The organism is Mesorhizobium sp. P160219 (assembly GCF_057786095.1).
This window is the reverse complement of the sequence record NZ_JBYNWG010000001.1, coordinates 1,575,093-1,631,662: the sequence shown is the minus strand read 5'-3', so window position 1 is coordinate 1,631,662 and position 56,570 is coordinate 1,575,093. Positions and strand designations below refer to the sequence as shown.

Annotated in this window: 51 protein-coding genes (2 of these 51 cut by a window edge); 25 read left to right on the top strand and 26 right to left on the bottom strand. The window is 63.3% G+C overall.

All coding sequences use genetic code 11. From position 1 onward, the window contains the following. The 5 genes from AC3EMP_RS07975 to AC3EMP_RS07955 form a co-directional block, all read right to left on the bottom strand. Window positions 1–2,069 carry the 5' portion of a 3-hydroxyacyl-CoA dehydrogenase NAD-binding domain-containing protein gene (locus AC3EMP_RS07975; protein WP_023696701.1) on the bottom strand. Its footprint begins 151 nt before the window's first position, so the window shows 2,069 of its 2,220 coding nt (coding positions 1–2,069); it begins with the start codon at window positions 2,067–2,069; its stop codon lies off the left edge, out of view. Between the two features lie 23 nt (window positions 2,070–2,092). Further along, window positions 2,093–3,301 (bottom strand): acetyl-CoA C-acetyltransferase, encoded by a 1,209-nt coding sequence (locus AC3EMP_RS07970; RefSeq protein WP_023669613.1) that lies wholly within the window; start codon window positions 3,299–3,301, stop codon window positions 2,093–2,095. Between the two features lie 31 nt (window positions 3,302–3,332). Further along, window positions 3,333–4,502 (bottom strand): acyl-CoA dehydrogenase family protein, encoded by a 1,170-nt coding sequence (locus AC3EMP_RS07965; RefSeq protein ID WP_023696702.1) that lies wholly within the window; start codon window positions 4,500–4,502, stop codon window positions 3,333–3,335. 232 nt (window positions 4,503–4,734) lie between these two features. Beyond that, a complete protein-coding gene (locus AC3EMP_RS07960; protein ID WP_352710375.1) occupies window positions 4,735–6,543 on the bottom strand; it encodes an acyl-CoA dehydrogenase in 1,809 nt (602 codons plus the stop codon). Between the two features lie 273 nt (window positions 6,544–6,816). After that, window positions 6,817–7,275 carry a MerR family transcriptional regulator gene (locus AC3EMP_RS07955; protein ID WP_023669610.1) on the bottom strand — a complete coding sequence of 153 codons (459 nt, stop codon included), beginning with the start codon at window positions 7,273–7,275 and terminating at the stop codon, window positions 6,817–6,819. A 479-nt stretch (window positions 7,276–7,754) separates the two neighbouring features. Here AC3EMP_RS07955 and AC3EMP_RS07950 point away from each other — a divergent pair, with 479 nt between their 5' ends. The 4 genes from AC3EMP_RS07950 (at window position 7,755) to AC3EMP_RS07935 (ending at window position 15,085) form a co-directional block, all read left to right on the top strand. Next, complete coding sequence (locus AC3EMP_RS07950) at window positions 7,755–11,744, top strand: peptidoglycan-binding protein (protein WP_352710373.1); 3,990 nt, start codon at window positions 7,755–7,757, stop codon at window positions 11,742–11,744. A gap of 193 nt (window positions 11,745–11,937) precedes the next feature. Continuing rightward, window positions 11,938–12,861 carry a sulfite exporter TauE/SafE family protein gene (locus AC3EMP_RS07945; protein ID WP_352510948.1) on the top strand — a complete coding sequence of 308 codons (924 nt, stop codon included), beginning with the start codon at window positions 11,938–11,940 and terminating at the stop codon, window positions 12,859–12,861. Further along, window positions 12,861–13,652, top strand: coding sequence for a TIGR02186 family protein (locus AC3EMP_RS07940; RefSeq protein ID WP_352510949.1), 792 nt, complete (start codon window positions 12,861–12,863; stop codon window positions 13,650–13,652). Before AC3EMP_RS07945 ends, AC3EMP_RS07940 begins: the two co-directional genes overlap by 1 nt. Before the next feature lie 176 nt (window positions 13,653–13,828). Next, window positions 13,829–15,085, top strand: a complete 1,257-nt coding sequence (locus AC3EMP_RS07935; protein WP_023823733.1) for an Hsp70 family protein — start codon at window positions 13,829–13,831, stop codon at window positions 15,083–15,085. Here the strand turns inward: AC3EMP_RS07935 and AC3EMP_RS07930 are convergent. Next, a complete protein-coding gene (locus AC3EMP_RS07930; RefSeq protein WP_023696707.1) occupies window positions 15,078–15,986 on the bottom strand; it encodes a LysR family transcriptional regulator in 909 nt (302 codons plus the stop codon). The genes AC3EMP_RS07935 and AC3EMP_RS07930 overlap by 8 nt on opposite strands. Before the next feature lie 278 nt (window positions 15,987–16,264). On the opposite strand from AC3EMP_RS07930, the gene AC3EMP_RS07925 reads away from it, so the two are divergent. Genes AC3EMP_RS07925 through AC3EMP_RS07915 form a run of 3 tightly spaced genes read left to right on the top strand, consistent with a single transcriptional unit; the run spans window position 16,265 to window position 20,862 of the window. Beyond that, complete coding sequence (locus AC3EMP_RS07925; RefSeq protein ID WP_352710370.1) at window positions 16,265–19,195, top strand: molybdopterin oxidoreductase family protein; 2,931 nt, start codon at window positions 16,265–16,267, stop codon at window positions 19,193–19,195. Then, the gene (locus AC3EMP_RS07920; RefSeq protein WP_023834317.1) at window positions 19,192–19,920 is read left to right on the top strand and encodes a 4Fe-4S dicluster domain-containing protein; all 729 of its coding nucleotides are present in this window, start codon (window positions 19,192–19,194) and stop codon (window positions 19,918–19,920) included. Before AC3EMP_RS07925 ends, AC3EMP_RS07920 begins: the two co-directional genes overlap by 4 nt. Before the next feature lie 3 nt (window positions 19,921–19,923). After that, the gene (locus AC3EMP_RS07915; protein WP_023692554.1) at window positions 19,924–20,862 is read left to right on the top strand and encodes a dimethyl sulfoxide reductase anchor subunit family protein; all 939 of its coding nucleotides are present in this window, start codon (window positions 19,924–19,926) and stop codon (window positions 20,860–20,862) included. A 12-nt stretch (window positions 20,863–20,874) separates the two neighbouring features. On the opposite strand, the gene AC3EMP_RS07910 is transcribed toward AC3EMP_RS07915, so the two are convergent. Next, the gene (locus tag AC3EMP_RS07910) at window positions 20,875–21,753 is read right to left on the bottom strand and encodes a LysR substrate-binding domain-containing protein (RefSeq protein WP_023688709.1); all 879 of its coding nucleotides are present in this window, start codon (window positions 21,751–21,753) and stop codon (window positions 20,875–20,877) included. A 93-nt stretch (window positions 21,754–21,846) separates the two neighbouring features. On the opposite strand from AC3EMP_RS07910, the gene AC3EMP_RS07905 reads away from it, so the two are divergent. Further along, window positions 21,847–22,818: a quinone oxidoreductase family protein gene (locus AC3EMP_RS07905; protein WP_023688710.1), complete on the top strand. Its 972-nt coding sequence runs from the start codon at window positions 21,847–21,849 to the stop codon at window positions 22,816–22,818. Between the two features lie 4 nt (window positions 22,819–22,822). On the opposite strand, the gene pdeM is transcribed toward AC3EMP_RS07905, so the two are convergent. Next, a complete protein-coding gene (gene pdeM / locus AC3EMP_RS07900; RefSeq protein WP_023703455.1) occupies window positions 22,823–23,539 on the bottom strand; it encodes a ligase-associated DNA damage response endonuclease PdeM in 717 nt (238 codons plus the stop codon). Next, window positions 23,536–26,025 (bottom strand): ligase-associated DNA damage response DEXH box helicase, encoded by a 2,490-nt coding sequence (locus AC3EMP_RS07895; protein WP_352710450.1) that lies wholly within the window; start codon window positions 26,023–26,025, stop codon window positions 23,536–23,538. The genes pdeM and AC3EMP_RS07895 overlap by 4 nt, the downstream gene beginning before the upstream one ends. Between AC3EMP_RS07895 and AC3EMP_RS07890 the strand changes: the two genes are divergently transcribed. Continuing rightward, window positions 25,933–26,127 (top strand): hypothetical protein, encoded by a 195-nt coding sequence (locus tag AC3EMP_RS07890; RefSeq protein WP_245260071.1) that lies wholly within the window; start codon window positions 25,933–25,935, stop codon window positions 26,125–26,127. The two genes, AC3EMP_RS07895 and AC3EMP_RS07890, sit on opposite strands and share 93 nt — an antisense overlap. A 141-nt stretch (window positions 26,128–26,268) precedes the next feature. On the opposite strand, the gene AC3EMP_RS07885 is transcribed toward AC3EMP_RS07890, so the two are convergent. The 3 genes from AC3EMP_RS07885 to AC3EMP_RS07875 all read right to left on the bottom strand — a co-directional run bounded on the left by AC3EMP_RS07885 (window position 26,269) and on the right by AC3EMP_RS07875 (window position 28,933). After that, a complete protein-coding gene (locus AC3EMP_RS07885; RefSeq protein ID WP_023688713.1) occupies window positions 26,269–27,129 on the bottom strand; it encodes a C40 family peptidase in 861 nt (286 codons plus the stop codon). A 29-nt stretch (window positions 27,130–27,158) separates the two neighbouring features. Continuing rightward, a complete protein-coding gene (locus AC3EMP_RS07880; protein ID WP_023669596.1) occupies window positions 27,159–27,509 on the bottom strand; it encodes a MarR family winged helix-turn-helix transcriptional regulator in 351 nt (116 codons plus the stop codon). 62 nt (window positions 27,510–27,571) lie between these two features. Continuing rightward, window positions 27,572–28,933 carry a leucyl aminopeptidase family protein gene (locus AC3EMP_RS07875; RefSeq protein ID WP_023834318.1) on the bottom strand — a complete coding sequence of 454 codons (1,362 nt, stop codon included), beginning with the start codon at window positions 28,931–28,933 and terminating at the stop codon, window positions 27,572–27,574. A gap of 237 nt (window positions 28,934–29,170) precedes the next feature. Here AC3EMP_RS07875 and AC3EMP_RS07870 point away from each other — a divergent pair, with 237 nt between their 5' ends. Continuing rightward, window positions 29,171–29,992, top strand: coding sequence for a tetratricopeptide repeat protein (locus tag AC3EMP_RS07870; protein ID WP_023669594.1), 822 nt, complete (start codon window positions 29,171–29,173; stop codon window positions 29,990–29,992). Window positions 29,993–30,106: 114 nt separating this feature from the next. Here the strand turns inward: AC3EMP_RS07870 and AC3EMP_RS07865 are convergent, their stop codons facing one another. The 9 genes from AC3EMP_RS07865 to AC3EMP_RS07825 all read right to left on the bottom strand — a co-directional run bounded on the left by AC3EMP_RS07865 (window position 30,107) and on the right by AC3EMP_RS07825 (window position 39,462). Then, window positions 30,107–31,123: a type II secretion system F family protein gene (locus AC3EMP_RS07865; protein WP_023696714.1), complete on the bottom strand. Its 1,017-nt coding sequence runs from the start codon at window positions 31,121–31,123 to the stop codon at window positions 30,107–30,109. 40 nt (window positions 31,124–31,163) lie between these two features. Continuing rightward, the gene (locus AC3EMP_RS07860) at window positions 31,164–32,177 is read right to left on the bottom strand and encodes a type II secretion system F family protein (protein ID WP_023669592.1); all 1,014 of its coding nucleotides are present in this window, start codon (window positions 32,175–32,177) and stop codon (window positions 31,164–31,166) included. Window positions 32,178–32,332: 155 nt separating this feature from the next. Continuing rightward, window positions 32,333–33,841, bottom strand: a complete 1,509-nt coding sequence (locus AC3EMP_RS07855) for a TadA family conjugal transfer-associated ATPase (protein ID WP_023688717.1) — start codon at window positions 33,839–33,841, stop codon at window positions 32,333–32,335. 86 nt (window positions 33,842–33,927) lie between these two features. After that, entirely contained in the window at window positions 33,928–35,211 is a 1,284-nt protein-coding gene (locus tag AC3EMP_RS07850) for a CpaE/TadZ family protein (protein ID WP_352710448.1), read from the bottom strand. A 55-nt stretch (window positions 35,212–35,266) separates the two neighbouring features. Continuing rightward, window positions 35,267–36,004, bottom strand: coding sequence for a CpaD family pilus assembly protein (locus tag AC3EMP_RS07845; protein ID WP_023688719.1), 738 nt, complete (start codon window positions 36,002–36,004; stop codon window positions 35,267–35,269). Window positions 36,005–36,017: 13 nt separating this feature from the next. Continuing rightward, window positions 36,018–37,529 carry a type II and III secretion system protein family protein gene (locus tag AC3EMP_RS07840; protein ID WP_352710366.1) on the bottom strand — a complete coding sequence of 504 codons (1,512 nt, stop codon included), beginning with the start codon at window positions 37,527–37,529 and terminating at the stop codon, window positions 36,018–36,020. Beyond that, entirely contained in the window at window positions 37,526–38,338 is an 813-nt protein-coding gene (gene cpaB / locus AC3EMP_RS07835; protein ID WP_023688721.1) for a Flp pilus assembly protein CpaB, read from the bottom strand. Before cpaB ends, AC3EMP_RS07840 begins: the two co-directional genes overlap by 4 nt. Window positions 38,339–38,543: 205 nt before the next feature. Next, on the bottom strand, window positions 38,544–39,062 hold the full coding sequence (locus tag AC3EMP_RS07830) for an A24 family peptidase (RefSeq protein ID WP_023688722.1): 519 nt from the start codon (window positions 39,060–39,062) through the stop codon (window positions 38,544–38,546). Window positions 39,063–39,273: 211 nt separating this feature from the next. Next, a complete protein-coding gene (locus AC3EMP_RS07825) occupies window positions 39,274–39,462 on the bottom strand; it encodes a Flp family type IVb pilin (RefSeq protein ID WP_023688723.1) in 189 nt (62 codons plus the stop codon). A gap of 347 nt (window positions 39,463–39,809) precedes the next feature. Here AC3EMP_RS07825 and AC3EMP_RS07820 point away from each other — a divergent pair, with 347 nt between their 5' ends. The 3 genes from AC3EMP_RS07820 to AC3EMP_RS07810 all read left to right on the top strand — a co-directional run bounded on the left by AC3EMP_RS07820 (window position 39,810) and on the right by AC3EMP_RS07810 (window position 41,669). Continuing rightward, complete coding sequence (locus AC3EMP_RS07820) at window positions 39,810–40,232, top strand: pilus assembly protein N-terminal domain-containing protein (RefSeq protein ID WP_023681988.1); 423 nt, start codon at window positions 39,810–39,812, stop codon at window positions 40,230–40,232. A gap of 153 nt (window positions 40,233–40,385) precedes the next feature. After that, window positions 40,386–41,003, top strand: coding sequence for a TadE/TadG family type IV pilus assembly protein (locus AC3EMP_RS07815; protein ID WP_050587454.1), 618 nt, complete (start codon window positions 40,386–40,388; stop codon window positions 41,001–41,003). A gap of 57 nt (window positions 41,004–41,060) precedes the next feature. After that, window positions 41,061–41,669 (top strand): TadE/TadG family type IV pilus assembly protein, encoded by a 609-nt coding sequence (locus AC3EMP_RS07810; protein WP_245260268.1) that lies wholly within the window; start codon window positions 41,061–41,063, stop codon window positions 41,667–41,669. Between the two features lie 28 nt (window positions 41,670–41,697). Here the strand turns inward: AC3EMP_RS07810 and AC3EMP_RS07805 are convergent, their stop codons facing one another. Further along, window positions 41,698–42,651 carry a phosphate/phosphite/phosphonate ABC transporter substrate-binding protein gene (locus AC3EMP_RS07805; RefSeq protein WP_023669581.1) on the bottom strand — a complete coding sequence of 318 codons (954 nt, stop codon included), beginning with the start codon at window positions 42,649–42,651 and terminating at the stop codon, window positions 41,698–41,700. A 175-nt stretch (window positions 42,652–42,826) separates the two neighbouring features. On the opposite strand from AC3EMP_RS07805, the gene AC3EMP_RS07800 reads away from it, so the two are divergent. From AC3EMP_RS07800 to rpsT, 4 genes are all read left to right on the top strand, one after another. Next, a complete protein-coding gene (locus tag AC3EMP_RS07800) occupies window positions 42,827–44,065 on the top strand; it encodes a phosphopentomutase (protein ID WP_023681992.1) in 1,239 nt (412 codons plus the stop codon). Then, window positions 44,058–44,948 carry a bifunctional DNA-formamidopyrimidine glycosylase/DNA-(apurinic or apyrimidinic site) lyase gene (gene mutM, locus AC3EMP_RS07795; RefSeq protein WP_023681993.1) on the top strand — a complete coding sequence of 297 codons (891 nt, stop codon included), beginning with the start codon at window positions 44,058–44,060 and terminating at the stop codon, window positions 44,946–44,948. Before AC3EMP_RS07800 ends, mutM begins: the two co-directional genes overlap by 8 nt. Before the next feature lie 40 nt (window positions 44,949–44,988). Then, window positions 44,989–45,762 carry an enoyl-CoA hydratase gene (locus AC3EMP_RS07790; protein WP_023681994.1) on the top strand — a complete coding sequence of 258 codons (774 nt, stop codon included), beginning with the start codon at window positions 44,989–44,991 and terminating at the stop codon, window positions 45,760–45,762. Window positions 45,763–45,921: 159 nt separating this feature from the next. Beyond that, on the top strand, window positions 45,922–46,188 hold the full coding sequence (gene rpsT / locus AC3EMP_RS07785; protein WP_023681995.1) for a 30S ribosomal protein S20: 267 nt from the start codon (window positions 45,922–45,924) through the stop codon (window positions 46,186–46,188). A gap of 26 nt (window positions 46,189–46,214) precedes the next feature. Here the strand turns inward: rpsT and AC3EMP_RS07780 are convergent, their stop codons facing one another. Continuing rightward, window positions 46,215–46,430 carry a hypothetical protein gene (locus tag AC3EMP_RS07780; protein ID WP_155923752.1) on the bottom strand — a complete coding sequence of 72 codons (216 nt, stop codon included), beginning with the start codon at window positions 46,428–46,430 and terminating at the stop codon, window positions 46,215–46,217. A gap of 677 nt (window positions 46,431–47,107) precedes the next feature. On the opposite strand from AC3EMP_RS07780, the gene dnaA reads away from it, so the two are divergent. The 7 genes from dnaA (at window position 47,108) to AC3EMP_RS07745 (ending at window position 54,127) form a co-directional block, all read left to right on the top strand. Next, window positions 47,108–48,583: a chromosomal replication initiator protein DnaA gene (gene dnaA, locus AC3EMP_RS07775; protein ID WP_023681996.1), complete on the top strand. Its 1,476-nt coding sequence runs from the start codon at window positions 47,108–47,110 to the stop codon at window positions 48,581–48,583. Window positions 48,584–48,860: 277 nt separating this feature from the next. Next, complete coding sequence (dnaN, locus tag AC3EMP_RS07770) at window positions 48,861–49,979, top strand: DNA polymerase III subunit beta (RefSeq protein ID WP_023669575.1); 1,119 nt, start codon at window positions 48,861–48,863, stop codon at window positions 49,977–49,979. A 62-nt stretch (window positions 49,980–50,041) separates the two neighbouring features. Then, window positions 50,042–51,187: a DNA replication/repair protein RecF gene (recF, locus tag AC3EMP_RS07765; protein ID WP_023681997.1), complete on the top strand. Its 1,146-nt coding sequence runs from the start codon at window positions 50,042–50,044 to the stop codon at window positions 51,185–51,187. A gap of 31 nt (window positions 51,188–51,218) precedes the next feature. Further along, window positions 51,219–51,974, top strand: a complete 756-nt coding sequence (locus AC3EMP_RS07760) for a molybdopterin-synthase adenylyltransferase MoeB (protein WP_023681998.1) — start codon at window positions 51,219–51,221, stop codon at window positions 51,972–51,974. Window positions 51,975–51,978: 4 nt separating this feature from the next. After that, window positions 51,979–52,467 (top strand): GNAT family N-acetyltransferase, encoded by a 489-nt coding sequence (locus AC3EMP_RS07755; RefSeq protein ID WP_023755156.1) that lies wholly within the window; start codon window positions 51,979–51,981, stop codon window positions 52,465–52,467. Next, window positions 52,464–53,717, top strand: a complete 1,254-nt coding sequence (locus AC3EMP_RS07750) for an aconitase X (RefSeq protein WP_023682000.1) — start codon at window positions 52,464–52,466, stop codon at window positions 53,715–53,717. Before AC3EMP_RS07755 ends, AC3EMP_RS07750 begins: the two co-directional genes overlap by 4 nt. Further along, window positions 53,714–54,127: an aconitase X swivel domain-containing protein gene (locus AC3EMP_RS07745; protein ID WP_023682001.1), complete on the top strand. Its 414-nt coding sequence runs from the start codon at window positions 53,714–53,716 to the stop codon at window positions 54,125–54,127. Before AC3EMP_RS07750 ends, AC3EMP_RS07745 begins: the two co-directional genes overlap by 4 nt. 12 nt (window positions 54,128–54,139) lie before the next feature. Here the strand turns inward: AC3EMP_RS07745 and AC3EMP_RS07740 are convergent, their stop codons facing one another. Further along, window positions 54,140–55,141, bottom strand: a complete 1,002-nt coding sequence (locus AC3EMP_RS07740; RefSeq protein WP_023703476.1) for a 2-hydroxyacid dehydrogenase — start codon at window positions 55,139–55,141, stop codon at window positions 54,140–54,142. A 157-nt stretch (window positions 55,142–55,298) separates the two neighbouring features. On the opposite strand from AC3EMP_RS07740, the gene AC3EMP_RS07735 reads away from it, so the two are divergent. Continuing rightward, on the top strand, window positions 55,299–55,856 hold the full coding sequence (locus AC3EMP_RS07735) for an SH3 domain-containing protein (RefSeq protein WP_023703477.1): 558 nt from the start codon (window positions 55,299–55,301) through the stop codon (window positions 55,854–55,856). A 13-nt stretch (window positions 55,857–55,869) separates the two neighbouring features. Here the strand turns inward: AC3EMP_RS07735 and AC3EMP_RS07730 are convergent, their stop codons facing one another. Both AC3EMP_RS07730 and irrA read right to left on the bottom strand, forming a co-directional pair. After that, window positions 55,870–56,229, bottom strand: coding sequence for a DUF4260 domain-containing protein (locus AC3EMP_RS07730; RefSeq protein ID WP_023703478.1), 360 nt, complete (start codon window positions 56,227–56,229; stop codon window positions 55,870–55,872). 10 nt (window positions 56,230–56,239) lie between these two features. After that, window positions 56,240–56,570 carry the 3' portion of an iron response transcriptional regulator IrrA gene (gene irrA, locus AC3EMP_RS07725; RefSeq protein ID WP_023688734.1) on the bottom strand. Its footprint extends 101 nt past the window's final position, so only the last 331 of its 432 coding nucleotides appear in the window; its start codon lies off the right edge, out of view — the gene reads right to left on this strand; its stop codon occupies window positions 56,240–56,242.

Below are 56,570 nucleotides of genomic sequence, written 5' to 3'. Positions count from 1 at the left end.
CTGGCGCCGATGCCGTCGATATAGGACAGCGCGCCGCCGGTGAATGGCGCGAAACCAAAGGCGAGGATCGACCCGAGATCGGCCTCGCGCGGATCGGTGACGATGCCTTCCTCCATCACCCGGGCCGCTTCCAGCGCAATGGTTACCAGCAGGCGCTGCTGCAGTTCCTCATAGTCGACCTTCTCGGCCTCCAGCTGCGGATAGAGATCCTTCAGGCCCCGCCACAGCTTCTTCTTGGCAGGCTTGGCGGGATAGTCGTAAAAACCCTTGCCGTTCTTGCGGCCGAAGCGGCCATGGGTGTCGACCAGCGTGTTGATCAACGCCATCTGCCTGGGGTCGACGGCCTTGTCGCCGAGGTCCCTGATGGTCTGCTTCATGATCTTCTGGGCAAGGTCGATCGCCGTCTCGTCGGTCAGCGCCAGCGGGCCGACCGGCATGCCGGCGGCCTTGGCGGCATTCTCGATCATCGGCGCCGGAACGCCTTCGATCAGCATCTTGTAGGCTTCCGACATGTAGCGCAGCACGCAGCGGTTGACGTAGAAGCCGCGCGTGTCGTTGACGACGATCGGCGTCTTCTTGATGGCGCGCACGAAATCGATCGCGGTGGCCAGCGCCTTGTCGCCGGTCTTCTTGCCCAAAATGATCTCGACCAGCATCATCTTGTCGACCGGCGAGAAGAAGTGGATGCCGACGAAATTCTTCGGCCGCGCCGAATTCTTGGCCAGCGCGGTGATCGGGATGGTCGAAGTGTTGGAGGCGAAGACCGCTGACGATTTCAGCACGGCTTCGGCCTGCTCGGTGGCAGCCTTCTTGACGGCCGAATCCTCGAACACCGCCTCGACCACCAGATCGCAGCCGGCGAGATCGGCATAGTCGGCCGTCGGCGTGATCAGCGACAGAAGTCTGTCCTTCTCCTCGGGCTTGGCGCGGCCCTTCTTGACCTGATCGGAGATCAGGCTGTCGGAATGCGCCTTGCCCTTTTCGGCCGACGCCATGTCGCGGTCGAGCAGGACGACCGGGATGCCGGCCTTGGCGGTGACAAAGGCGATGCCGGCACCCATGAAGCCGGCGCCGAGAATACCGATCTTCTTGAACTTGGTCTCCGGCACGCCGGCCGGGCGGCGGGCGCCCTTGTTGAGCTCCTGCAGCGACACGAACAGCGAGCGGATCATCGCTGCTGCTTCCTTCGACTGCATGATTTCGGTGAAATAGCGCTGTTCGATCCGCAGACCGGTGTCGAACGGCACCAGCAGGCCCTCATAGACGCATTTCAGGATGGCCGCGGCGGCCGGATAATTGCCGTAGGTCTCGCGGCGCAGGATGGCGATGGCCGGCGGCCACAGATTGAAGCCGGCCGGCGTATAGATTTGGCCGCCAGGCAGCTTGAAGCCCTTCTCGTCCCAGGGCTGGACGGCTTTCAGGCCGTTCCTGATCATCGCTTTGGCGGTCTCGATCAGCTTGCCGGGTTCGGCGATCTCGTGGATCAGCCCCATCGCCTTGGCTTTCTGCGGCGACAGCGTCTGGCCGGTGGTCAGCATCTGCAACGCCTGCTGCTGGTCGGTCAGGCGCGGCACGCGTTGGGTGCCACCGGCGCCGGGGAAGATGCCGACCTTGACTTCCGGCAAGGCCATCTTGACCTTTTCGGAGTCAGCGGCAACGCGGCCATGACAGGCCAGCGACAGCTCGAACGCGCCGCCCATGCAGGTACCGTTGATCGCCGAGACCCAAGGTTTGCCCGACGTTTCGAGCTTGCGCCACAAGCCACCCATGCGGCCGGCATTGTCGAACAGGAGCTGTGCCGCCTTCTCCGGGTCCTTGGTCTTCTCCTTGGCAAATACGGCCAGCATCTTCTGCAGCATGGTCAGGTCGGCGCCGCCCGAGAAGCTGTCCTTTCCCGAGGTGATCACCGCGCCCTTGATGGCGGCGTCGGCCACCACCTGGTCGATGATCTTGTCGAGCTCGTTCATCACCTCTTCGGTGAAGACGTTTATCGAGCGGTCCGGCATGTTCCAGGTGACCATCGCGATGCCGTCTGCGTCCGTGTCGACCGTGAAGTTTGTATAAGTCATGTCTCTCTCCTTCCGGCCGAAAATCAGACGCGTTCGATAATCGTTGCGGTGCCCATGCCGGCGCCGATGCAGAGCGTCACCAGAGCGGTGTTCAAATCGCGGCGCTCGAGCTCGTCCAGCACCGTGCCCAGGATCATCGCGCCGGTGGCACCGAGCGGATGGCCCATGGCGATGGCGCCGCCATTGACGTTGATCTTGTCGTGCGGGATTTCGAATGCCTGCATGTAGCGCAGCACCACCGAGGCGAAGGCCTCGTTAAGCTCGAACAGGTCGATATCCGACAGCTTCATCTTGGCGCGCTTCAGAAGCTTCTCGGTGACGTCGACCGGACCGGTAAGCATCAGCACCGGCTCGGAGCCGATGTTGGCAAAGGCGCGGATGCGGGCGCGTGGCTTCAGGCCCATCGTCTTGCCGGCCTTCTTCGAGCCGAGCAGTACGGCGGCCGCGCCATCGACGATGCCGGACGAGTTGCCGGCATGGTGGACGTGGTTGACCTCTTCCACCTCAGGGTGCTTCTGCACGGCGACCGCGTCGAAGCCGCCCATTTCACCAGGCATGACGAAGGACGGGTTGAGCGAAGCCAGCGACTGCATGTCGGTCGACGGCCGCATATGCTCGTCATGATCGAGGATGGTGAGGCCGTTCTGGTCCTTGATCGGTATGACGGAGTTCTTGAAACGGCCATCGGCCCAGGCCTTGCCCGCACGCTTCTGGCTCTCGACCGCATAGGCATCGACGTCGTCGCGCGAAAAACCGTATTTGGTGGCGATCAGGTCGGCCGAAATGCCTTGCGGCACGAACCAGCCGGGCAGGCCGACGGACGGGTCCATGAACCACGCGCCGCCCGAGGCGCCCATGCCGACGCGCGACATCGATTCCACGCCGCCTGCAATGACGATCTCGTCGGCGCCTTGAGCGATCTTGGCGGCGCCGAAATTGATGGCGTCGAGGCCTGAGGCGCAGAAGCGCGAGATCTGCATGCCCGGCGCCTTGTTATCGTAGCCGGCCTCGAAGGCGGCGGCACGCGGAATGACGGAGCCGGCTTCGCCGACCGGATCGACGCAGCCGAAGATGATGTCGTCGACGTTTGCAGTGTCGAGGCCGTTGCGGTCGCGCAACGCTTCAAGCGTCCTGGCCGCAAGCCGCACCGCCGGCACCTCGTGCAGCGAGCCATCCTTCTTGCCCTTGCCGCGCGGTGTGCGCACGGCGTCATAGACATAAGCTTCAGCCATTTGCTTGCTCCTTGCTTTGCCGACGTCGCTCTCAGAGAGAGCGGCCGATCAGCAATTTCATGATCTCGTTGGTGCCGCCGTAGATGCGCTGGACGCGGGCGTCGCGGAACATGCGGGCGATCGGATATTCATTCATGTAGCCATAGCCGCCATGCAATTGAAGGCATTCGTCGACGACTTTTCCCTGCAGGTCCGAGAGCCAGTATTTCGCCATCGACGCCGTCACCGGATCCAGCCCGCCATTGATGTGGCGGGTGACGCAATCATTGTAGAAGACGCGGCCGATGGTGGCCTCGGTCTTCAGTTCGGCGAGCTTGAACTGGGTGTTCTGGAACTCGATGATCGCTTTGCCGAAAGCCTTGCGATCCTTGACGTAGTCGATGGTCAGCGCCAGGGCGCGTTCGATCATGGCGATGGCGCCGGTGCCGATCTGCAGGCGCTCCTGCGGCAATTGCTGCATCAGCTGGATGAAGCCCTGTCCCTCTTCGTGGCCAAGCAGGTTCGAGGTCGGCACGCGCAGATCATTGAAGAACAGCTCCGACGTGTCGTTGGCTTTCAGGCCGATCTTGTCGAGGTTGCGGCCGCGTTCGAAGCCTTCGGCCTCGTCGGCCTCGACGACGATCAGCGAGGTGCCCTTGGCGCCTTTGGCCGGATCGGTCTTGGTGACGACGATGATGAAATTGGCCAGTTGGCCATTGGTGATGAAGGTTTTCGAACCGTTGATCTTGTACTGGTTGCCGTCCTTCTCGGCGCGCGTCTTGACGCCTTGCAGGTCGGAGCCGGCGCCCGGCTCGGTCATGGCGATGGCGCCGATCAGTTCGCCGGTTGCCAGCTTCGGCAGCCATTTCTTCTTCTGCTCCTCGGAGCCGTAATGAAGGATGTAAGGAGCAACGATCGCATTGTGCAGGCCGATGCCGAAACCGTCGACGCCGACATGGCCGATCGCCTCGATGATGGCGCTCTCATGCGCGAAGGTGCCGCCGGAGCCGCCATATTCCTCCGGCATAGAGGCGCAGAGCAGGCCGGCGGCACCCGCCTTGCGCCAGCTCTCGCGGTCGACCATCTCGTTCTTCTCGAACTCGTCGTAGCGCGGCGCGATCTCTTCCGACATGAAGCGGTGCGCCATGTCGTAGAGCATGCCGACCTCGTCCGCCGCCCAGGCGGGCTTCGGCAAGGAGAGCACTTCGGCTGGATTTGTCATGCCGTTTCTCCCGCGCCAACGTCCCCCTCCCCCTCGAGGGGAGGGTGGCCGCGAAGCGGTCGGGTGGGGTCGCCGATGACGTGCTCGACCTTATCTTCGGAATTGACGCGGGTTTGGGGCATTGCGATCATCTCCTACCAAAGCGCCAACCAGCCGGCGCACTGCACGCAAGGACCCCTCCCGGCCCTTCGGGCCACCCTCACCTCAAGGGGGAGGGGGACGCCAGCCATTTCTAGAACGCTTCCGCAGGCAGCGCCATTAGCGTGTCCGCACCACTGGAAATGCGGGCGAGATGTGCCGATGTCTCGGGCATGATCCGCTCCATGAAGAAGCGCGCCGTCACCATCTTGTTATCGTAAAAAGCCCCATTTTCGTGGACAGATTGGGAGCCATTGGCCCCGGTCTTACCGAGCGCGGCCTTGGCCATCTGCGCCCACATATAGCCCAGCGCGACCAGGCCGAAGAGATGCATGTAATCGGTCGACGCGGCGCCGGCATTGTCGGGCTTGGCCATGCCGTTCTGCACCAGCCACATGGTCGCCGCCTGCAGATCGTTGAGGCCCTTCTTCAGCGCCTTGGTGAAAGGCGCCAGCTTCTCGTCGGCGCGGTTCTCCTCGCAGAACTCGCCGACGTCCTTGAAGAAGGCCTGCACGGCGCGGCCGCCATTCAGACCTAGCTTGCGGCCGACGAGGTCGAGCGCCTGGATGCCGTTGGCGCCTTCATAGATCATGGCGATGCGGGCATCGCGCACGAACTGGCTCATGCCGTGCTCTTCGATGTAGCCGTGGCCCCCGAACACCTGCTGCGCCATGACTGCATGGTCAAAACCCTTGTCGGTGAGCACGCCCTTGATCACCGGCGTCAGCAGGCCGGTATAGTCGTCGGCCGCCTGGCGATCCTTGTCGTCGGCGGAGCGGTGGGCGATGTCGGACTTGATCGCCGTCCACAGCGCCAGCGCGCGGCCGGCCTCATTGAAGGCCTTCATGGTCATCAGCGAGCGGCGGATGTCGGGATGGACGATGATCGGATCGGCTTGTCTGTCCGGCGCCTTGGCGCCAGACAGCGAGCGGCCCTGCAGCCGGTCCTTGGCGTAGGAGACCGCGTTCTGGTAGGCGATCTCGGACAGCGACAGGCCCTGCAGGCCGACGCCGAGGCGGGCTTCATTCATCATCGTGAACATCGCCTTCAGGCCGCCATTGGCCTCGCCGAGCAGCGTGCCTTCGGCCTGGTCATAATTCATGACGCAAGTCGAATTGCCGTGGATGCCCATCTTCTCCTCGATCGACCCGCAGGAGAGCGTGTTCTTCTCGCCCGGATTGCCCGAGGCATCGAGCTTCAGCTTTGGCACGATGAACAGCGAGATGCCCTTCACGCCTGCCGGCGCGCCTTCGATGCGGGCCAACACGAGATGAACGATGTTTTCCGACATGTCGTGCTCGCCGGCCGAGATGAAGATCTTCTGGCCGGATATCTTGTAGGTGCCGTTGCCGTTCGGCACCGCCTTGGTGCGCAGCAGACCGAGATCGGTGCCGCAATGCGGCTCGGTCAGGTTCATGGTGCCGGTCCAGGACCCCTCGACCAGCTTCGGAAGCCATGTCGCCTTCTGCTCGTCGGTGCCGTGGGTGATGATCGCCGCGATCGCGCCTTGCGTCAGGCCGGGATACATCATCAGCGCCATGTTGGCCGAAACCATGTATTCGGCAACCGCGGTGTGCACGGCATAGGGCAGCCCCTGGCCGCCGAACTCGACGGGCGCCGCCAGTCCCATCCAGCCGCCTTCGCGATACTGGTCGTAGGCTTCCTTGAAGCCCTTCGGCGTCGTCACCGAGCCGTCCTCATGGCGCACGCAGCCTTCCACGTCACCGACGCGGTTCAGAGGATGCATAACGTTTTCGGCGAGCTTGGCGCCTTCGGCGAGGATCGCCTCGACAACGTCGGGCGTCGCGTCGGCAAATCCGGGAAGGTTGGAGTAGCGCTGATAGCCCAGCACCTCGTTGAGCACGAACAGCGTGTCCTGGACCGGCGCCCTGTAGATCGGCATGTGTTTCCTCCACCATGCGGGTCTTGGCCGCGAGATCGAGCCCCGAAACATGAGGTTGGGGCGGCATGCGGGCCAATGTTGAAAGCGGGATAGCAAAAATTGACGTTTGCGTAAACGTCAATTTAGTCGCCGCGACAAAATTTACTTATGCCAGCCTGTCGCACGAGCGGTGCATGGCTTTGCGCAAAGCAAGGGGGGTCAAACAAAAAGAGCCGCGCGGGCGGCCGCGCGGCTCTTCCGTTCAAAGCTTTCGCCGGGAGCTGCGGAGCAAAATCAGCTGGCGGCGCTGGCCGGGGCCGAACGCTCGGACAGCATCTGGCGCACGGCCGACATCGAGCCGCTCAACTCGTTGATGGCGTCGTCGATCAGCGCGCGCTGCTTCTGCAGGCGGGCAAGCTGCTTCTCCGACTTGTCGAGAGCCAGCCGCAGCTGCTTGGTGTTGGATCCCGTCGGATCGTAGAGATCCATCATCTGCTTGACGTCGCGTAGCGAGAACCCGACCTTGCGGCCGAGCAGGATCAGCTTCAGCCGCGCCTTGTCGCGACGCGTGTATAGCCGCGTCGCCCCATCGCGCTTTGGATTGAGCAGGCCCTTGTCTTCATAGAAACGCAGCGTGCGCAGCGTCACGCCGTATTTCTTGGCCATCTCGCCGATGCGCACGAGCTCCTCACTGGCTTCGGCAGACATATTGTTGGTGTTGGCCGCGGCTTCGCCGGGCGAAACAAGTTTCATAGTCACTGGCTTTCCCCTGTCGTGGCATCGCGGTCTCGGACCTTGCAACGCCTGAGTGGAAGCGGGGGCATGCTTCCAGTCGTGGTTTCAACTAATTCATCGCAAAAGGCACGAACGGCGCCCCTCTTACGTTTACGTCAATTCTATATCGATAGCCGCCGCATGACGCAAGGGCGTTCTGGGATTGCGAAACCTTATGCCGCACCCCCGGCGCCGGGTCCGAACGGGCACCGCCTGTATTTCAGCAATGCCGTAACTTCTTAAGCTTGGTTAACACCTTGTTTACCACGATGGGTGAAATGTGCGGATGTCGGTCACCCGTGTTTATCCTGTAGCGAATTTTTCACGGTTTTTCGGAGAGCGGGCCTGGCCCGGGAAGCTCGTCTTCCGCCGCAGCAGTGCCGCGCGGCCGCCTTCGTTCCCGACAAGGACTTGGGAAACTGGCAGCAAGCCAGCCATTCTGAAAAACGGACGCATCGATGAACAGCAAGCGGTCCTATCTCGATACACTCAACGCCGGCAGGCCGCGCAGGCCGAACACCACACTTGATGAATTGAACCGCTCGCTGGAAACGCTGGAGCAGCGGCTGGAGCGCAAGCGCGAGGACGCCGCCGAGCGCTTCGATCCGCGCCGGCCGCCGGCAGAGCCGCGCTACGCAAGCGCCCAGCCCTACGCCCCGCCGCGCTGGTACGAGGACCCGCAGCCCACGCCGCGGCCGAAAGGCGCCGGGCCGGCCGGCTTCGACCAGAACTATCAGGCGATCGCGCGCGACATCGACCGCGTGCGCGGCCAGGAAGACAGCGTCGCCGTGGTCGGCAAGATCGCCGGCGAATTGCGTGGCCTGCGCGAGGAACTGCGCCATCAGATGACGGCCGGCCTGCAGCGCGAATTCGCCGCGTTGCGCAAGGACATCGAACGGGCCTTCCAGGCGAGCAACCAATCGGGTGGTCAGGCAGGCGGCTTGCCCGGCAAGGGCAGCGCCGAACTCGGCGTCGAATTCGAGCGGCTGTCCGGCGCCATCCAGACGCTGGCCGAGAAGAGCGACGACCGAAGCGTCAACATGCTGCGGCTCGAGCTCGAGCAGGTAAAGACGGCGCTCGACACATTGGCGCGCGAGGAAAGCGTGCTGAAGGTCGACCGCCGCTGGGACGATTTCGACCGCCGCTGGAGCGCGTTCGAGGACCGTGTCGACGCCGACCAGCGCAACCGCGCCGACGGCCCCGGATTTTCGGCCCTGACCGACCGGCTCGAACAGATCAGCAATGCGGTCCACAATCTGCCGGAATCGCTGTCGCTGCGCTCGATGGAAGAAAAGGTCCGCACGCTTGCCGGCGCCGTCGATCATTTCGTCAGCCAGCAGAGCAACCGCGGCGGCGACACGCTTGGCCTGATCGACGAACGGCTCGATGAGATTTCGCGCGCCATCGTCGCCTCGACCGTCGCCGCACAGGCCAATTCCTTCGACCCCGAACCGTTCGAGCGCATCGAGAAGCGGATCGCCTCGCTGGCGCAGCAGATCGAGGAAGTCGTGCAGGTTCGTCCGAGCGGCGAGGTTCTCGACCGTCTCAGCACGCTGTCGAACAGGGTCGACGAGCTTGCCGGCCGCGCCAATCTGCCGGAACAGGCGATGGAGCGCCTCGGCAAGCAGATCGTGATGATCGCCGACAAGATCGACCGCGCCCCGGCCATGCCCGACGCCGACTATATCTTCCAGGGTCTGGAACAGCGCTTCGACGTGCTGTCGGGCATGATGGAACGTCGGCAGGGCGACGCCATCGAACAGGGCAACATGCTGTTTCGCGATCTCGAGCGGCGGCTGGACGAGGTTGCCGACCGGCTGGACCAGCGTCAGCCGCAGGCTGACAGCGCCGGCATCATGGACGCCATCGACGCACGCTTCACCGCACTCGCCCAACGCATGGAGACGCGCATTCCCGATCCTGCCAACGAGGCGGCGATCCGCGGCCTGGAAAGCCGGCTCGAAGACATTTCAAGCCGGCTGGAATCGTCGGCCGCGCAGGTCGCCGGCATCGATCCGGCACTGATCCGCAGCCTCGAGGCGCAGGTCTCCGGCCTGTCGGCTCACCTGTCGAAGCCCGGCACGCCGCTGCCGGAATTCGAGGACATCAGCCCGCGTCTCAACGAAATCGAGAAGTCGCTGGCTGGAACCCGCGAATCCATCATGGGCGCGGCACGCGAAGCGGCCGAGAGCGCCGTGCGCTCGCTGGCAGATTCCAACGCCAACACCGCGGCCGTTACCGGCCTTGCCCAGGATCTGAAGACGCTGGAAGCGCTGACGCGTCGTTCGGACGAGCGCAATTCACGGACATTCGAGGCTATCCACGACACGTTGCTCAAGATCGTCGATCGTCTGGGCTCGCTGGAGACCAGCGAACCGGCCGAGGCGGTGAGCGAGCTTCTGGATGCCCAGGCCGAGCCGGCGCGGCGGGCCCGCGATGCACGCGCCTCCAAGATTTCGGTGCAGGACGCGCCGTCGATGGATATCGACCAGCCGCTGCCGCTGACCGGAGACATGGCCGATCTCGACGGCCGCGCCGCCGCCATCATGCGCAGCGAGCCGGATATGCGCGCCGACCCGGGTACGCGTAGCGACCCGGTCATGGGCAGCGAACCCGTGCGGCGCTCGCCAGCCGAGGCTGCCGCGGCCGCTGCCCAGGCAGCGCTCGGTTCCGACAGGATTGCCGAGAAAGGCGAAGCCACGGCCAAGACGTCGCTGTTCGGTGGATTGGCGCGCGCCTTCAGGGGCAAGAAGCCGGCTGACATGCCGCCGCTTGCCGGCTCGGGGCCCAATGTCGACATGCCGAGCGTCGATCTCGACGAGCCGCTCGATCCGAAGCTCGCCAACCGGCCGTTGGAGCCGGGCTCCGGCGCGCCCGACCTCAACGCCATCATGAAGCGCGTACGCGACGAACGTGGCCCACCGGTGCGCCAAAACTCCGGCGATGCATCGAAATCCGACTTCATTGCCGCTGCCAGGCGCGCGGCGCAGGCTGCGGCCGCCGAGGCCGACGCGTTGAAACGCCAGTCCACCATGAAGGGCCCGGTCAAGGCGCTTCGCATCGGCGACCTGCTCAAGGCGCGGCGCAAGCCGATACTCATGGGAGCGGTCGCGATCATGCTGGCGCTTGCCGGCCTCCAGTTGGGCAAGGCCTTCTTCGCCGACCCGGTCGAGGTCGCAAGCAACGATACAGCGCCGATCATCGCCTCGCAGCCGGTCGAGACTGCCTCGGTCAACGCTGCCAGCCAACCCAAGGCAGAACAGCAGGTGGCCGTTCAGGACGTGCCGGCCCGGATCGTCAGGCAGGCGGAGCCCACGGAACCGGCAGCTGGCAACGATGCGCCAATGAATGCGGCCTCGGTCGCTGGGCCCGAAATGCCGGCGGTGGAGCCCGCGCCAGCGCCGATGGCTTTGGCCGATCCGGCCCCCGCGCCAAATGCAATGCTGCCGACCACCGCCACTGCGGAACCGGGGGCTGCCGACGCGCAGCCTGCGGCCGCCGTCGTAGCGCCCTCGGCCTCGGATACGACGGCCTCGGATACTACCGGCGCCGTTCCGCCGGCTGATGCCGCGGTAGCACCTATCGTGGCCAAGATAGACGTTCCGGCCGATGCCGGCCCGCAAGCCTTGCGCGACGCGGCTGCCGGCGGTGACGCCAAGGCGCTGTTCGAGCTCGGTTCGCGCTATGCTGAATCGCGCGGCGTCAAGGAAGACATGGCGGCAGCGGCCAAATGGTACGAAAAGTCGGCCGAGCTCGGCTTCGCACCGGCGGAATACCGCATCGGCAATTTCTACGAGAAGGGCATCGGCGTCACGCGCGACGTCAAGAAGGCAAAGACCTTCTACCAGCTCGCCGCCGCGCAGGGTAATGCCAGCGCCATGCACAATCTGGCCGTTCTGTTTGCCATGGCCGCCGACGGCGTGACCGACAATGAATCGGCCGCGCACTGGTTTCAGGCGGCGGCCGATGTCGGCGTCAAGGACAGCCAGTTCAATCTCGGCATCCTGGCGGCAAAGGGCGTCGGCATGAAGCAGAGCCTGGAGGAATCCTACAAATGGTTTGCGCTCGTCGCCAAGACCGGCGACAAGGATGCGGCTGCAAAGCGCGACGAAGTCGCCACTGCGCTGCGCCCCGAACAGCTGGAGCGGGCGCGCGCCGCCACGGAACTGTGGAAGCCGAAGCCGCTCGACCCTGCGTCCAACTCGGCCGACATTCCTGAATCCTGGCAGGAAGGCACGCCGCAGACCACCGCCAGCGTTGACATGAAGAAGGCGGTCAAGAACATCCAGCTCATCCTCAACAAGAACGGCTACGATGCCGGCGGCGCCGATGGCGTGATGGGCGGCAAGACCAAGACCGCAATCATGGCTTTCCAGACCGACAACAAGATGCAGGCGACCGGCGAAATCGACGAAAAGCTGGTGAAGGCGCTGCTGGCGCACAAATAACGGCAGATGCGTCGCTAACGCGACGCCCTTGCCATACATTTGCCTGTTAACTGCTTGAGATGTTTTTTGTTTCGGTAGGGCGGCGGGGTTTGATCCCACTGCCCCGGCGGTGCAAGAAAGAATTGGCTTTTCGGTGCGACAATGCCCTGGAATGGCTGCAATCGCCGACAGGCAAACTGATCGAGACTGACGGGTGGGCATCTATCTCCCGATCGCGGAAATTTCCGTCAACGTCTTCGTGCTGCTGGCAATGGGCGCGGCGGTGGGTTTCCTGTCGGGCATGTTCGGGGTCGGTGGCGGCTTTCTGATCACGCCGCTCTTGATCTTCTACAACATCCCGCCGGCAATCGCCGTTGCCACTGGCGCCAACCAGGTTATCGCCTCCTCCTTCTCCGGCGCGCTGTCGCACATGAAGCGCGGCACGCTCGACTTCAAGCTCGGCGGGGTGCTGCTGGCCGGCGGCATCGTCGGCTCGACCGGTGGTATCTTTGTCTTTGCCTTCCTGCGCCGGCTCGGCCAACTCGATTTGTTCATTTCGCTGCTCTACGTCGTGCTGCTCGGCACCGTCGGCGGGCTGATGCTGGTCGAGAGCGTCAATGCGCTGCGCGCCACGCGCAGCGGTGCGGCGCCGGTCTTGAAGAAATCCGGCCAGCACAACTGGATCCACCGGCTGCCGCTGAAGATGCGCTTCAGGGCCTCGAAGCTGTTCGTCAGCGTCATTCCGGTGCTGGGGCTCGGCGCCGGCATCGGCTTCCTGTCGTCGATCATGGGTGTCGGCGGCGGCTTCATCATGGTGCCGGCGCTGATCTATCTCTTGAAAGTGCCGACCAACGTCGTCATCGGCACCTCGCTGTTCCAGATCATTTTCACCTCGGCCTACACCACGCTTGTCCACGCCACCACCAACCAGACGGTCGACGTCATGCTTGCCTTCCTGCTGATGGCGGGCGGCGTTGCCGGCGCGCAATATGGCGCCAAGGCAGGACAGAAGCTGCGCGGCGAACAGCTCAGGGCACTGCTGGCGCTGCTGGTGCTGGCGGTTGCCATCCGGCTTGCCATCGATCTCTTCGTCACGCCGCTAAACCTCTATTCGCTGACCGCCGCGGGCCTGAACTGATGCCGCAGTGGGGGATTTTTTCGGCCGCCGCTTTGCTTATCGCCGTCGCTCTGCCGGCCGCAGCGCAATCGCCGAACCCCTTGCCGGAAGGCATCCAGATCGGTCTCTCCACCGACGCCGTGTCGATCACCGCCGGTTTTTCCGGCGCCGACCTGACCATTTTCGGTTCGCTGGAAAACCCCGACCCGCTGGTCGCGCGACAGGGGCGCTACGACGTCATCGTCGTGCTCGAAGGCCCGCCGCGGCCGGTGGTGGTGCGCCGCAAGGACCGCGTGCTCGGCGTCTGGGTCAACCTGGAATCGGAGACCTTCGAGAACGTGCCGGTATCCTACTCCGTCGCCACGACGCGGCCGCTGCAGGACATCACCGAACCCAACAGCTACAAGCAGCTGTCGCTCGGCGCCTCCAACCTTTACATGCAGCCGGCCGAGGTAACCGACAGTCCGGCGACGATCGAGGAATTCACCGTGGCGCTGCGCGAGCGCAAGGCGGCGACCGGCCTCTATAGCGAGAATGTCGGCGGCGTGCAGTTCCTGTCGCAGAACCTGTTTCGCGCCACGGTGCGGCTGGCGCCCAACGTCCCGGTTGGAACGCATAAAGCCCGCGCGTTCCTGTTCAAGAGCGGCCTGTTCCTCAAGGAAAGCTCGGCCCAGCTCGAAATCCGCAAATCGGGTTTCGAACAGTCGATCTTCCGCGTCGCGCATGATTACTCCTTCCTCTACGGCGTCTTCTCCGTGTCGCTGGCCATGATCACCGGCTGGCTGGGCAGGCTGATCTTCCGCAGGGATTGACGCGCACGACCCATTTCCGGGGAAAGGGGGTTCCCCTTTTCTCAGTCTTGCGATAGACCGCCGCCTCCCAACCCTCGGGTTACACGCACAATCATTCGGCAGAACGGTCAGGCCTCTGGACGGCGCGCGCCTTGCGGACGCCTGCCACAGCGACGACCCAATGACAGGAGGCTGCAATGCACCAGGCATTTGGCGGCATCGATTTCGGCACGTCCAATTCTACGGTGGGCGTGATCCGCAACGGCCAGGCACGGCTGGTGGCGCTGGAAGGCGAACAGCCGACATTGCCAAGCGCGGTTTTCTTCAACTTCGAGGACGGTCACACCTATTTCGGCCGCCGCGCCATTGCCGACTACACCGATGCCATCGAAGGCCGGCTGATGCGGTCGCTGAAGAGCGTGCTCGGCAGTTCGCTGGCGCATGAGAAGACGCGGATCAAGGCCCGGCAGATCGGTTTCATCGACATTGTCGGCATGTTCGTCGGCCATTTGAAGAAGCGGCTTGAGGAAGATGCCGGCGCTCCGGTGGAGAACGTTGTGCTCGGCCGGCCGGTGCAATTTGTCGACGACGATGTGGAAGCCGATGCCAAGGCGCAAAGCGAGCTTGAAAAAGCGGCGCGCGCGCAAGGCTTCAAGCACATCGCCTTCCAGTTCGAACCGATTGCGGCAGCACTCGACTATGAGCAGGACGTGAAGCGCGAGGAACTGGCGTTGATCGTCGACATGGGCGGCGGCACGTCCGACTTCTCGATCGTGCGCGTTTCGCCGCAACGCGCCCGCTCACGCGACCGCAAGGACGACATCCTCGCCAACCGAGGCATTCATATTGGCGGCACCGATTTCGACCGGCTGCTCAGCATCGCCCATGTCATGCCCAAGCTCGGCTATCTCTCGCCCACAAAAGACGGCAAGCGCAACCTGCCGGCGAGCTATTTCATTGATCTCGCGACGTGGCAACGCATCAACCTCGTTTACACCGCCAAGGCGATGACGCATCTGAGGCAGATCCGCTTCGAGGCCGTCCGCGCCGACCTTGTCGACCGCTTCATCCATATTGTCGAGCACCGTTACGGCCATGCGCTGGCCGGCCTGGTCGAACGAGCCAAGATCGCGCTGACAGATCAGGCTTCGGCTGATGTGACGGTGGCACTGCCCGGCGCGGGTTTTGCCGCCGAGATCACGCGAGACGGCCTGGAAGAGACGATTGCCGCCGACATCGAGCGGGTGTCCGCGACGGTGCGGCAGACGATTGCCGATGCTGGCGTGAAAGCGTCCGACATCACCGCCGTGTTCCTCACCGGCGGCTCGACCGCCATCCCGCTGGCACGGCGCGAAATCCTGTCGCTGGTGCCGCAAGCCGCCGTTATCGAGGGCGACATGTTCGGTTCGGTCGGCCTTGGCCTGGCGCTGGATGCACAGCGGAAGTTTAGCTAGAGCTCACGATGCGGTTCCCGCCCTCAGCGCCGAGATGCGCCTTGAGCGCCATCTGGGCCAGGCTTGCCTGGCGGTCACGATGGGTGATCATGGCGAAGTCGCGCTTCGGCAGCTCGAGCGGCACCGACCGGAGACTGCCCTCGGCGACGGCGCGTCCGACGACGAGGTCCGAGATGATGGTGGCGCCGGCGCCGGCCTCGACCGCCTGGCGAACCGCCTCGTTGCTCGGCAGCACCAGAAATATCTGCAGGTCGCCAAGCGATATCCCCTCGCGGCGGGCCAGGTCCTCCAGCACCTCGCGCGTGCCCGAACCACCCTCACGGATGATCCAGCGCAGCCCTCTGATATCCGGGCGGCCCGGCGCGATCTCGGCGATTTCGGGATGCGAGGCGGCGACGACCAGCATCAACCTGTCGACGTCGACCTTGGTGCGGCGGAGGATGTCTGACTCGGTGCGCCCCTCGACCAGACCGAGATCGGCGGTGCCATCGAGCACGTTGGCCTCGACCTGCCTGGTGTTGCCGATGCTGACGCTCAAGCGCACCGCCGGGTAGGCCTCGTGGAAAGAGGCCAGCCGGCGCGGCAGCCAGTAGCTGGCGATGGTCAGGCTGGCGGCGATGGACAGACTGCCGGCGACCGTCTGCGAGACATGCTCCAGCACATTTCGGGCGGCGGCGGCGCGTTCCAGCACCGCCTTGGCCTCGGGCAGGAAACGGTGGCCGGTCTGAGCCAGCTCGATGTTGCGGCCGACACGGTTGAACAGATGAACGCCATGCTGCTCTTCGAGCGCGCGGATGGCGGCCGACGCCGCCGACTGGGAGATGCCCAAAAGCTCTGCCGCCTTGGTCATATGGCCGCGTTCGGCAACGGCAACGAAAATGCGCAACTGGTCCAGCGTCATGTGTGCATTAAGAACCAATTCCGATCGAATTTACAAGAACAACTGATTAGACGGATCGATAGTTTAATTCTACTTTTTTTGCCGAAGTTAGAAAAAATTCGCCAATAAATCGCAGCCAACAAAATGATCGGGCGGTTCAGATCCCTGTTTGCGCATTGGACCCGTGGCCTCAGGCGGCGGCTGGCCGGCGACCGCTATCATCCTGAAGAACACTATATGCGTGGCCCCGGACCAAAGACGCGGGCCAAATTCGCAGGTAGCAAAAGCACGCCGGCATCATGAACCCAGCTGCGCCGCGCGGGGCCAATTCCGCACCGTCGCAACGGCCGCTTGCCGACACGCGCGCGCCGGATGAAGGCGACGGCGTCGACACCTCGCCCGCTACCTCCGACAGCATCGCCAAGACCACCTGTTATATGTGCGCCTGCCGGTGCGGCATCGACGTCCATATCAAGAACGGCAAGGTCCGCTACATCAACGGCAACAAGGCCCATCCGGTCAATCGCGGCGTGATCTGCGGCAAGGGCAGCTCCGGCATCATGCAGCACTACAGCCCGGCGCGGCTGAAGAAGCCGCTGCTGCGCAGCGGCCCGCGCGGCTCGGGCGAATTCCGTGAGATCGAATGGGAGGAAGCCCTTTCGATTGCGACCGGGCGGCTATCGCATATCCGCCGGACCGATCCCAAAAAGCTTGCCTTCTTCACCGGGCGCGACCAGTCACAATCGCTGACCGGCTGGTGGGCGAGCCAGTTCGGCACGCCGAACTTCGCCGCCCATGGCGGCTTCTGCTCGGTCAACATGGCCGCCGGCGGGCTCTACACGATCGGCGGCTCGTTCTGGGAGTTCGGCGAGCCCGACTGGGACAACACGAAATACTTCATGCTGTTCGGCGTCGCCGAAGACCATGATTCCAACCCGATCAAGATCGGGCTCGGCAAGCTCAAGGCACGCGGCGCCAAGGTGGTGTCGATCAACCCCTGTCGCACCGGCTACAACGCCATTGCCGACGACTGGATCGGGATCCGGCCCGGCACCGACGGCCTCTTCGTCTTAGCCCTAATCCATGAACTGCTGAAGGCAGGCCGCGTCGATCTCGATTATTTGCTGCGCTACACCAACGCCCATGTGCTAGTCGTCCAGGAGCCGGGTGCGGCGGACGACGGGCTGTTCCTGCGCGACAGCGACAACAATCTTCTCGCCTGGGACAGAGTGGCGAAGACAACCGTCAACGCAGCCGATGCGGATGCGAAACCGGCGCTGACGGGCAGCTTCACGTTCGCCGGCCGCCGTTGCGTGCCGGTGTTCCGGCTTATCGCCGACCGCTACATGGACGACAGCTACGCACCCGATGCGGTCGCGGCACGATGCGGCATGCCGGCCGACACCATCCGCCGGATCGCTGCCGAACTCGCCCACGTCGCCTTCGAACAGACGATCGAACTGCCGGTTGCGTGGACCGACTGGGCCGGACGACGGCACGAGACGATCAAGGGACGGCCGGTGTCGATGCATGCCATGCGCGGCATCTCGGCCCACTCCAACGGCTTTCACTCCTGCCGCGCCATCCACCTGCTGCAGGTGCTGCTCGGCACGGTGGACGTGCCCGGCGGCTTCCGTTTCAAGCCGCCCTACCCGCGCTCGGCGCCGCCGGGACCGAAGCCGACCGGCAAGGTGGTCAAGCCGATGACGCCGCTCGACGGCATGCCGCTCGGCTTCGTCTGCGGGCCGGACGATCTCCTGGTCGACGAGGCCGGAACGCCGCTCCGCATCGACAAGGCTTATTCCTGGGATGCGCCGCTCGCCGCGCATGGGCTGATGCATACGGTCATCCGCAATGCGTGGGCCGGCGACCCATACCCGATCGACACGCTGATGATGTACATGTCGAACATGGCGTGGAATTCCTCGATGAACACCGTCGAGACCATTGCCATGCTCACTGACCATGACGAAGCGGGCAACTACAAGATCCCCTTCATCATCTATTCCGACGCCTATTATTCCGAGACGGTGCCGTTCGCCGACCTGGTGCTGCCCGACACCACCTATCTCGAACGTCACGACTGCATCAGCCTGCTCGACCGGCCTATCAGCCATGCCGACGGACCAGGCGATGCCATCCGCCATCCCGTCGTCGAACCCAACCGCGACGTCAGGCCGTTCCAGTCAGTATTGATCGAACTCGGCGCCCGGCTCGGCCTGCCCTGCTTCGTCAACGACGATGGGGTGGCGAAATACCGCGACTATGCCGACTACATCGTCAATCACGAGCGCACGCCAGGCATCGGCCCGCTCGCAGGCTGGCGCGGCAAGGACGGCACGTCTGCAGGCAAGGGCGAGGTCAACCCAAACCAGCTGCAGCGCTACATCGACAATGGCGGCTTCTGGCACCAGGACTTTGCTGAGGACCAGCGCTATTACAAGATGGCCAACCGCTCCTATCTCGACTTCGCGGAGCAGATGGGGTTCATCCCCAAGGCCGAGCCGATCGTGTTCCAGCTCTATTGCGAACCGATGCAGCGCTTTCGCCTCGCCGCGCGCGGTCATGGTCGCGTCCAGCCGCCCGAGAGCGAACGCCAGCGCATCGAGACCTATATGGATCCGCTGCCGTTCTGGTTTACGCCGTTCGGAGAGGCCGCGGTCGATCCGCAGAAATACCCGCTGCATGCGCTGACGCAGCGGCCTATGCACATGTATCATTCCTGGGGCTCGCAGAATGCGTGGCTGCGGCAAATCACCAGCCAGAACCGCCTGTTCGTGCACCACAAGACCGCGGCAGTTCTCGACCTGGCCGACGACGACTGGGTGTGGATCGAAAGCATCAACGGCCGGGTGAAGGGGCAGATCAAGCTGGTCGACGGCGTCAATGCGGATACGGTCTGGACATGGAACGCCATCGGCAAAAGGCGCGGCGCCTGGGGGCTGAAGGACAACGCCGCCGAGAGCAATCGCGGCTTCCTGCTCAACCACATCATCGGCGACCAGACCTCGGCCGATGCGAACGGTAAACGCTATTCTAATTCCGATCCGGTCACCGGCCAGGCGGCGTGGTTCGATCTCAGGGTTCGCATCGTCAAATGCGCCTCCGAAGAAGCCGGCTTCACCGAGCCGCAATTCGAGCGCTTCAGCCAGCCGCCAAATGTCGAGCCATCGCCCGACATCCTTCGCTTCGGCGCCGAGTTCCGCGTCCATAGGGAAGCTGTGGAATGACCTGCCTTCCCGCCCATACAGACAAGAAGCTTGGCCTGGTCATCGACCTCGACACCTGCGTCGGCTGCCAGGCCTGCGTCACCGCCTGCAAGGAGTGGAACACCGGCGGCCACATGGCGCCACTGACCGACATCGACCCCTATGGCGGCCATGTCGACGGCGTCTGGTTCAACCGCGTGCACAGCTACGAGCACACGACCGAGGCGGGCGGGCGCACGGTCAACTTTCCGCGCTCCTGTCTGCATTGCGAGACGCCTGCCTGCGTCACTGTCTGCCCGACCGGCGCGTCCTACAAGCGGGCGTCGGACGGCATCGTGCTGATCGACGAAAGCAAATGCATCGGCTGCAAACTGTGCAGCTGGGCGTGCCCCTATGGCGCGCGCGAATTCGACACCGATGTCGGCGTGATGAAGAAATGCACGCTTTGCGTCGATCGCATCTACAATGACAATCTGGCCGAGGAAGACCGCGTGCCGGCCTGCGTTGCCGCCTGCCCGACCAGCGCCCGGCATTTCGGCGATCTCGGCGATCCCTCGTCGGCTGTCTCGCAACTGGTGGCGGAGCGTCGCGGCGTCGACCTGATGCCGGAGATGGGCTACAAACCGACCAACAAATATCTGCCGCCGCGCGCCCAGCGCGCCGCATCGGTGCCGGCGCCAAGGCTCGAGCCAGTCACGGCCGAAGGCGGTTTTCTCGGCTGGATCGACCGCATGCTTTCGAACTGACCAATGCATCCAGCCTTTTCCGTCGTCTTCTTCACAACTGCCACAGGAGCGGGCTACGGACTGCTGGCGCTGCTTGGCGTGCTTGGCGGACTGGGTTTTATCCCGGCCCATTTCTGGCCCGGCCTTATCGGCATGGGGCTGGCGCTTGGCCTGATTGCTGCCGGCCTTTTGTCGTCGACCGGCCATCTTGGCCGGCCCGAACGCGCCTGGCGCGCCTTTTCGCAATGGCGTAGCTCCTGGCTGTCACGCGAGGGTGTATCGTCGGTCGCGACCTTCATTCCCGCCGGGCTGTTCGGCATCGGCTGGGTGTTTTTTGGCCGCACCGGAGGCTGGATGGCCATCGCCGGGTTTCTCGCAACTATCGGCGCAATCGTCACCGTCTGCACCACCGGCATGATCTATGCCTCGCTGAAGCCGATCGCGCAGTGGCATAGCCCGTATACGCTGCCGGGCTATCTCATCTTTTCGGCGATGACCGGCAGCGTGCTGTTGAACGCGCTGCTGCAGGCTTTCGCCATCAGCCCGACCGCCGTTGCGGTAGCCGCCCTGCTGCTGACCTTGCTCGGCTGGGGCTGGAAGCTGGCGACGTGGCGATACAATGACGCGCTGGAGATCGCGACCACCGCCAACACGGCGACAGGCCTCGCCGGAGGGACGGTGCGCTCGCTGGAATGGCCGCACACCGAGGAGAACTACCTGCTCAAGGAAATGGGCTTTCGCATCGCCCGCAAGCACGGTGCAAAGCTGCGGCTGATCACGCAGTTGCTGGCTTTCGCCTTGCCTGCCCTGCTGCTGCTTTCTGTCTTATTCGCTTTGCCCTGGCCATTCGCAGCGGTGCTGTCGGTGCTTGCGGCAACCGTCCAGTTCGCCGGCATGCTGGTCGAGCGCTGGCTGTTCTTCGCCGAGGCCAAGCACACCGTCACCCTCTATTACGGCCGGTAGAGCGTCCCGCCGTCAGGCGGCCCGTGCTCGTGGCGCCGCCGGCAAATCCTTAAGCAGGATTTCGATCGCGGCATCGATTACAGCTGTCCTGCGGTCGTGCGCGTAAAGGCCGTATTGGACCGTGAGCGGCTCGGGCAGGCCGGCTGACGTCTTCAGCACCCGCATCGAAGCAGTGCGCACGGATTCGGGCGGAAGCAGTCCAACGCCCAGTCCGTTCTCGATCGCGGCCTGAAGGCCGGTGACGCTCTGGCACGACAGGACGATCCGGTGCTCCCGGCCGGCGGCGACCAGCGCCTCGATCATCCGCCTGCGCCAAGGGCAGGTTGCGCCGAAGGCGGCGAGATCGAGTGGCCGGTCATGGTCCAGCACATAGTCCTGGGCGCAGACCCACTGCAGTTCGACGTTCCATGTCGTCACGGCATCGGCCGCGACGACGGATGTCGGGGCAATCATGACATCCAGCGCATCCTCGCTCCACAGCCGTCCCAGCGCAACGCTGTGCTCGACCATCGCGTCGAGGCTGATGTCGGGATAGGTGCGATGCAGCCGCCCAAGCGCGGCCGAAAGCGCGGCCGTGGTGACCTCTTCGGCAAGACCAATACGCACGCCGCCGCCAATGCTAGCCTGCTGCAGACGCGCCACCGCTTCGTCGCCGAGAGCGAGGATGCGGGTCGCGTATCCCAGAAAGAGCTCTCCCGCCGCAGTCGGTACGACACCGCGGCCGGTGCGCTGGAACAAGTGCCGTTGGAGCAGGCCCTCCAGCCGGCGCATCTGCATGCTCATCGCCGATTGGGTCTTGCCGGTCTGCGCGGCGACCCTGCTCAGGCTACCTTGCCGGCAGACCGCGACATAGGTGCGGAGAAGGTCGAGGCCGATCTGCTCAGATATCATTTTGTTTGAACTCTGATGTCATAGGTATCAGTCTACAATGATATCTCGCCACGCGCTATCTCACACTCAAGAGAACAGCGCAGGGAAGAAACCATGAAAGCGATCCGTGTTCACCGCCATGGCGGGCCAGATATGCTCGCCTACGAAGATGTCGACATCGGCCAGCCCGGACCGGGCGACGTGCGCGTGCGCAACCGGGCGGTCGGCCTCAACTTCGTCGACATCTATTTTCGCACCGGCGAATACGCGCCGCCCGCTCTGCCATTCATTCCCGGCAATGAAGGCGCCGGCGAAATCGTCGCCGTCGGTGAAGGCGTCAGCGGCTTCGCGCCTGGCGACCGAGTCGCCTATGTCGAGACGCTCGGCGCCTATGCCGAAGAACGCATCGTGCCCGCGCATTTCGTCGTGCATCTGCCCGACGCCATCGATTTCGAGACAGGTGCGGCGATGATGCTGAAAGGGCTGACGGCGCAATATCTGCTGCGCCGCACGTTTCGCGTCGAGGCGGGCCATACCATCCTGGTGCATGCCGCGGCGGGCGGCGTCGGCCTCATCCTGACGCAATGGGCCAAACATCTCGGCGCGACCGTCATCGGCACGGTCGGTTCACCCGAAAAGGCCGAACTTGCGCGCGCCAATGGCTGCGACCATGTCATCGACTACAGCAAAGAGAATTTCGCCGCACGGGTGAAAGAGGTCACCAACGGCGAAGGCTGCCACGTCGTCTATGACGGCGTCGGCAACGCGACCTTCCCCGCCTCGCTCGACTGCCTGCGGCCGTTCGGCACCTTCGTCAGCTACGGCACAGCGTCGGGGTCGATCCCGCCATTCGACATCATGCTTTTGATGCAAAAGGGTTCGCTGTTCGCCACCTGGCAGTTGCTGTTCCATCATCTCGCCAGGCGTGAGGACGTCGTCGCCATGAGCGAGGATCTGTTCAGCGTCGTCCTCAGCGGCGCAGTGAAAATCCCGGTGCACACAAGCATGCCGCTTGCCGAAGTGGCGGAGGCGCACCGCCGGCTCGAAGCACGGCAGACGACAGGCGCAACCGTGCTTATACCGTAGAAACTCAGCCCGGCCGCAGCATCGAACCGGAAATGGCGAAGATGCGCGCGGCGCCCATCATATAAGCTATCAACGTCTCGCGGCGGAACAGGCCGGCATAGGCGCGGTCGAGCACGTTGAGCGAGCCGGTATAAGCGCCGAAGGCCGGCATGATCATGCGGCCGCCATCGCCGGCAAAGCAGCGCCGCCGCACCGAGCGGCCCTGCTGGACGATGCGGGCGCAAGGGTGAAGATGGCCGGCAACTTCGCCCTCGGTTCTTATCTTCGACGGCTCGTGGCGGAACAGCAGCGAGCCGATGGCGAGTTCGCGCACCGTCTCGCCGGGCAAATCCGCCGGCGCTTCCGGGTCATGGTTGCCGGCGACCCAGAACCAGTCGCGGCCGGCCATCAATGCTTCCAGCCGATCGCGGAAGGTTTGATGCATGCGCTCGGCGCCGCCGCCGTCGTGGAAGGAGTCGCCCAGGCTGATGACGATGGCCGGCTGATAGTCCGCGATTACCGCCTGCAGCCGGAGCAGAGTGGCGCCGGTATCGTAGGGCGGGATCAGTGCGCCGCGCCTGGCGAAGGACGAGCCCTTTTCCAGATGCAGGTCGGAGACCGCGAGCAGCCTCAGATCGGGGAAATAGAGCACGCCGCGCGAATCACAGATCGCGCGCTCGCCCGCGATGCCGACAAAGTCGGCCTCGGCGATCAGCGATGCCCGCGCCAGCGAAAAATTCATTCCTCAACCATCCCAGGACCCATGGCTTCCTCGACCAAAGTCGCGGCATCCATCAGCAGCGTTTCGTCGGCCTCGCCGTTCACCGGCATCTTGCCGATTTCGAGCATGATCGGCACGGCCAGCGGCGATATCTGTTCGAGTGCCTTATGCACGATTCGACCCTGGATACGCGAGAGCATGTCGGCAAGTCTGCTGACATCGAGCAGACCGGTCGCCGCGTCGGCGCGCGTCGCCTGCAGCAGGATGTGGTCGGGCTCATGGCTGCGCAGCACGTCATAGATCAGATCGGTCGAGACGGTGACCTGGCGGCCGCTTTTCTCCTGGCCGGGGTGACGTTTCTCGATCAGGCCTGAAATCAGCGCGCAGTTGCGGAAGGTGCGCTTGAGCAGCCAGCTGTCGGCCAGCCAAGCCTCGAGGTCGTCGCCCAGCATGTCCTGGTCGAACAGAGCGCCAAGCGAAGGTTTCCGCGATTTGAACATCGCGCCCATATCGCCCAGCGACCAGATGGCCAATGCGTAGTCGGTGGCGACGAAGCCAAGCGGCCTGGCGCCGGCCCTGTCCAGCCGGCGGGTGAGCAGCATGCCGAGCGTCTGGTGCGCCAGCCTGCCCTCGAAAGGATAAGCGACGAGATAGTGACGGTTGCCGCGCGGAAAGGTCTCGATCAAGAGGTCGTCGCGTTTGGGCAATACCGATTTGTCGGCCTGGTAACGCAGCCAATCCGACACCTGCTCGGGCAGCTTCTTCCAGCGCTGCGGGTCGTCCAGCATGGCGCGCACCTGCTCGGCGAGGTAGGTCGAAAGCGGAAATTTGCCGCCGCCATAATAAGGCACCTTGGCGTCGCTTCCCGGCGCATTCGAGACGAAGCATTCGTTCTCGCGGATGCCTTCGAAGCGCAGGACTTTGCCGGCAAACATGAAGGTGTCGCCATGCGTCAGCGTTTCGAGGAAGGCCTCCTCGATCTTGCCCAGAACCCGGCCGCCGTGCGAAGCCGAGCCTTTGCTGCCGGCCTTGACGTAACGCACATTGAGCGCCGGCACCTCGATGATCGTGCCGACATTCAGCCGGTATTGCTGGGCAACGCGCGGATTGGAGACCCGCCACATGCCGTCCTTGTTGAGGCGGATTCGGGCGTAGCGCTCGTAGTTCTTCAGTGCATAGCCGCCGGTGGCGACGAAATCGATGACGCGGTCGAATGCCGGCCGGTCGAGGCTGGCATAGGGCGCTGCTGTCAGCACTTCCTCGTAGAGATCGTCGGCGCGAAACGGCGCTCCGCAGGCGCAGCCCAGCACATGCTGGGCCAGCACATCGAGCCCGCCATTGACCAGCGGCGGCGTATCCTGGGCGCCCAGATAGTTGGCGTCCAGCGCTGCCCGGCACTCCAGCACCTCGAAACGATTGGCCGGGATCAGGATCGCCTTCGACGGCTCGTCCATGCGGTGATTGGCACGGCCGATGCGCTGCGCCAGCCGGCTGGCGCCCTTGGGCGCGCCGACATGGACGACCAGATCGACATCGCCCCAATCGATGCCAAGGTCGAGCGTCGAGGTGGCGACGATGGCACGGAGCGCGTTTTCCCCCATCGCCTTCTCGACGCGTCGGCGCTGGGCGACATCGAGCGAGCCGTGATGCAGCGCGATCGGCAAGGTATCCTCGTTGACCCGCCATAATTCCTGAAACAGCAGCTCGGCCTGGCTTCGGGTGTTGACGAACAGCAGCGTGGTCTTGTGGCGCTTGATCTCGCGATAGATTTCCGGCGTGGCGTAGCGCGCCGAATGGCCGGCCCAAGGCACGCGCTCCTCCGAATCGAGGATGGAAATTTCGGGCTTTGCACCGCCGGTGACAACGATGAGCTCAGACATGTGCCCCGGAGGATTCTGGCTGACCAGCCAGCGCCGCAACTCGTCAGGCTCCGCGACCGTCGCCGACAGGCCGATCGTCTGCAGGCCGGGCACGATGCTGCGCAGCCGCGCCAGCCCGAGCGCCAGCAGATGGCCGCGTTTCGATGTCACCAGCGAATGCAACTCGTCGAGCACGACATAGCGCAGATCCTCGAAGAAGCGCCCGGCATCGCCGGCCGCAATCAGCAGCGCCAATTGCTCGGGCGTGGTGAGCAGGATATCGGGCGGCGCCAGCTTCTGGCGCTGCCGCTTGTGGGAAGGCGTGTCGCCGGTGCGCGTCTCGATGGTGACGGGCAGGCCGATCTCCTCCACCGGCTTGCCGAGGTTGCGCTCGATGTCGACGGCCAGCGCCTTCAGCGGCGAGATGTAGAGCGTATGGATGCCGCGCCGTGCCATACCGGCTTTGCGTCTGGGGCGGTTGGCCAGTTCGGTCAACGATGGCAAGAAGCCGGCCAGTGTCTTGCCGGCGCCGGTCGGTGCGATCAAGAGCACCGATTGCCCGGCTTGAGCCTTCGCCAGCAGCTCGATCTGGTGAGCGCGCGGCGACCAGCCTTTTTCGCCAAACCATCTGATGAATGGCTCGGGCAGAAGGACGGCGGCATTTTGTTTGGCAAGGCGCGGCTGCTCGGTCACGCGAAAGAGGTAGCGCGACGGCGCGCGATCGCCAAGGAAAATCGGAACAAAAGGTGATCGGGTGAGTTGCCCTCACCCCGTACGGGGAGAGGATGCCGGCAGGCACGTGAGGGACAGCGCGAGCTTTCAATCGCTGGCGCCGCCCCTCATCCGCCCTTCGGGCACCTTCTCCCCGTGAACGGGGCGAAGGAAGAGGCGCTAAGGCCGCCGAAACCCAGTCGGCCCGCCATAGAGATACCCAATCCGATCAACCGCATCCTTCAGCCCTTCGCGCGAGACCAGCATGGTGTGGCCGTTGGCGTGGATCATGGTCTCGGCGTCGGCCATAACGGCGACATGCCCCTTCCAGAACACGAGGTCACCGCGTTTTAGCCCGGCATAATCGGATCCCGGATCGAGCGGCTCGCCCAGGCCTGCCGCCTGCATGTCGGAATCTCGAAGCACATTGCGGCCGGCCATGCGCATGGCCAGTTGCACGAGGCCAGAACAGTCGATGCCGAAGCCGGAGGTGCCGCCCCAGAGATAGGGCGTGCCGATAAACATCTCGGCGACCGAGACATAGTCGGCGGCGATATCGCTGACCGGGCGCACATGGCCGGCGATCAGCGCCTCGCCGGAAGGCAACAGCGCATAGTGCGTGCCGCGCGTTTCGGCAGCGCCCCTCACCGTCACCGTCGAGCCCATCGACAATTGCCCGCTGATCGGAAAGCGCAGATCCGGGCCTGGATAGAGAAAAGTGCGCGGCGCCGTGACGATGTGGGTTGGCGCATGCTCGGGTGCGCCCAGCATGGTGGCGCCGACGTAGCCGACATAGCCGTCACGTTCGGCCTGGACCCAGGCCCATCCCTCGGCTTCCTCGAAGACAAGCACATCGTCGCCGAACAGTACCTGCGTGTTGACGCCGGCATCCGGGCGCGGTGCCTTGCGCACGTCAGCCACGGAGGCCGTGATCCGAGCCCGACGGCCGGTGACGAAGCGATCGGCCGAAACCTCCCCTTTCAGCCTTGCATCGGCGAGGTCGGAACGGAAGGCGTGGAGGCGGGCATCCCTGGCAGTCAAATCGGTACTCGTTCTAATTCATGGATTGATCAGATGGGCAGTTCATGAGCCCTGGCAACGATACCATCCCCGAAGCGCTCGACAAAGAGCGCGCCTTCGACCGTGCGCCGGATCAGCACATTGCGCTTGTCGAGCTCGTCGCGATGGCGTGACACCAGTTTCAGCGCACCCATCGTGTCGAGGGCGCGGGTGATAACCGGCTTGGTAACATTGAGGCGGGCGGCTAGACCGCGCACCGTGTGCGGCGGCGGGTCGAGATAGATGGTGAACAGGATCGCCGTCTGGCGCATGGTGAGATCTGGCGCGCCGGCGCGCACCTGCGACAGCATCACCTGCTGCCACAGCCGCATCGCCTGGCTCGGACGCATCGAAATCGACATCGCCCGAGCATGACGGCAAATTGTTTCGGTTCCGTTTCAGTTTTGGTGGCCGTCTCAGGGCGTCAGGCATAGCGCCTCGAAATGACCCGCTCCAGTGCACGGATGCCTTGCGCCTCGCCGCCGGCGGGTCCGTAGGGGCGATCGGACGGGTTCCAGGCGAAGATGTCGAAGTGCGCCCAGCCCGTTGTCCGTTCGACAAAGCGCTTGAGGAAAAGCGCCGCGGTGACCGAACCGGCGAAGCCGTCGGTGGTGACGTTGTTGATGTCGGCGATCTTCGACGCCAGCCTGGCGTCATAGGGCCGCCACAACGGCATGCGCCACAACGGATCCTCGACGGCCATGGAGGCCGCAGCCAGTTCGGACGCCAGCGCTTCGTCGCCAGTGTAGAAAGGCGGCAGATCGGGCCCGAGCGCGACACGCGCTGCCCCGGTCAGCGTCGCCATGTCGATCAGCAGTTCCGGCTCCTCGTCATCGGCCAGCGCCAGCGCGTCGGCCAGCACCAACCGCCCTTCGGCGTCGGTGTTGCCGATCTCGACGGTAATGCCCTTGCGGCTGGTCAGTACATCTCCAGGCCGGAAAGCGTTGCCGGCAATCGAATTCTCGACCGCCGGGATCAGGACGCGCAGCCGCACCTTCAGCCCGGCAGCCATGATCATCGAGGCCAGGCCCAGCACATTGGCGGCGCCGCCCATATCCTTCTTCATCAAGAGCATGCCCGAGGACGGCTTGATGTCGAGGCCGCCAGTGTCGAAACAGACACCCTTGCCGACCAGCGTCACCTTCGGCGCGCCTTCCGGTCCCCAAACCATGTCGATCAGGCGCGGCGCTCCGACCGAGGCCCGGCCGACCGCATGGATCATCGGGAAATTCTGCTTCAGGAGATCATCGCCCTTGATCACCGATACCTCGGCCTCGTGAGTGGCCGCCAGGGTCCGCACGGCCTTCTCCAACTCGTCCGGTCCCATGTCGCTGGTCGGCGTGTTGACGAGGTCGCGCGCCAGGAAGACGCCGTCGGCGATGCGCCGGACACGTCCTGCATCTACGCCGAGCGGCAGCGCAAAACGCAGCGTCTTGCCTGATTTCTTTCCGTAGCGAGTGAAGACGTAACCGCCGAGCACCAAGCCTATGGCCGCGAGTTCCGGCTCGGCTGGAGCGGCGGCAAAATGCCAGTCGCCTTCCGGCAAGGCTCTCGCCAGCATGCCGACGGCCAGCGCGCCCTCGCCATCACCGACGCCGAACAAGGCGCCGGCAAGGGAACCGTTGTCGCCGGGGACGGCGAGCGTCCTACCGGCTTCGCCGGAAAAGCCGTTGGCGGCCGCCCATGCGGTCATGGAAGGCGAAAGCCCCAAGGCCTCCAGTCCATCGCTCGCGACCAGATGGACCGGCAGGGCAGTGTTTAGTGTCTCGATGAGTTCGACGGGCATTCGATGGTCTCCGGGAGGCTTGCAGGTCGTCCTCAGTCAAGTGACAGGGACGTCGGATGATTTCAACATCTATGCACAGGGGCCGGCATGGGACTGCCAGGCCAAAGGCTTCCGGCGGGCCGTTCACCGATCCGACGGCTCACTTTTTAACTGTCCGTTAGGGTTAACAGAATATTTCTGCGGGGATGAAGATGGCCACGTGAATGGCCACGCGCAGGAATGGAGAGCCCCGTGCCGATGCCCACCAACCGCAGGATGAACGTCACGGGCAAACGGTTGGTCACCACGGCACTGCTGATGGCGCTGGCGGCCGGTGTTGCCGGGTGCGGAACCAGCAAGCTCACGACCGGCTCGATCGGGCGCACCAGCGGCAAACCGCTGGAAACCATGTCGGCCAGCGAGTTGCACGGGGCGACCGGGCGGCTGGGCGAATCCTACGCAAAGAACCCCAACGACAAGCGGCTGGCGACAAATTTTGCGGCGGCGCTCCAGATGGACGGCGATGCCGACCAGTCGCTTGCCGTGATGCGCAAGCTGGCGATCGCCTACCCCAAGGATCGCGACGTGCTTGCCGCCTACGGCAAGGCGCTGGCCGCCAACGGCCAGTTCGAGCCGGCGCTCGACGCCGTGCGCCGGGCGCAGACGCCGGAATATCCGGACTGGCGGCTGATGTCGGCCGAGGCCGCCATTCTCGACCAGCTTGGCCAGAAGGATGAAGCGCGCCAGAACTACCGCAAGGCGCTGGACCTAAAGCCGAACGAACCCTCGATCCTTTCCAATCTCGGTATGTCCTATGTGCTGGAAGGCGATCTGCGCACCGCCGAGACCTATATGCGCTCGGCAGCCCAGCAACCGAATGCCGACAGCCGGGTGCGCCAGAACCTTGCGCTGGTCGTGGGACTGCAGGGCCGCTTCGACGAGGCCGAGAAGATCGCGTCGCAGGAGCTTTCACCCGAACAGGCGCAAGCCAATGTAGCCTATCTTCGCCAGATGCTTGCCCAGCAGAACGCCTGGAGTCAGCTCAAGGATCAGGACAAGGCAAAGCCGGCGACCAACTGAGCGCCGCATGGGCGCCGGCTCCGCACAGCGCAAATCCGTCCACGCATCAACGCTGAAAACCAAGAGCCGCACTGCATTGGCAGTGCGGCTCTTTTGTACGGCTGCAACCGAGGCCTACTGGCTTGAGGAATTGTGCTGGTCGCCGAAGATGCCGCGCTGACTGACCTGAATGCCGGCTGGGCCTAGAATGATGGCGAACAAAACCGGCAGGAAGAACAGGATCATCGGCACGGTAAGCTTCGGCGGCAGGGCGGCGGCCTTCTTCTCGGCGGCATTCATGCGCATGTCACGGCTTTCCGAGGCCAGCACGCGCAATGCGTGCGCCACGGGTGTGCCGTAGCGTTCGGCCTGGACCAGCGCCTGGGACACTGACTTCACCGACTCCAGGCCGGTACGAGCCGAGAGGTTTTCATAAGCCTGCTTGCGCTCCTGCAGATAAGAGAGTTCGGCGTTGGTCAGCACGAATTCCTCCGCCAGCGCCACCGACTGCGAACCGATCTCCTCGGAGACCTTGCGCAAGGCGGCCTCGACCGACATGCCCGATTCGACGCAGATCAGCATCAGGTCGAGCGCATCCGGCCACGCCGCCTGGATCGACTGCTTGCGCTTGGCGGCACGATTGTTGACGTAAAGGATCGGCGCGTAGAAACCGGCGTAGGCGACAAGGATGCAGACGAACAGTTTCACGAAGGCCGGCCGGTCAGGCAGTCCGCCGAGCACGAACAGATAGATCGCTGCCAGCGCGAAACCGACAAAAGGCAGGATCAGGCGGAAGAACAGGAAGCGGGTCAGCGGGTTCTGGCCACGAAAGCCCGCCACCTTGAGCTTCTGCAACGTGCCTTCATCGGCCAACGCACGCCGCAGGTCCAGCCTGTCGACGATGTTGCGCATGCCGATCGACTGCTCTTCGCGCAGCCCCTTGCGGCGACGATCGGCTTCATTGGCAAGCCGCGCGCGCTGCTTGGCGCGCAATTCGTCACGCTCCAGCGCCACCGATCTCATGCGAGTCTTGAGCTGATTGCCACCAAGGGCCGGCAGCACCGTGAAGACGGTCGCGAACACCGCAATGCCAACCAGCAACGCTATCAGGAAGGCAGGATCGGTCAGCGATTTTACGACTTGGTCGGTCATTCGTTTTCAGTCTTTTCGTTTCGAGCTTTCCAAGGTCGGCCTAAACTTCAAAGTTCATCATCTTGCGCATCACCAGAATGCCGATCGACATCCAGACGCCGGAACAGCCGAGGATCAGATTGCCGGTGCTGGTGGTGAACAGCGGCATGATGTAGTTCGGGCTCGACAGATAGACGAGAAGGGCGACGACAAAAGGCAGCGCGCCGATGATGACGGCCGACGCCTTGGCTTCCATGGAAAGCGCCTGGACCTTGGCCTTCATCTTCTTGCGATCGCGAAGCACGCGCGACAGGTTGCCAAGCGCCTCGGAGAGATTACCGCCGGCCTGTGACTGGATCTGAATAACGATGCCGAAGAAGCTTGCCTCGCTGCACGGCATGGTTTCAGCCATGCGCAAGGTGGCATCGGGGATGGACATGCCAATCTGCTGTGAATCGACGATCCGGCGGAACTCGGTCTTGACCGGCTCCGGCGATTCACTGGCGATCAGGCGAATGGCGTCGTTGAGCGGCAGGCCGGATTTGACGGCGCGCACGATGATGTCGAGGGCGTTGGGAAATTCGTTGAGGAACGCCTTGACCCGGCGCGCGCGGCGAAACGAGACGAACCAGCGCGGCAGGCCGAGCGCCCCCGCCAGCAGCGCGCCCGGCAGGACCAGAAGCGGCGCGCCGGCGAGATAGGCAAGCACCGTCAGCGCGATGCCGCAAATGACGGAGTAGATATAGAAACGCTCGATCGAGACCTGCATGCCGGCCTGACGAATCTGGGCCTTTAACGGCGGCTTCTTGACGGCGAGTTCGTTGGTTTTCTGCTTTTCGTCGAGCTGTTTCAGCGTGTCCTGGACAGATTTACGCCGCTTGACCGCCTCCGCGACACGGTCGCGCGAAGCCTTGACGACCGAACGATCGGTCTCGGCGGCCTTGATCGTCTCGAGCCGCTTGCCGGCCTGCTTCTCGTTGCTCATCTTGGTGAACAGGAAGGCATAGGCGACCGCACCGGCGCTGAAGCCGGCGAGCACGATGAACGCCAGTACGGTGGTGTCAATTCCGAACATCGACCTCGGTCCCCAGCGCATATCGCCGTTTCAAGGAAACGGCGATATGCGCTATCGCTTTGTTTTGACGCAATTCCCAAGGGAAAGCACTACGCGCTTTTCCCGGGAAAACCGCTTCACACTTTTTCTGGAATTGCTTCCAACCTCGATATGCGTCAGTCAGCGCGTTTCTCCATCGATTCCAGCGCATTGGCGAGGCGCTGTTCCTCGCCATAGTAGCGGGCGCGATCCCAGAAGTGCGGACGGCCGATGCCGGTCGACACGTGCTCGCCAAGCAGCCTTCCATTCGAGTCCTCGCCCTTGATGTTGTAGAGCACGATATCCTGCGTGATGATGACGTCGCCTTCCATGCCGATCACCTCGGTGATGTGGGTGATGCGGCGCGAGCCGTCGCGAAGGCGTGCTGCCTGGATGATGACATCGATGGAGCCGACGACGATTTCACGCACGGTCTTCTGCGGCAGCGAATAGCCGCCCATGGCGATCATCGATTCGATACGGTTCAGGCATTCGCGCGGGCTGTTGGAGTGGATCGTTCCCATCGACCCATCATGGCCGGTGTTCATCGCCTGCAGCAGGTCGAAAACCTCCGGTCCGCGCACTTCGCCGACGATGATGCGTTCGGGCCGCATGCGCAGGCAGTTCTTGACCAGGTCGCGCATTGTCACCTCGCCTTCGCCCTCGAGATTGGGCGGGCGGGTTTCGAGACGCACCACGTGCGGCTGCTGCAGTTGCAGTTCGGCCGAGTCTTCGCAGGTGATGACGCGTTCTTCGCGGTCGATATAGTTGGTCAGGCAGTTGAGCAGCGTCGTCTTGCCGGAGCCGGTACCGCCGGAGATGACGATGTTGCAGCGGACGCGGCCGATGATCTTGAGGATCTCGGCGCCCTGCGGCGAGATGGCGCCGAACTTGACCAGCTGATCGAGCGTCAGCTTGTCCTTCTTGAACTTGCGGATGGTGAGCGCGGTGCCGTCGATGGAGAGCGGCGGGGCGATGACGTTGACGCGGGAGCCGTCGGGTAGGCGGGCGTCGCAGATCGGACTCGATTCGTCGACGCGGCGGCCAACCTGGCTGACGATGCGCTGGCAGATGTTGAGCAGCTGCTGATTGTCGCGGAAGCGGATGCCGGTCTGTTCGACCTTGCCATTGACTTCGATGTAGACGTTCTTGGAGCCGTTGACCATGATGTCGGCGATATCGTCGCGGGCGAGCAGCGGCTCCAGCGGGCCGTAGCCCAGCACATCGTTGCAGATGTCCTCGAGCAACTCTTCCTGCTCGGCGATCGACATTGCGAAATTTTTGATGGCGATGATGTCGTTGACGATGTCGCGGATTTCCTCGCGCGCGCTCTCGGGATCGAGCTTGGCGAGTTGCGACAGGTCAATGGTGTCGATGAGCGCGGAGAAGACCTGGCTCTTGGTGTCGTAGTAGGTTTCACTTTTTTCGCGCTGGATCTTTTTTGGCGGCTCCGGCGCCATCGATGGCGCCTCAACGGCACGGCGAGTTGGCGGGGTTCCCGGCGCTCCAGGCGGCGCTGCCGCGGGCCGGGCAAGTACCGCCATGTCCGCAGGCGTTGCAGTGGCCGGCGCCGCTGGCGCCGGTGCTGGCTGACGGAACTCCGGGGTGAACCGGCCGCCGTCGTCGGAGCCTCTTTTACCAAACATGATCGACTACCAATTCCGTCCAGAACATGATGCCGAAGCGGTTTTCGGACGACATCATGCTCTACTTCTTGATTTGGAGGGGAGCGTCATTTCTTGTTACGCGAGAGCTTGCCGAGCAGGCCGCCCAGGCCTGCCTTCTTCCTGGCCTTGATTTCGCTGCGACCGGTCAGGACATGCGCGATTTCGTTGATCATGCCGACGACCGGGCTCCTGGCATCCATCTCGCCCAGCATGCGGCCGTTGTTGGCGGCATTTCCAAACAACAACGGGTCGAAGGCGATGACCGACATCGGCGTGAGGCTGAGCGGTTCGGCGAAGTCGGAAGCGGATATCTCGGGTCGCTTCGGTACGCCGGCCTGGTTGATGATCAGTTTCGGCGGCGGATCGTTCGGGCGAAGCCTCGTCAACATATCGACCAGGTTCTTGGTGTTGCGCAGATTGGCCAGTTCCGGCGTCGCCGTAATGACGATCTCGTCTGCCTTGATCAGCGTGTTCTTGGTCCAGCCGGTCCAGACATGGGGAATGTCGAGCACCAGCAGCGGCACGCTGCGCTGCGCGGTGTCGATGAGTTGCGTGAAGGCATCGGGATCGAAATCATAGACACGTTCGAGGGTGGAGGGCGCGGCGAGCAGCGACAGATGTTCGGCGCACTGGGCAAGCAGCCGGTCGAGATAGACCTCGTCGACTCGTTCGGGCGAAAACACGGCTTCGGCGATGCCTTGCGCAGGGTCCTGGTCGAAATTTATGTTGGCCGTCCCGAAAGCCAGGTCGAGATCGGCGACGACCACTTCCGACTTGAACAGCGATGACATCGCCCACGCTACATTGTGGGCGATGGTCGAGGAGCCGACGCCGCCCTTGGCGCCGATGAAGGCGATCGAGCGGCCGATCGGCTCGGCTTCCGGATCGACGAAGATCGATGAAACCACGGAGACGATATCGGCCATCGACACCGGCGCGATGACATATTCGGAAATACCGAAGCGGATGAGTTCGCGGTAAAGACCGACATCGTTGTAGTGGCCGATCACCACGACTTTCGAGGAGGGATCGCAATATTCGGAAAGCTGGGCAAGCTGCTCCAGCAACTGCTTCGGTTCGCTGCGCGATTCCAGCAGGATCAGGTTCGGCGTCGGCGCCGACTGGTAGAATTCGATCGCCGTGGCGATGCCGCCCATATGCACTTTCAGATGCGCCTTGGCCATGCGGCGATCCTCGCCGGCCCGCTCCACCGGATGCGCGACACCTTCCGTCTCGCAAAATGCCTGAATAGAAATACGCGGCACCGGCCGCAGCGCCTGCATCGCTGCAACGTCCGATTGCGAGCTGTCGCCGCCGTCTCCGGGCGTGTCGTAGGCAAGATTGCTCATCGTCATGCTCTTTTCCGTGACTTCTCTTTCCGGTCTCTACGCGGGACCGGCGCTCCTAATACGTCACTTCCGAACTGCCGAGGAACTCGTCCGAAATACCTCTGCCGCGATAGACGTCGATCACCGCGCCGCGGTTCTCGGCGTCGATATCGGACGACTTTCTTGGCCCGAGCAGATCGGCCGGATTGGCGAGTTGCGCAGCGAGGTTGTTTTGAGAGGAGCAGCCGTAATCGGCGTAGTGCTTGTTTTCGGAGGTTGCGAGGATGTCTTCGGGCCAGCGCCCGCATTTGTCGGTCTGGGCTCTCACCGAAATATAGGAAACGCGGATAGGCGCCGAGGCTTCCGGGGAAACCGACTGGTAGGAGGTCACCACGATCCGGTTTCGCTTGATGCCGCCGGCAACCGCCAGCCTGGCGAAATCGCGCGCCGCGGCAGTCGCCGCCACCTCATTGGCCGAGCCGATCGGGATTGCGATCGTCAGCGCCGGGGCAGCGCTCCTGTCGTAGCCGTCAAGGAAGCCTAGAAGCGTGTCGCGCTGCGAGCCGGTCATGCCGCGATCGCCGGCGCCGACCGGGAGGTCCAGCTTCTGGTTCTTCTCGGCAATCACGATCGGATGCGTGGTGCGATAATCATCGGGAATCGCCCCGACCGTGATGCTGTCGCGCTTGGCACAACCGGCGAGCGAGGCCGCGATCGCGATCGCCAGGATCGGCATTGCCGATCGGCTGATCCGCGCACCACCGGACCGCACTGTCGTGGCGACCGCTATGGCCTTCGATGCTGACTGAGACATGTCCGCTCCCCGCTTACTTGTAGATGAAGCCGACAACGCCGTGGTAGCGGCCGTTGGGCTTGTCGGTCTGCATGGTGCCGTAGACGCGGTTGACGCGGCCAAGGAACATGGCCGGGCCATCGCCGGCGGCGTTGAAATTGTCGTCCGGCTTGGCCAGGTCGTTGCGCGCCACCGGCCGCGCCAGATAGGGCGTGATGATGATGACCAACTCGCTTTCGTTGCGGACGAAATCGCGGCTGCGGAACAGCGTGCCGAGCACCGGGATTTTGGTCAGTCCGGGCAAGCCGTTTACGGCCTGCCTGACGTCGTCGCGGACGAGGCCGGCTATCATCATCGATCCACCCGAAGGCAGTTCCACGGTCGTGTCGGCCAAACGTTTACGCAGCGATATGATATTGGTGTCTCCGAAAGAGACCGCGCCTTCGGTGGTTGGTTCGGAAACCGACGTCCTGACCTTCAGGCTGATGCGACCGGGCGACAGCACTACAGGCTGAAATTCCAGGCCGATGCCGTATTCGATTTTCTGAGCCGTCCAAACCCTGTCGGCATTCTGATTGGCGTCCGACTTGGCGTTTGTAACGGCGCTGACCATATTGTACTCGCCGCCGACCCTGAAGGTCGCCTTCTCGCCGGAGACGGCCGTCAAAGTAGGCTCGGCCAGCGTTTTCATGACGCCGGACTGCTCCATCGCAGTGATGTAGCCCTGCAGAGCCGAGGTGGCGAAATTGACCCCCGAACTCGACAACGGCTTGCCTAGGCCGGGGAAGGTGTCACTGGTCGCATTGAAGCTGATGCCGTTGGAGCTGCCTTTGCCAACCATGTTGACGCCGAGCTGCTTCATCACCGAGCGGCTGACTTCGGCCACGGTCACTTTCAGCGTCACCTGGTCGTCGCCGATGATCTGCAGCAGGTTGACGATCTTCGACACCCGGCGTGCGGAATCCGGATTGTCGATGTCGACGCCGCCATTGGCGGAACCGCCGGCCGCAGTCTGCGAATACTGGCCGGTTGTCGCTTCACCGCCGGACACGAAGATGGTTGCCAGGTCGACGGCGCGCTTGGCGTCGAGCGGCGTGTCCACCGTCCCGGTCAGGACGACGTTGTCGTTCAGCAACTCGACCTTGATCTCGGCATTCGGAAGGAAGCGCTTGAGGTAGTCTTCCAATCCGGCGACGTCGCGTTCAACGGCCAGATCCAGGCTGGCAATCTGCTCGCCATTGGGACCGAAGACGAAGATGTTGGTTTCGCCCACCGACTTGCCGAACAGATAGATCCGCCTTGCCGTACGGGTCACGGCATCGGCGACCGCGGGGTTGGCGACCAGGATGTCGTAGGCGTCGCTCGGCAGGTCGATGACCACCGATTTGTTGAGGCCAAGCTTGACACGTTGCGTAGCCGTCGAGGCCGTGACCCCGACGCTCTTTGCGGCGGCCTTGGCGTCGACGAGGCCACTTGCATGGGCTCCGAGAAAAAGCAGGCCGATGGCCGCAGCCATGGTGACCGGCAGTCTAGCGACTAACCTCATTTCCTTGCCCCTACTTCGGAAACTTCGCCCGATTTGATCAACCGCACCGTTCCGCGCCGCCCATTGCCGGAAACGAGGTAGTCGGCTTCATCGGTACCCTTTTCCTTGTTGTCGGTGATCGAGCGCAGCGCCAGCGTCAGGCGATCGGCCATCTGCTGGGCGACGGTGATGATCTCGGCCTGCTGCGGCGTCAGCTCCAGCGTCGCCGTCTGTCCGACCCTGGTCTTCTTGCCTTCCTCGTCCTCCTGGATGGTCTGATCGATCGCCAGGACGCGGATGTTCTTGAGGATGGTCTCGGTGGTGAATCCGCTACCGGCGTTGCCGGTGTCGGATCTGCGGGTCATGATGACGTCGACAAAATCGTTAGGCAGGATAAAGCCGCCTGCCGACGTGTCGGCCGAGATCGCGGTGGCGACGGCACGCATGCCGGTGGGCAGGATCGAAGACATGAAGCTCTGCCCCTCGCCGATCAGCTTGGAGCGCCGCAGCGGCTCACCGGTGTACATCGCCATGCGGGCGACGGAGCCCTTCAGCTTCTCCCGCGCTTCGGGTTCGGCGGCACGGGTGATGAAATTCGCATTGATGCCATCGGACGGCCAGGACTCCCAGCTGAGATTGTTCTCAAGCGGGCTTCCCATCGGCACGTCGCCGGAAAGCACGAGCACATCCTGCAAGGCGATGGCCGGCGCCTGCGGGGCATCGACGACGACCTGCTGGGGCGGGACCGCCACCATATTCTTGGCAACATAACCTGCACCACCCGCCGCGGCCACCGCCACGCCCAGAATGATCAGTCGGGATGCTGGCATCTGTCCGAACCCTCGCCTTTAGGCAACCACCTAGCCAGGCCGGACTTTGCAGCGGCAATCGTCAAAACAAGGTTAATACAATGCTTACGATCGTGATTAATTCAAGGTTTACATAATCACACGCCCATGCTCCGACAAATGAAAAAGGCGGCCAAGCCGCCTCTTTTCAGGATCGATGCCGGAAGGGCAGAGGAGGTTCGCTACATCAGGTCGCCAACCTTGCCAATGCCCATTCCATCAAGGGCGAATCCGGATAGGTCAGCAGCCCGCCAATGCCGAGTGCGATGCCATAGGGAACGCCATTCATCTCGTCGGCGAAATGGCGCAGGACCGGATTGTGACTGGTGTAGGTCGCCAGCGGCGATTTCCGATAGAGGAGAATGGCGAGCGTCAGCAGGCCACCGATGAACGTCGAAGCCACGAGGTAATTGACAAGGTGAATGTTGAGCCCCATCCAGATGGACGTGGCTGCCAAAAGCTTGGCATCGCCGCCGCCCATGCCGCCGAGCGCAAACAGACCGAAAGTCACGGCCAGCACCAGGCCGCCGGCGGCGAAATGCCAGCCATAAGTTGCCCAGTCCATACCCGTCAGTGGCGCAACCACGGCAAAGACGGCCACAAGCAGCACCGGCACCCGATTGGAGATTGTCATCGACAGCGCGTCGGAGATCGCCGCAAAAAGCATGCAAAACGGAAAGACAACGAAGATCAGTGCGTTGAGCATCGGTCTCTCATGGTTGGAAAGGCAACGATGGCTGCAGGTTAGGCGGCTTGGGTTAAGGATTGGTGAGTTCTGCTCATCCGGGTCAAATCCCGAGAAATGTCAGCGCGCTAAGCGGCGCAGCAAGACCAAAGCCAAACGATCTTCAAAAGACAAAAGGGCCGCCAGCGAGGCGGCCCTTCCAGTCTACCCGTCGAAACAGGATGCTAGATCATTACTTACAAGCAGCGTTCGTCGGATCCTTCACGCAATCCGCGATGGTCGTGAACTTGGCGTTCAGGGCATTGCCGAGCTGACCAGCGCCAACCATGATGGCAAGCGCGATGAGAGCGGCGATCAGACCGTATTCGATAGCGGTCGCGCCGGATTCGTCCTTCGCGAAACGTGCGATGAGATTAGACATTCGAGAGCTCCTACTCCACGTGTTACAGCACTTCCGTCAACTTCTGTGGTGGTTGATCGGATGCTGCCAATCTACGGAGAAGCTCTTTCAATCGGCTTAATAAACAGCCTTACCGATTCCTTTCCCGCTTCGAACAGCTTGCGTGGTTAACCGTAAACTAAACGCTGGACAGTAGCTCGCCTGCCCGTGAAGAGCTGTAATTTCACGGCTATCGGCAGGATGCATTGTTACATTAGCTGGCAGCAGGATTGGTGCGAATACCCCGGCGCCGGTCAAGGGTTTAACCGTTGGTTCACCAATCTCCTTCATGTTTCTTTGAACAAGTTTTGCCGCTGTGGAGCGCCTTGATGACTGCCATGAAATCGTCATTCCTGCTTGTCGCGCTTCTCGCCGTCCCGGCTTTTGTGCTGCCGGCCAAGGCCGGAGCCGGCATCGAAGTGACGATGAATCAGGCCAAGATCGTCAAACTGACACGCCCCGCCGACACCATAGTCGTCGGCAATCCGGCGATTGCCGACGCCTCCGTCCAGGATGCATCGACGATCGTACTGACTGGCAAGGGGTTCGGCGTCACCAATCTGGTTGTCCTCGACCACGATGGCAGCCCGATCGTCGACGAGCAGGTGACCGTGGTGCGCCAGGACGCGTCGTCGGTGCGTATCTACAGGCGCGCCTCGGTACAGACCATGTCCTGCACGCCCTATTGCGAAAGCTCGTACAAGAGCGACTCGGAAAAGTCGTCCGAAGCCGAGATGAGCGCTGGGCAGTAAGCGCCTCAGTTGGCTCGATTGTCTCGGGAAAGCCGCGTCGGTTAGCGGCCGGTTAATGTCGCCTGGTCGAATTTAACGGTCATTCAAACCGGAGCTAAATGGGTTCTTGATAGTGGTGCTGACGGTACCGCATCAGGATCGCAGGAACGGGATATGGGCGACGTTTTGGACGAGGATTCAGAACGCGAGATCTGCAAGGCCAAGGCAGGGCGCGTGACGTTTGCCCCTCATTTCCTTCGTGATCGGCGCGGCAGCACGGCGATAGAATTCGCGATGCTTGCGCTACCGTTTGCGGCTCTCGTCTTCGCCATCCTCGAGAGCTGCGTTTCATTTGCCGGACAGGAGGTGATGGCCAACATCACCGATGATATCGCCCGTCAGTTGCGTACTGGCCAGTTGAGGCAAGCGGATGTGACGGAAGAGAAGCTGAAGGGCTTGGTCTGCGCCAGACTCGAGATCATTGTCGCGAAGGGTTGCCCCGGTTTGCTGGTGGATCTGCGCCCGTTCAAGACCTTTGCCGGGGCAGCCAGTGCGGGTTTCACGATTTCCGGCTCGACCATCACGCTGACGGGCAAGGATCCGGATACAGGCAAGGACCCGGCTTTCGGGACCCCTACAATAGGTCCGGCAGAATCAAAGAACATGCTGCGGGTCTTTTACCCTTGGCCGGTCATGACCGATTTCATGGCTCAATACATGTCGAATATGGATGGCGGCAAGACTCTGCATTACGCGACGACAACGTGGCAAAACGAGCCATTCGACAACTGAAATTGCACGTGTAAGCAAAAGGAAAAGTGCATGTTTCGTGCGGGGGCACATCCGGGGATGTCGGTTAGCTGGAAGAGAGCGGAGCGGTTTTTTTCCGATCGGCGCGGCATAGCGGCCGTCGAGTTTGCCCTCATCGTGCCTGTCTTGCTGATCATGTATTTCATTACGATGGAGGCCTCGCAAGCCATCGAGGCCAGCAAGAAGGTCAGCCGCATCAGCTCCATGGTTGCCGACCTCGTCACGCAGCAAACGTCGGTGGTCAACGCAGATCTCACCGACATCATGAAGATCGGCAACTCCAGCCTTCAGCCTTACAACCGCTCGGTCGCCAATATCTCCATTACGGCAATCGACATCAGAACCGACCCGAACAATCCGATACCGCAAGCAAAGGTGGCGTGGTCCTGGAGCGTGCTGGATGGGAAGACTGGCCGCGACTCCAACCCGACAACTTCCACCACCGTTCCGGCGACGCTCAATGTTGCGGGGACTTTCCTCATTCGTGTCAAAACCACTCTAGCATACCAACCGATCATCTCCTGGTCGGAAGGCTCCGAAAAGCCGCTCGGATTTATCTCGGCCTTCAACGAAGGCAAGATAACGATGAGCGAAACCTACTATCTCAGGCCGCGCCGGACCACGTCGATCCCCTGCAGCGATTGCTGAAGCAGCTCTGGCCCATCCGACCCCGGCTTTATTGCGCGCCGCTGTCGGTGCTGCCCGACACCAGGCGCACGATGGAATCGGCCATCGCATAGTCACTCGCAGCGGCGAGCGTGAACCCTCCCGAATGTTTCGATTCCACGAAATCGTAGACTTCCGGCGACTGCGATCTGAGATTGGTGAGGAAGACGGTCAGTCGGCGTTTGGCTTCGGGGTCGAGATCGCTGCGGACGGCGTGAGGGCCGTATCTGAGCACGCCGGAGGTCCAGATGATCTGGAGCGCGGCTTCTGGAATGCCCGCCGCCTCCAGTCGCGCCGCCGTGCCGTCCGGATCAGCCGGCTGATCGCCAGCAATCGCCGTCCGGTTTTCCGCCGTGGCCCGCTCCCAGCCGAACAAGGCATCGGCCTGGCCATCGACCAGCATCGCTTCTGCGGCGGCAGCCGAGCCGGCATGAGCGAGGAATGGCGCATCCTGGCTGATCTTGATGCCGTCGGCCGCCAGCCCGGCGAGCGGTAGAAGCGAACCGCCGACATTGTCGGAAGGCGCCATGGCGATGCGGTGCGTTTCCAGGGCCGCGAGATCGGAAAGCCTGCCGTCGCGCGTCAAAAGCACGGAGCGGATGCCCGTGGCACCGTCGGCATCGACCGGCGCCACAAGAGGTTCGACGCAGCCGCAGCGCTCCGAGGCGGTGGCGTAGGCGGTCGCCGAATAGACCGCGTACTGAATCCGGCCATTGGCCTGTGCCTCTATCAGCGCCGCATAGTCATGCGCGACGACGAATTCCACCTTCATGCCGAGCGCCCTGCCGTAGGCGTCAGTCAGCATGGCCAGACCCGGAACCGTGTTGCCGGCGCCCGGCTCGGCAACGATGCCGATCCGAAACGTGCCGATCTGGTCGCGCCAGTCGGCGTGCGCGGCGAGCTGCGAGGCCAGCAGCGCTACAGTGGTCGCCAGTGCACTCCAACCCAGGTCAGCCCGTCTCATCGATCCATGCCCCGCACGCCGTTCCTTGAAGCGCATCGCATGTCTCAAGGATGCGTACAGCGCGCCTGCCCGACTTCGCGACCATCGCGTCAGGCCGTTGCCGCCTGGTTTACGATTTGCCAATGCCGCGACGGGACCTTATGTCTGGTCAACCAGACTGGCAATGACGGCACCGATGGCACGCGCTTTCCTCTTCGTTCTCGATTCTTTCGGCATTGGCGGCGCCGCCGATGCCGAACCCTATGGCGACGCCGGCTCGAACACATTCGGACATATCGCGCTGGCCTGCGCGGAAGCCCGCGCCGATCGCGAGGGCCTGCGCGAGGGACCGCTGAAGGTGCCCACCATGGTTTCGCTCGGTCTCGGCCGCGCAGCAGAAACCGCAACCGGCTTCCAATTCGACAGCAAAGCCGCTGTTTCAGCCTCCGCTTTCCACGGCGCCGCGCAGGAGATTTCGAGCGGCAAGGATACGCCGTCGGGTCACTGGGAAATCGCCGGGCTGCCCGTGCGGTTCGACTGGGGCTATTTCCCCGATAAGGTGCCCACCTTCCCTGCCGAACTGACCGAAGCGATGATCCGCGAGGGTAAGGTGCCGGGCATTCTCGGCAACTGCCATGCGCCCGGCACGGAGATCATCGAGCGCTTCGGCGAGGAGCATATCCGCACTGGCCAGCCGATCTGCTACACCTCGGTCGATTCCGTCCTGCAGATAGCAGCGCACGAAGTTCATTTCGGCCTGGAGCGGCTCTACGAGTTCTGCAAGACGGTACGCCGGCTGGTCGATCCGCTGAAGATCGGACGGGTGATCGCACGGCCTTTCCTGGGCGAAACATCGGCCACCTTCGAGCGCACCTACAACCGCCATGACTACGCCGTGCCGCCGCCTGAGCCGACGCTGCTCGACCGCTTGACCGGGCGCGGCAGCCGGGTGATCGCGGTCGGCAAGATCGGCGACATCTTCGCCCATCGCGGTATCTCGGAAGTACGCAAGGCGCCCGGCAACATGGCAATGTTCGACAAGGCGCTGGGTGCGATGGACGATGCCGGCGACGGCGACCTGGTGTTCGCCAATTTCGTCGACTTCGACACCGATTTCGGCCATCGCCGCGACGTCGCCGGCTATGCTGCAGCGCTCGAAGCCTTCGACCGCCGGCTGCCCGAGGCACTGGCAAAGCTGAAGCCGGGCGATCTGCTCATCCTCACCGCCGACCATGGCAACGATCCGACATGGCGAGGCACCGACCACACGCGCGAACGCGTCCCGGTCATCGGCACCGCACCGGGTCTCACGGGCGGCGACATCGGGCTCAGGACCACCTTCGCCGATATCGGCGAGACGGTCGCCGAACACCTCAAGCTGGCGCGCGGCCGCCACGGCGCTTCCTTCCATGCGGCGATAGGCGGCCATGCCTGAACTGCCCGAGGTCGAAACCGTCCGGCGCGGCCTGCAGCCGGTTCTGGAAAGCGCGCGGATCGTACGCGTCGAGGCGCGCCGGCCCGATCTCAGATTTCCGTTTCCGGCGAAATTTGCGCAGCGGCTGACCGGCAAGACGGTCATCGCGCTTGGCCGCCGCGCCAAATATCTCACCATACACCTGGACGATGGCCCGGTGATGATCTGCCATCTCGGCATGTCGGGCTCGTTCCGCATCGAGACCGCCGATGAGAAAGAGACGCCCGGCACGTTCCATCAAGAGCGCTCGAGGAATGCCAAGCACGACCATGTGGTGTTCCATGTCGTGTCGCCTGTCGGCGTCCAGTCTCGCGTGGTCTTCAACGACCCGCGTCGGTTCGGCTTCATGCTGTTTGCGGAAGGCCTGGCCGAGGCGCATCCGATGCTCGCGGGACTGGGCGTCGAGCCGACCGGCAATGCGCTGGAAGGCGCCCTGCTCGCCTCTCTGCTGAAGGGCCGCAGATCGCCGTTGAAGGCGGCGCTGCTCGACCAGAAGCTGATTGCCGGGCTCGGCAATATCTATGTGTCGGAAGCGCTGTGGCGCGCCGGCCTTTCGCCATTGCGCGAGGCAGGCACCATCGCCGGGACCAGCAAGAAGGCCAAGGAACAGAGCGAACGACTGGCCGAGGCAATCCGTTCGGTGATCGCCGATGCGATCGCCGCCGGCGGGTCTTCGCTGCGCGACTATGTGCACACAGACGGGTCGCTGGGCTATTTCCAGCATTCCTTCGCGGTCTACGATCGCGAAGGCGAGCCCTGTCCGACGCCCGGCTGTCGCGGCCACATCGAGCGCATCGTGCAAAGCGGCCGCTCGACCTTTTATTGCCGGACGTGCCAGCGGTAAGCTAGACGGTCCTTCAGTGCCGCAACCAGGAGGCCAGCCCATGAGCTATGAAACCATCATCGTCGAGACGCGCGGCAAGGTCGGCCTGATCACGTTGAACCGGCCTAAGGCGCTCAACGCGCTGAACGCGCAGGTGCTGGCGGATTTGCTGACGGCGGCAAAGGGGTTCGACGCCGATCCCGGCATCGGCGCCATGGTCATCACCGGTTCCGAGAAGGCTTTTGCGGCGGGCGCCGACATCAAGGAAATGCAGGCCGTCACCTACGCGGAGGCCTATGTGCAGGATTTCTTCGTCGGCTGGGAAGAGTTTACCCGTGCGCGCAAGCCGATGATCGCCGCTGTCGCGGGCTATGCGCTGGGCGGCGGCTGCGAACTGGCGATGATGTGCGATTTCATCATTGCCGCCGACACGGCCAAGTTCGGCCAACCCGAAATCACGCTTGGCGTCATTCCCGGCATGGGCGGCTCGCAACGGCTGACCCGCTTTGTCGGCAAGTCGAAGGCCATGGACATGTGCCTGACCGGTCGGATGATGGATGCCGCCGAAGCCGAGCGCAGCGGCCTGGCCTCGCGCGTCGTGCCGGCCGGCGAGTTGATCGAGGAGGCGATGAAGGCCGCGGCCAGGATATCAGAGTTTTCACTGCCATCGGTGATGATGGCCAAGGAGGCAGTCAACCGCGCCTACGAGACGACGCTGGCGGAGGGACTGCGCTTCGAACGCCGGCTGTTCCACTCGCTGTTTGCGCTCGACGACCAGAAGGAAGGGATGGCAGCCTTTGCCGAGAAGCGGAAGCCGAATTTCACCAATCGCTAGAGTGGCGGCGGCGAGGACCAAAAAGAAGCCAAAGCGGCGTTGACGCGCCGGAAAAGCTGAACTATAAGCCGCTCCAACCGAGGCGGCCGTTGGCTGCCCGTTTGTTTTTTGCGCCCTGCGGCATCCCGCATGCGCCCACCAGATCAGAAGAGAGGCATCATGGCCAATACCTCCTCGGCCAAAAAGGCAACGCGCAAGATCGCCCGCCGCGCAGCGATCAACAAGAACCGCCGCTCGCGCGTGCGTACATATGTCCGCCAGGTCGAAGAGGCACTGGCTGCCGGCGACAAGGCAGCCGCGCTGGAAGCCTTCAAGACCGCAGAGCCGGAATTGATGCGCGCCGCGACCAAGGGCGTGATCCATAAGAATACGGCATCGCGCAAGGTGTCGCGTCTGGCTCACCGCCTCAAGGTGCTGTCGGCCTGATTGACCGTTCCTGAACTGTCGTTCTTTCAAACCCGGCCAATCGTGCCGGGTTTTTTCGTTTGCCGGCAAGCACTTAAAAAGAACGGCCGCAAAGCACGCCCGAGCCGCATTCCAGAGTCTGGAATGCTTTGCCGGCACATACACTCCCACTGATATTCCAATCCGCCGAAACGGCCCACGCCAATAAATTTGGCTGTCACAAATTGCTGATATTTTTCAACGACTTGCTGGAAGTGATCCACAGCTTGTTCACATCGCCTGTGGGCGATAGGCAGCAAGTTGGTGTCAAGCGAATTATTTCAGAAAATTTCAAACCGCACAGCCATTTTCATATTCGCGGCAAAAGGGTTTGAATCCCAATGGCTTTGTCAAAATATGCGCTTCCAGCACGGAGCCCGAACCGTTGTTCACTAACCAGATTCCTTAAAAATCCGTTAGAGGTGGCCTTGCCCTATCCACAGCGATTTCGGTAATGTCGGTCTATCGAAAGGGACGGGCCATTAGCCCTTAACCCAGCCTGAATCGGCCAGCTAACAGTGGCAGAATTCATGACGTGGATCAATTCCGCGAACGGGTATGGCTTGCCTTTTCGATACGATAGGGGACTGGCGTAATTGTACATGGCAGCTTGATGGCGCACCGGCGTTTTCGCCGGGTAGCACCGCTTTGCCCGAACATGTCAGACGGACTGGCTTTAAGCAGCCGGGACCCATCCCATTCTGACGAGGCAACGTCATCCGCCGGCGGCGGCGGTGGTGTTGTAGCGAAGATACGGTCGCCGGAAACATGGGTGCAGGAGGCGCACTCCCGGCGGAAAAAAGGTACAAAGGAAAAGGGACGCACAATCATGCAGAGCGGCATCGAGCGGGAGCTTACGGGCGACCTGCCATTTCCCGGAACATTGGTCGGAGCGCACGATATGGCGGCTTCCAGCGACGCGGAACAGAAGTTCGACCGGGTCAAGGCCCAGTTGAAGGCGCGCCTGGGAACCGAGGTCTATTCGAGCTGGTTCGGCCGTATGAAGGTGGCTGAGGCTTCCCGGGGCATTGTACGCATCTCGGTGCCCACGGCCTTCCTGCGCTCGTGGATCAATGGCCATTATCTCGATCTCATCGCCGATCTGTGGAAGCACGAGGATCCCGAAATCCTCAAGATCGAGATGGTCGTGCGCACCGCGACCCGTCCTGCCCGCAATGGCGTCGTCGAACCCGAGGCCGTGCCGGCGCGCAAGATGACCAAGCATACGCAGACCGCATTGGCGGCCGGCACGGTCGGCCCCGGCAGGGTGGAGCGGGCGCCCGCCCCTCGTCCCGGCACGCCGATCGAGAGCGAATTCCGGCACAATGTGCTGGGGTCGCCGCTCGACCCGCGCTACACGTTCGGCTCCTTCATCGAAGGCCCGTCGAACCGGGTGGCTTTCGCCGCAGCCAAAGCCGTGGCGGAATCGCAGTCGAGCGCGGTGCGCTTCAACCCGCTGTTCCTTCATGCGACCGTCGGGCTCGGCAAGACGCACCTTTTGCAGGCGATTGCGGCCGAATCCCTGAAACAGAACCCGAAATCGCGCGTCGTCTATCTGACGGCCGAATATTTCATGTGGCGCTTCGCCACCGCGATCCGCGACAACAATGCGCTGACGCTGAAGGAACAGCTGCGCGACATCGACCTCTTGATCATCGACGACATGCAGTTCCTGCAGGGCAAGTCGATCCAGCACGAATTCTGCCATCTCATCAACATGCTGCTCGACAGCGCCAAGCAAGTGGTGGTTGCCGCTGACAGGCCGCCGTCGGAACTGGAATCGCTGGAACCGCGGGTGCGCTCGCGCCTCAATGGCGGTGTCGCGCTGGAAATGTCGGCGCCGGACTTCGCCATGCGCATAGGCATGCTCAAACTTCGGCTTGCCACCGCCAAGGTTGACGATGCATCGCTCAATATTTCGGAGGAGATCCTCAACCATGTCGCCCGCACGGTGACCGGCAGCGGTCGTGAGCTGGAGGGCGCGTTCAACCAACTGCTGTTTCGTCAGTCGTTCGAGCCGGCGATCACCATCGACCGCATCGACGAGATCCTGGGGCACATCTATCGCTCTGGCGAGCCGAAGCGGGTGCGCATCGAGGACATCCAGCGCATCGTGGCGCGCCACTACAATGTGTCGAAGACCGAGTTGCTGTCCAACCGGCGCACGCGCACCATCGTGAAGCCCAGGCAGGTCGCCATGTACCTGTCGAAGGTATTGACGCCGCGCTCGCTGCCGGAGATCGGCCGGCGGTTCGGCGGGCGCGACCACACCACGGTGCTGCATGCGGTGCGCAAGATCGAGGACCTTTCCGGCGTCGACAACACGCTGGCGCAGGAACTGGAACTGTTGCGCAGGCTGATCAACGACCAAGCCTGATCGGCGCGGCAAACGGTCGTCGCGCTTTAAATTTTCTTGTTTTGATGCATGTCGTTGTCCCAAAACCGCTGCGCAGTTTTCGGCGACATGCATCGGTTGCCGGCCAACGTCCGCTTTATCCCCAGAAAGCCCGCTTAACCGGCGCGAACCGGTGGCCCGGACTTGCGTTTGCTGGCTTTTTCCTGTCAGTTTGCATAGATTCTGAGCCTGTTCAGACCTTTCGCGGGGCGCCGCCCACTGGTGACCCGTCCATTCATTCAAGCGAGCCTGTTTCGTCATGCGTGTTATCCTGGAACGGTCCAATCTCCTGAAGTCGCTCAACCACGTTCATCGCGTGGTCGAGCGGCGCAATACCATACCGATCCTGTCGAACGTGCTGCTCAGCGCCGAGGGCGCCAGCCTTGAAATGAAAGCCACCGACCTCGACCTCGAAGTGACCGAAGCGACGCCGGCAAAGGTCGAGCGCGGCGGGGCGACGACGGTTCCGGCGCACCTGCTCTACGACATCGTGCGCAAGCTGGCCGACGGCGCCGAAGTGATGCTGAAGACCGACGAGGACGGCAACGCCATGACGGTAACGTCGGGCCGCTCGAGCTTTCGCCTGCAATGCCTGCCGCAGTCCGATTTCCCGGAGCTTTCGGCGGGATCCTTCTCACACATCTTCCGGCTCGATTCCGTCGCCCTGAGAGGCCTTATCGAAAAGACCCAGTTCGCCATCTCCACCGAAGAGACGCGCTACTATCTCAACGGCATCTACCTGCACACGCATGAAACTGGCGGCAAGCTGAAGCTGCGTTCGGTGGCGACCGACGGCCACCGCCTGGCGCGCGCCGAGATCGACGCTCCGGCCGGGTCCGAAGGCATGCCGGGCATCATCATTCCGCGCAAGACGGTCAGCGAATTGCAGAAGCTGGTCGACGATCCCGATGTCGCGGTGACCACCGAATTGTCCGACACCAAGATCCGCTTCACCATCGGCAGCGTGGTTCTGACCTCGAAGCTGATCGACGGCACTTTCCCGGACTACCAGCGCGTCATTCCGACCGGCAACGACAAGAAGCTGATCATCGACCGCCAGAGCTTCGCCGCCGCCGTCGATCGCGTCTCGACCATTTCCTCCGAGCGCGGCCGCGCGGTGAAGCTTTCGATCACCGAAGGCCAGGTGACGCTTGCCGTCAACAATCCGGATTCGGGCAGCGCCACCGAGGAACTGGCCGCTGATTACTCCTCAGACCCGATCGAGATCGGCTTCAACGCCAAATATCTGCTCGACGTCGCTGCTCAACTGACCGGCACGGAAGCCAAGTTCATGCTGGCCGATGCCGGTTCGCCGACGCTGATCCACGACATGGCCGATGAGACCGCGCTCTACGTGCTGATGCCGATGCGGGTGTAGCAGCCGCACTGCGGCACACTGCAGCATAATTGATTGCGGCGACTTCTACAGGCGGATAGCGGTTGCCGGAACAAAGTCACATAAGGAAGCTAACACTTACGAATTTCCGCAACTATGCGGCGCTGTCGATCGGCTTTTCCCCCGGCCCTGTGGTGTTTTCCGGCGACAATGGCGCCGGCAAGACCAATCTTCTGGAAGCCATCTCCCTGCTGACGCCGGGCCGCGGCCTGCGCCGTGCGCCCTATGTCGACGTGGCCCGCGAAGGCGGCGATGGCGGCTTTGCGCTCCACGCAAGGCTCGACGGGCCGGAGGGACAGGTCGAGATCGGCACCGGCATCACCGGGGGTGAAGCGGCCGGCGAGGGCGGTCGCAAGGTGCGCATCAATGGCGCGCCGGCACGGTCGGCAGACGCCATGCTGGAATGGCTGCGCGTCGTCTGGCTGACGCCGGCCATGGACGGCCTGTTCCCCGGACCTGCCGCCGACCGGCGGCGCTTTCTCGACCGGCTGGTTTTGGCTGTCGATCCCGGCCACGGCCAGCGTGCGCTCGATTACGAGAAGGCGATGCGCGGACGTAACCGCTTGCTTACGGAAGGCTCGCGCGACGGCGCCTGGTTCGACGCCATCGAGATGCAGATGGCCGAAACCGGCGTGGCGATCGCGGCTGCGCGCGCCGAACTGGTACGCCTGCTTACCGCCATGATCGACAGGCTGCCTTCCAGCGGGCCGTTTCCGCAGGCCGACATCAGCCTCTCCGGCGACCTTGAAAGCGACGTCGCCACAGCACCCGCCGTGGATGTCGAGGAACGCTATCGCGCCGCCCTTGCCGACGGCCGCGAGCGCGACCGCGCCGCCGGACGCACGTTCGATGGCCCGCACCGTTCGGATCTGCTGGTGCGCCACCGCCCCAAGGCGATGCCGGCCGAACTCTGCTCGACCGGAGAGCAGAAGGCGCTGCTGGTCGGCATCGTGTTGTCGCACGCAAGGCTGACCGGCGAGATGTCGGGGATGACGCCGATCCTGTTGCTCGACGAGATTGCCGCGCATCTCGATGCCGGCCGGCGCGCCGCGCTGTTCTCGATCCTGGAAGAGCTGAGCTGCCAGGCCTTCATGACCGGAACCGACGCCGCGCTGTTTTCCAGCCTGAGGGGACGCGCGCAGTTCCTCAACGTCGACCACGGCACGGTTGGGCCAACCGAAGAGACCTGACAAGCTTTTTGCTCCGCTATATGGTCCGGCAATGACCCCTGCCGCCCTCACCGACGAAGAGCTCGAACGCTATGCCCGCCACATCGTGCTGCCCGAGATCGGCGGCGCCGGCCAGCAGAGGCTGAAGCGGGCGCGGGTACTGGTGATCGGCGCCGGCGGCCTCGGCGCGCCGGTGCTGGAATATCTCGCTGCCGCCGGCGTCGGCACGCTTGGAATCGTCGACGACGATATTGTCTCGCTGTCCAATCTGCAGCGGCAAGTGATCCACGCCACCCATACGGTCGGCACGGCGAAGACCGAGAGCGCCAAAGCAGCGATCGCCCGGATCAATCCCCATGTCGCGGTGGAATTGCACGATTTCAGGCTGACGGCCGACAATGCTGCCGTTCTCGTCGCGCGCTACGACGTGGTCGTCGACGGCTCCGACAATTTCGAGACGCGCTATGTGGTGGCGGATGCCTGCGCGGCGGAAAAGCGGCCGCTCGTGCATGCCGCCGTCGGCCGCTTCGACGGCTCGGTGACGGTGTTGATGCCGTTCGGGACCGGCGCCGACGGCAGACCGAACCCTGGATATCGCGACCTCTTTCCTGAAGCGCCGCCGGAAGGACTGGTGCCGTCCTGCGCGGTGGCCGGGGTCGTCGGTGCGCTGACCGGCGTCATCGGCACCTTGCAGGCAATGGAAGCCATCAAGCTGATCACCGGTATCGGCGAACCACTGGTCGGCCGGCTGCTGCTCTACGATGCGCTGTCGGCGCGCTTCGACACGATCCGCTACAAGAGAAGCTGACCGCATGGATCAGCCTGCCAGTGTTTTGGTCACGCAGTTCGCCCCCGGCTTCGACCGCTGGGACGAACTGCTCAGCCTGATCATGCGCGCCTTTGCACCGATGGACGGCGTCATCGACCCGCCCTCCTCTGCGCATCTGCTGTGCGTCGAAAGCCTGAGGGACAAGGCTGGGCGGGAAACGGTGTTCGTGGCTCTGCAGGGCGGCCAGATCGCAGGCTGCGTTTTTGCGCTGGAGAGACCCGATGATTTCTATATCGGCAAGTTCGCCGTCGAACTCGGGCTTCAGGGCCAAGGCATCGGCAGACGATTGATGCAGGCTGTCGAGGACCTTGCCCGCAACCGCAACAAACCCGCCATCGAACTGCAGACGCGGGTCGAGCTCACGGCAAATCACGCAACCTTTGCGCGTCTCGGCTTCCGCGAAACCGCGCGCACGGCGCATGACGGTTATGACCGGCCGACCTCGATCACCATGCGCAAGGAGTTCGCGTGAGCCTCGCCCTCAGCGCACAGGAGCAGACAATCGCCTCCGGCCATGACGGGGCGGCGATGGCGATGCGCATCGTTGCCGAAAGCGCTGCGCTGCTCGGCGCGCCGCGACTGATCCCGATCGCCTCGACGCATATAGACGGCGCGCTCTATCACGGCGATTCCGGCACGCTGTTTGCCGAAAGGCTGGTCGATGGCGGCGCCAGGGTCGCGGTGCGCTCGACGCTCAATGTCGGCGCGCTCGACCTGATGGGCTGCTCGCGCGTGCGCCTCGAAGAGCCGGCGCGCGGCATGGCGCGACGAATGATGGAGGCCTACCGCAAACTGGGCTGCGAGCAGAGCTGGACCTGCGCGCCCTATCAGGCCGGCCACAGGCCAGCGCTTGGCAGCGATGTCGCCTGGGGTGAATCCAACGCGGTGGTGTTCTGCAATTCGGTGCTGGGGGCACGCACCAACCGCTATGGCGACTTCCTCGACATCGCCTGCGCCATATCGGGCCGCGCGCCGGATTACGGCCTGCATCGCCCCGAGAACCGGCAGGCACGGCTGGTGTTCGATGTGTCCGGCCTCTCCGCCTCGTTCCTTGGTTCGGAGATCGCCTGGCCGGTGCTGGGCAACCTCTACGGCCGTGAGGTCGGCAACGCGGTCGGCGTCGTCACCGGCATATCCAGCCATCCCGGCGAGGATGCGCTGAAGGCCTTCGGCGCGGCGGCGGCATCGTCGGGCGCCGTCGGCCTGTTCCATATCGCTGGGGTAACGCCAGAAGCGCCCGACGCCGAGACCATCCTGGTGGGCGGCAGGCCGGAAACGATGATCCGCGTAACGCCGGAGATGGCCATGAAGGCCCGCGCCGGCCTGTCCACCGCAGCCACGCAGACCGCCATCGATGCCGTGGCGATCGGCAGTCCGCATCTGTCTTTGGCCGAATTCGATGCACTTGAGCGGCTGATTGGCGGGCGGCGGCTCAGCGTGCCGATTTACGCCTGCACCGGCCGCCACGTGCTCACCAGGCTGGAGCAGAACGGCAAGCGCAAGATGCTCGAAGCCAGCGGCGTCATCATCGTCGCCGACACCTGCGTGGTGGTGACGCCGATCCTGCCGAATCTGGCCGGCGGCGTGCTGATGACCAATTCGGGAAAATTCGCGCACTACGCGCCGGGCAATACCGGTTACGCCGTGCTTTACGGCTCGCTGGCCGACTGCGTGGAAAGCGCGGTTGCCGGTAAGCCCAGGTTTACGGATATCGCCGCATGAGCGCCGTCGCTGAAATCCTGGTGCCGGGCAGCGGAGGCGAAGGGCTGGCCTTGGTGCTGATGGCGCCGATCAGCTTCTGGGGCGGCGTCGATCCGAAGAGCGGCCGCATCGCCGATGTCCGTCACCCGCAGCATGGCGAGACCATTTCCGGGCGTGTGCTGTTCCTGCCCGGCACGATCGGCTCGTCCTCAGCGTCAGCCGTGCTGATGGAACTCGTCCACAATGGCCATGCGCCGACGGCACTCGTGCTGCACGAGCCGGACGCGATCCTGCTGCTTGGCTTGATTGTGGCCAGGGAAATGGGCTGGCCGACGCCGGTAGCGCTCAGGCTCAGGCGCGACGCTTTTGAGGCCTATCGCGGCAAGCGTGTGAGTGTCGCGGCGGATGGCGCCCTCACAACCGCATCCTGAACGCGGCCCGCTTCAAGTCCGTAGCGGCAGCACGCGGTCCGGCGGCCGGTGGCCGTCGAAGAAGGCGCGGATGTTGATGATCACCTTCTCGCCCATGTCGATGCGGCCCTCGATCGTCGCAGAACCCATATGCGGCAAAAGCACGACTTTGTTCTTGGCGGCAAGCTTCAGCAGTTTCGAGTTCAGCGCCGGTTCGTGCTCGTAGACGTCGAGGCCGGCGCCGGCGATCTTGCCGTCCTGGATCAGCTTGACCAGCGCTTCCTCGTCGATGATGTCGCCGCGCGCGGTGTTGACCACATAGGCGGTGGGCTGAAGCAGAGCTAGGCGCCGCGCCGAAAGCAGATGAAAGGTCGCCGGCGTCGACGGGCAGTTGATCGAGATGATGTCCATGCGGGCAAGCATCTGGTCGAGGCTTTCCCAATAGGTCGCCTCCAGCCCTTCCTCGACCGCCGGCAGCACGCGATGGCGGTTATGGTAGTGGATCGACAGGCCGAAAGCCTTGGCGCGCCTCGCAACCGCAGTGCCGATGCGGCCCATGCCGACGATACCGAGGCGCTTGCCCCAGATGCGCCGGCCGAGCATCCAGGTCGGCGACCAACCGGCCCATTTCTTGTCGCTGGTGAGCACATTGGCGCCTTCGGCCAGCCGCCGCGGCCCGGCCAGCATCAGCGCCATGGTCATGTCGGCCGTATCTTCGGTCAGCACGTTCGGCGTGTTGGTGACGGTAATGCCTTTCTTGGCCGCCGCCGCCACATCGATCTTGTCGACGCCATTGCCGAAATTGGCGATCAGCTTGAGATTGTCGCCGGCCTGGGCAATCAGCGCCGCATCGATCTGGTCGGTGATGGTCGGCACCAGCACATCGGCTTCCTTGATCGCCGCGACCAGCTCCGGCTGCGTCATCGGGCGGTCCTCGACATTCAGCCTGGCGTCGAAGAGTTCGCGCATGCGGGTCTCGACCGGATCGGGCAGCTTGCGCGTGATGACGACGAGAGGCCGTTTTTTGCCTGCCATTGTTTCCTCGAACCCGATCTCGTTGAGACCTCTTTAACCAAGACAGGCGAAACTGAATACCGGTCGCGGTGCCTGCCACTCCTGTAACAAGCGGTGCCGCCGAAGACAAAGAAAAAGGGGCGCCCGGGCCAAAGGGCACGCGCCGAAAGGAATGAAAGTGTCTGGTTTCGCGTCGCTTCGCCTGATCCTCAGCGCAGCGCTTCTCGGCGCTCTCCTGCATTTCCCGCAAGCCGCGGCGCAAGGTGCCGCCGCACCTGTGCAGACGGTCACGCTCGGGCCGAGCGGCCTGCCGCTGCCGCGTTTCGTCAGCCTGAAATCGGCTCGCGTCAACTCGCGCGTTGGGCCCGGCGCCAACTATTCCGTCGACTGGATGTACACAAAGGCCGGCCTGCCTATGGAGATCATCCAGGAATTCGATACCTGGCGGCGCGTGCGCGATGCCGATGGCTCGGAGGGTTGGATCAACCAGTCGCTGCTGTCGGGCCGCCGGACCGCGATCGTCGCCCCCTGGCAGCGCACCAAGGGGGGCCGAATCAATCTGCTCGACGATGCCGACAAGGACGCCAGCGTCATCGCCATCATCGAGCCGGGCGTTACGGGCACGATCAAAACCTGCGATGGCCAGTGGTGCGAAATGACCTTCGACGGCCACACCGGCTGGATCGCCCAGTCGCAGGTGTGGGGCGCCTATCCCGGCGAGCACGTCAAGAATTGAGATTGCTGGAGGCCTAACGGCCGATACGGCCGAGATGGGTGTCCCGAAAACCGGCCGACAGTTTGAGACCGTAGCCGAGCGCGCGGTCGACGGCGATGTGGATGATCCAGATCAGACCAATCGCGGTCGCCGTCGAATTGGCCAGAACATATCCGGCGAGCGCCAGCAACAGCGGGACGATCAATATGTGCAAGGCATTGTAAGCGACAGCGCCGATCCGTGCCCCGGCGAGATAGCCCAGCATCGACAGGTCTGGCGCCAGGATAAGCAGGGCGAACAGCCACCAGGAAACGCCTGACGCGGCATAGGCGACTATAGCCACGACCGCGACCGCAACCCATTCGAGCCGGATTGCAAAATCGACAGGTTTCACGGGTTGGGGCTTAAACGCTGCGCTTCGGGCGCAGCCTCACCACGATGTCGACATTGGCGATCTCCATGCCTGCGGGTGGCTCCGGCAGGTTGGAGACGGTCACCGGACCGCTTTCTATATCGAAGATCCTGTTTTCGCCTTCGATGTAAAAATGATGGTGATCGGAGGTGTTGGTGTCGAAATAGGTCTTGGACCCCTCGACCGCCAGGATGCGCAGCAGGCCGGCCTGGGTGAACTGGTGAAGCGCGTTGTAGACGGTGGCGAGCGAGACCGGCACGCCGGCGGCGACCGCCTCTTCATGCAGTTCCTCGGCCGAAAGGTGGCGGTCGCCCTTGGCAAAC

Excerpts from the sequence above, each read along its gene's own strand:
- dnaA (WP_023681996.1), top strand. The coding sequence starts at position 47,108 with ATGGCGGCTTCCAGCGACGCGGAACAGAAGTTCGACCGGGTCAAGGCC.
- AC3EMP_RS07860 (WP_023669592.1), bottom strand. The coding sequence starts at position 32,177 with ATGTTCGGAATTGACACCACCGTACTGGCGTTCATCGTGCTCGCCGGC.
- AC3EMP_RS07850 (WP_352710448.1), bottom strand. The coding sequence starts at position 35,211 with ATGAGCAATCTTGCCTACGACACGCCCGGAGACGGCGGCGACAGCTCG.
- AC3EMP_RS07830 (WP_023688722.1), bottom strand. The coding sequence starts at position 39,062 with ATGCTCAACGCACTGATCTTCGTTGTCTTTCCGTTTTGCATGCTTTTT.
- AC3EMP_RS07805 (WP_023669581.1), bottom strand. The coding sequence starts at position 42,651 with ATGAGACGGGCTGACCTGGGTTGGAGTGCACTGGCGACCACTGTAGCG.
- pdeM (WP_023703455.1), bottom strand. The coding sequence starts at position 23,539 with ATGAATTTTTCGCTGGCGCGGGCATCGCTGATCGCCGAGGCCGACTTT.
- AC3EMP_RS07940 (WP_352510949.1), top strand. The coding sequence starts at position 12,861 with ATGCCGCAGTGGGGGATTTTTTCGGCCGCCGCTTTGCTTATCGCCGTC.
- AC3EMP_RS07875 (WP_023834318.1), bottom strand. The coding sequence starts at position 28,933 with ATGCCCGTCGAACTCATCGAGACACTAAACACTGCCCTGCCGGTCCAT.
- AC3EMP_RS07755 (WP_023755156.1), top strand. The coding sequence starts at position 51,979 with ATGGATCAGCCTGCCAGTGTTTTGGTCACGCAGTTCGCCCCCGGCTTC.
- AC3EMP_RS07915 (WP_023692554.1), top strand. The coding sequence starts at position 19,924 with ATGCATCCAGCCTTTTCCGTCGTCTTCTTCACAACTGCCACAGGAGCG.
- AC3EMP_RS07925 (WP_352710370.1), top strand. The coding sequence starts at position 16,265 with ATGAACCCAGCTGCGCCGCGCGGGGCCAATTCCGCACCGTCGCAACGG.
- AC3EMP_RS07840 (WP_352710366.1), bottom strand. The coding sequence starts at position 37,529 with ATGAGGTTAGTCGCTAGACTGCCGGTCACCATGGCTGCGGCCATCGGC.
- AC3EMP_RS07965 (WP_023696702.1), bottom strand. The coding sequence starts at position 4,502 with ATGACAAATCCAGCCGAAGTGCTCTCCTTGCCGAAGCCCGCCTGGGCG.
- mutM (WP_023681993.1), top strand. The coding sequence starts at position 44,058 with ATGCCTGAACTGCCCGAGGTCGAAACCGTCCGGCGCGGCCTGCAGCCG.
- AC3EMP_RS07920 (WP_023834317.1), top strand. The coding sequence starts at position 19,192 with ATGACCTGCCTTCCCGCCCATACAGACAAGAAGCTTGGCCTGGTCATC.
- AC3EMP_RS07745 (WP_023682001.1), top strand. The coding sequence starts at position 53,714 with ATGAGCGCCGTCGCTGAAATCCTGGTGCCGGGCAGCGGAGGCGAAGGG.
- AC3EMP_RS07820 (WP_023681988.1), top strand. The coding sequence starts at position 39,810 with ATGACTGCCATGAAATCGTCATTCCTGCTTGTCGCGCTTCTCGCCGTC.
- AC3EMP_RS07825 (WP_023688723.1), bottom strand. The coding sequence starts at position 39,462 with ATGTCTAATCTCATCGCACGTTTCGCGAAGGACGAATCCGGCGCGACC.
- AC3EMP_RS07870 (WP_023669594.1), top strand. The coding sequence starts at position 29,171 with ATGCCCACCAACCGCAGGATGAACGTCACGGGCAAACGGTTGGTCACC.
- AC3EMP_RS07905 (WP_023688710.1), top strand. The coding sequence starts at position 21,847 with ATGAAAGCGATCCGTGTTCACCGCCATGGCGGGCCAGATATGCTCGCC.
- AC3EMP_RS07960 (WP_352710375.1), bottom strand. The coding sequence starts at position 6,543 with ATGCCGATCTACAGGGCGCCGGTCCAGGACACGCTGTTCGTGCTCAAC.
- AC3EMP_RS07815 (WP_050587454.1), top strand. The coding sequence starts at position 40,386 with ATGGGCGACGTTTTGGACGAGGATTCAGAACGCGAGATCTGCAAGGCC.
- AC3EMP_RS07880 (WP_023669596.1), bottom strand. The coding sequence starts at position 27,509 with ATGTCGATTTCGATGCGTCCGAGCCAGGCGATGCGGCTGTGGCAGCAG.
- cpaB (WP_023688721.1), bottom strand. The coding sequence starts at position 38,338 with ATGCCAGCATCCCGACTGATCATTCTGGGCGTGGCGGTGGCCGCGGCG.
- AC3EMP_RS07760 (WP_023681998.1), top strand. The coding sequence starts at position 51,219 with ATGACCCCTGCCGCCCTCACCGACGAAGAGCTCGAACGCTATGCCCGC.
- AC3EMP_RS07935 (WP_023823733.1), top strand. The coding sequence starts at position 13,829 with ATGCACCAGGCATTTGGCGGCATCGATTTCGGCACGTCCAATTCTACG.
- AC3EMP_RS07790 (WP_023681994.1), top strand. The coding sequence starts at position 44,989 with ATGAGCTATGAAACCATCATCGTCGAGACGCGCGGCAAGGTCGGCCTG.
- AC3EMP_RS07865 (WP_023696714.1), bottom strand. The coding sequence starts at position 31,123 with ATGACCGACCAAGTCGTAAAATCGCTGACCGATCCTGCCTTCCTGATA.
- AC3EMP_RS07910 (WP_023688709.1), bottom strand. The coding sequence starts at position 21,753 with ATGATATCTGAGCAGATCGGCCTCGACCTTCTCCGCACCTATGTCGCG.
- AC3EMP_RS07810 (WP_245260268.1), top strand. The coding sequence starts at position 41,061 with ATGTCGGTTAGCTGGAAGAGAGCGGAGCGGTTTTTTTCCGATCGGCGC.
- AC3EMP_RS07930 (WP_023696707.1), bottom strand. The coding sequence starts at position 15,986 with ATGACGCTGGACCAGTTGCGCATTTTCGTTGCCGTTGCCGAACGCGGC.
- AC3EMP_RS07855 (WP_023688717.1), bottom strand. The coding sequence starts at position 33,841 with ATGTTTGGTAAAAGAGGCTCCGACGACGGCGGCCGGTTCACCCCGGAG.
- AC3EMP_RS07970 (WP_023669613.1), bottom strand. The coding sequence starts at position 3,301 with ATGGCTGAAGCTTATGTCTATGACGCCGTGCGCACACCGCGCGGCAAG.
- rpsT (WP_023681995.1), top strand. The coding sequence starts at position 45,922 with ATGGCCAATACCTCCTCGGCCAAAAAGGCAACGCGCAAGATCGCCCGC.
- dnaN (WP_023669575.1), top strand. The coding sequence starts at position 48,861 with ATGCGTGTTATCCTGGAACGGTCCAATCTCCTGAAGTCGCTCAACCAC.
- AC3EMP_RS07950 (WP_352710373.1), top strand. The coding sequence starts at position 7,755 with ATGAACAGCAAGCGGTCCTATCTCGATACACTCAACGCCGGCAGGCCG.
- AC3EMP_RS07800 (WP_023681992.1), top strand. The coding sequence starts at position 42,827 with ATGGCACGCGCTTTCCTCTTCGTTCTCGATTCTTTCGGCATTGGCGGC.
- AC3EMP_RS07845 (WP_023688719.1), bottom strand. The coding sequence starts at position 36,004 with ATGTCTCAGTCAGCATCGAAGGCCATAGCGGTCGCCACGACAGTGCGG.
- AC3EMP_RS07955 (WP_023669610.1), bottom strand. The coding sequence starts at position 7,275 with ATGAAACTTGTTTCGCCCGGCGAAGCCGCGGCCAACACCAACAATATG.
- AC3EMP_RS07740 (WP_023703476.1), bottom strand. The coding sequence starts at position 55,141 with ATGGCAGGCAAAAAACGGCCTCTCGTCGTCATCACGCGCAAGCTGCCC.